Below are 57,671 nucleotides of genomic sequence, written 5' to 3' on the forward strand. Positions count from 1 at the left end.
CATCACTGGCGGCGTGGTTTCCTCATTGGGAAAAGGCCTCGCTTCCGCCGCTCTCGGCGCGCTTCTGCAAGCGCGCGGCTACAAGGTTCGCCTTCGTAAGCTCGACCCCTATCTGAACGTCGATCCGGGCACGATGAGCCCGTATCAGCACGGCGAGGTCTTCGTGACCGACGACGGCGCCGAGACCGACCTCGACCTGGGCCACTACGAGCGCTTCACCGGCGTCTCGGCCGCCAAGTCGGACAACATCACCACCGGTCGCATCTATTCGACCATCCTCGAGAAGGAGCGTCGGGGCGACTATCTGGGCGCGACGGTGCAGGTGATCCCGCACGTTACCGACCAGATCAAATCCTTCTGCCTGAGCCAGGCCCTGACCGACGACGGCGAGGACGTGGACTTCGTGCTGGTCGAAATCGGCGGCACCGTCGGCGACATCGAGGGGCTGCCGTTCTTCGAGGCCATCCGCCAGCTGGGGCAGGACCTGCCGCGCGGCCAGTCCTGCTTCGTCCACCTGACCCTGCTGCCGTTCATCAAGACGGCCGGGGAGATGAAGACCAAGCCGACCCAGCACTCGGTGAAGGAGCTGCGCTCCATCGGCATCCAGCCGGACATCCTGCTCTGCCGCTGCGAACAGCCGATCCCGGCGGACGAGAAGCGCAAGATCGGCCTGTTCTGCAACGTCCGCGAAAGCGGCGTGATCCAGGCGATGGACTCGGCGGACATCTACGCCGTGCCGCTCGACTACCACCGCGAGGGGCTGGACGGCGAAGTCCTGGCCCACTTCGGCATCGCCGATGCGCCGGAGCCGGACCTGTCGCGCTGGACCGACATCGTCGACCGCCGCCTGAACCCGGACGGCGAGGTCACCGTTGCCGTGGTCGGCAAGTACACGGTCCTGAAGGACGCCTACAAATCCCTGATCGAGGCCCTGCACCACGGCGGCGTGGCCAACCGGGTCAAGGTCAACATCGACTGGGTGGAGGCCGAGACCTTCGAGGGTGATCGCGACGCCTGCAACGCGCGCCTGCAGAACGCCCACGCCATCCTGGTGCCCGGCGGCTTCGGCGAGCGCGGCTCGGAAGGCAAGATCGAGGCGGCCCGCTTCGCCCGCGAGAACCGCATCCCGTATTTCGGCATCTGCTTCGGCATGCAGATGGCGGTGATCGAGGCGGCGCGGAACCTGGCCGGCTTCCCCAAGGCGTCCTCGACCGAGTTCGGCCCGACCAGCGAGCCGGTCGTCGGCCTGATGACCGAATGGACGCAGGGCAACCAGCGGGTCCTGCGCCAGCAGGGCGGCGATCTGGGCGGCACCATGCGTCTGGGCGCCTATGACTCGACGCTCAAGGCCGGCTCGAAGATCGCGGAGCTGTACGGCTCGACCTCGATCAGCGAGCGGCACCGCCATCGCTACGAGGTCAACATCAACTACCGCGACGCCATCGAGGAGAAGGGCGGGCTGGTCTTCGCCGGTCTGTCGCCGGACGGCGTCCTGCCCGAGACCGTCGAGCGTCCGGACCATCCGTGGTTCATCGGCGTCCAGTACCACCCCGAACTGAAGAGCCGCCCGTTCGCGCCGCACCCCCTGTTCGCCGGCTTCATCGCCGCGGCGCTGGTGCAGAGCCGACTGGTCTAGGGACGTCCTGATCGACCTCCGCGCAGAACGTCGTTCTATGCATGGTTGAAAATCAGAGTGGATACCGAGGCTTGCGCTGTCGACAGGCGGGTGTTCAATGCGCCTCCGGACGTGATCGGCCGCGGGAGACGGCCGTCGTCCGACAGGGAGGACCGCCATGCCGACCTACACGGGCTCGACCGGCGCCGAGACGATTACCGGCTCCGCGGGCGATGACGTCATCGACGGGCGCGGCGGCAATGATCAGCTGAACGGGCTGGGCGGCGCGGATCGCTTCCTGCTGGATTTCGGCGGATACGGGGGCGACCGGCCGGGCTCGCCGCTCATCGACGGGGGTGACGGGGCGGACCGCTTCGAGCTGACCGCGGGCCTGAACATCACCTACGGGCGCTATATCCAGGGGCAGGATTACTGGGAGTACCGCACCCCGGTCGGCTTCACGCTCGGCGCGGGGACCGGAGGGGATGCGGTCTTCACCTGGGGCTACGGGATCACGGACTCGCGGCTGACCCCGATCACCTATGAGCTGAACACGGCGACCCTGCGCAGCGTCGAGACCATCGTCTTCCGCTTCACCCCGACGCCCGCCTATGAACCGCGACAGTACGGGCCCGGCGGCAACTCCTACTGGGACGAGCGGGACGCCGACCGGCTGACCGTTTCAGACCTCAGCGGCACGACCCTGACCGGGCTGATCGATTTCGACGGCGGCGCCGGGAACGACGTCCTCGACACCCGGGCGACGGCCAATGCGGTGCTCGCCCACGGGGGGACTCAGAACGACTGGCTGATGACAGGGTCGGCGAACGACCAGCTGTTCGGGGATGCGGGTGACGACCGGCTGGGCGGCGGCGCGGGCTCGAACCTGCTGGACGGCGGCGCGGGGACCGACACCGCCGACTACAGCGGCGCGACCCAGACAGTGGTGGTCAACCTGAATGACGGGGTCGTGGTCAACAACGGCTACGGCGCGGTCGACACCCTGACCGGCATCGAGAACCTGACCGGCGGCATCTTCAACGACGTGCTGATCGGCGAGGCCTCTGCCAACCGGCTGGAGGGCGGGGACGGGGCCGACTATCTGATCGGGCTGGGCGGGAACGACATCCTCGACGGCGGGGCGGGCTCGAACACCCTGCAGGGCGGGCTGGGGGACGACACCTATCTGGTGCGGAGCGCGGGAGACACCCTGCTGGAGGCGGCCGGCGAGGGCGTGGACACGGTCTTCGCCCATATCGGCGCCTACCGGCTGCGGGACAATTTCGAGAACCTGACCGCGGGCGGCGACGCCGTTTTCATCGGCATCGGCAACGGCCTGGCGAACATCATCACCGGAGGCGCGGGCGCGGACACGCTCGTCGGCGAGGGCGGTGACGACAGCCTATACGGCGGCTCCGGCGCGGCGAACACCCTCGTCGGCGGCGCGGGGAACGACACCTATTATGTGACCGCGACGGGCGACACCCTGGTCGAGGCGGCGGGGCAAGGACATGACGTGGTCATGGCGAGCGTCGGCTACATCGCCCTGCACGCCAATATCGAGGACCTGATCTTCGTCGGCGGCCCCTATTCCGGGCGGACCGGGATCGGTAACGCCTCGGCCAACCTGATCCGGGCCGACAACGGGCCGCTGGCCCATTACCGGCTGTACGGGATGGGGGGAGACGACATCATCGAGGCCTTCGGGGGCGACGATGTGATCGGCGGAGGGCAGGGCAACGACACCCTGATCGGCGGAGCCGGGTTCGACACCGTCGACTACGCGTCCTCGGCGGGCGGGGTGTTCGTGCACCTGGCCGGCCAGGTCGCCGTCAACGACGGGGACGGCGGCGCCGATGTGGTTCAGGGGTTCGAGGGCGTCATCGGTTCGGCCTACAGCGATGTCCTGGTCGGCAGCGCGGTCGCCAACACCCTCGACGGCGGGGCGGGGGCCGACACCCTGCTCGGGTTCGCGGGCGACGACATCCTGATCGGCGGGACCGGGGCGGCCAATACGCTTCAGGGCGGGCTCGGCGACGACCGGTACGTCGTCCAGGCCGTCGGCGACACGGTGTATGAGGAAGCCGGGCAGGGGACCGACACGGTCGAGACCGGACTGTCCGCCTTCGCCCTCGGCGCCCATGTCGAGAACCTGATCCACACCGGCGGCGCCAACTTCACCGGCACGGGCAACGCCCTCGCCAACGCCCTGACCGGCGGGGCGGGCAATGATGTGCTGAGGGGCGCGGGCGGGGACGACGTGCTGACCGGCGGCGGGGGGACGGACATCGCCGTCCTGTCCGGCGTCGCGGCCGACTACCAGATCGCCTACGGCGCGGGCTTTGTGACCGTGACCGACACCATCGCCGGGCGGGACGGCGTCGACACCCTGTACGGGATCGAGCAACTGCGTTTCGGGGATGGATCCGTCGTGACCCTGACGCCGCCGAGCCCGGCGCCCGAGATGTTCTTCGGCGGGGACAAGACGGGCGACCTGCCGCTGGTGCTGCCGCAGGCGGGCTGGGACGAGCTGTTCTAACCGTGCAGTGAGCCGTTCAGGCCGCCGTCGGCGTTCTGCGACGAGTCCAGGCCGACGAGCGCGAGGCCTTCGAACGGTTTGCGATGACGGCAGCGGACGCAGACCTGCGTGCCGGGCGCGCTGCGGCTGTCGACAAACAGATGACCCTTACGGAAACAACGCAACGATTTTAACATTTACCGATCCCCCGCCTCGGAAAGAACAGTGTTACCTTCTTGCTGGTTGTGCAAGGAAAACAATAATTTCGAACCTATGCGTGTTTCGTTCCGTGCGATTCTCAGGTCGCAAATGCCGCCGAACCGTGCTCATTTGTTTACCTGAGGACGAGTGGCGTCCTCACTGGAGGAGAGCCGCGCTTTCAGCGCGGTCGGGGACCCCATGCCTGCGCCCACCTACGAATATTCCTGGGATTTCTCGACCGGCCCCGGCGCCTGGACGTCGTGGTTCGCGCCGTCCGTGGTGCAGGACCCCGGCGGTTCCGTCACCGCCTTCACCCGCTTCCACGCGCCGGGCAACGTCGATTCCAACCATATCGACGGGATCGGCTCGCTGTTCCTGCTGGCTCACCTCTCGATCCCGACCGTGGGCTCGGCCGGCATCCTGAACCTCGCGGACGCCGAGTTCGAGATCACCATCAAGGGCACCGACTTCGAGTCGAACGGCGGACGCCTGATGGTCTGGGTGTGCAGCTACATCCCCGAGGAAGGCATCCTGCGGAACTACTACGTCGGCCTGCAGGTCACCAACTGGGCCAATACCGCGAACGATCTGGCGGCGGGCCTGACGGACGAGTGGCAGACGCTGACCGTGCAACTGAGCGATGATCCGGCGGACTGGACCTACGCCGGAAACGCGATCTCGACGCAGGGGGACTGGGCCGACCGCTACCAGCCGCTGGACCTGGCCGAGACCCTGTCGGGCGTCGACGCGACCCTGCATCTGGTGATGGTCTCGGACGAGTCCGACGAGGGACCGACGGGCTTCCTCGACATCGCCAACATCACCGTCCGGACCCAGACGCCCGCGGTCCCGACCGGAGCCACCCATCTGGGGCAGCAGGTTTTCTACGGGCTGGAAGACCAGGACGCGACGGGGACCCTGGCCGTCGCCGCCGGCATTGATCCCGGTCTGGCGTCCTTCCAGCTGGTGTCCGGCTCGGCGCGTAACGGCACGGTGACCATCGACCCGGCGACGGGCGCCTTCACCTTCACGCCCAATGCCGACTTCTACGGTCCGACCGACTTCGTGGGCGCGGCCACCTTCCGCTACACGGTGACCGACGGGACCAACACCTCGACAGAGAAGACGGTCGTGGTCTTCGTCGGGCCGATCAACGACGCGCCGGTCGCCTCGGTCGTCGACGTCACCATGGAGATCGCCCACGATCAGCCGTTCGCCTACACCGTCTTCGGTGGAACGGACATCGACGAGGAGCATCTGACCTACCGGATCGTCGACGGCTCGGCGCAGCACGGCACGGTCACCATCGATCCCGACAGCGGCCGGTACATCTTCACGCCGGACGCGGGCTACACCGGCGCCGCCAGCTTCCAGTACATCGTCAGCGACGGCCAACTCGACAGCGCGCCGGCGACCATCACCCTGAATGTGCACGCCGATGGCGATGACCCGGTGCTGCCCACCTTCCAGCAGGTGGTGGATGACTACCTGCTGGCCGGCGATCCGCAGGGCTTCTACCGCTACACCATCCTGCTGGCCGACGCGGGCGACACCAACGCGGCCTATCACTACGGGACCTGGCTGCATTCCGGCGTGCACGTGACGCGGGACATCCAGCTGGCCGCCCAGTATCTGGGGCTGGCGGCGGCGACGGTGCCGGAGGCCGCCCTGCTGCTGGCGGACATGTATCTGGCCGGAGACGGGGTGCCGCGCGATCCCGCCATGGCCCGGCTGATGCTGGACCTGCACCCCGCCAACTCCACCGCCGTCTATCGCCTGGCCATCCTGGATGACCTCGGCTACGGCGCGCCGCAGGACCACGCCCGCGCCGTCGAGGGCTATCTCGAGGCGGCGAAGATGGGCAACGCCGACGCCATGTACACGGTCGGCCGCCGCTATCTGATGGCCGAGGGCGTCGCCTTCTCTGCGGAGGACGCCTACTTCTGGCTCGGCGTGGCGCTGAAGTACGACGGCGGCCCGGCCTTCCCGGACGGGATCAACCAGTTCGACAACCTGCTGATCTACAATCAGGCGCAGGCGGTGGATCTGGCGGGGCTGACCCCCGCGCAGATTTCCGCGCTGGACGCGATGATCGCCGCCTGGACCATCGGCCAGCCGTCGCCGGTCAACGACGCCCCGACGGCGGGGACCGAGGGCGGCGCCGGCGGGGACGCCGGGGCCCCGCTGAGCGGGACGCTGGCGACGGCGACGGACTCTGACGGCGACATGCTCAGCTATGCGCTGGTGGCCGGCTCGGCGGAGCACGGCACGGTGGTCATCGACCCGGCGACGGGCGCGTGGACCTTCACCCCGGACCCCGATTATTTCGGTCCCGCCTCGTTCCGCTATGTGGTCTCGGACGGCGAGACGACGACCGCCGAGCAGACCGTGAACATCGTCTTCGCCGCCGTCACCAACGCAATCGACGACGTCGGGGCGCTGGATGAGGAAGCGACGCTGGCGGTCGATGCGGCGCAGGGTCTGCTGGCCAACGACATCGTGTCGGCCTCGGGTGGATCGGTGGTCGTCTCGGCGGTGGCCGGACAGGGCGCGAATGTCGGCCAGCCGGTGGCCGGGACCTGGGGTTCGATCACCATCCACGCCGACGGCAGCTACACCTATGTCGCGGGCGCCGGGACGGCCGTCCTGACGCAGGGCCAGACCTACATCGAGACCTTCACCTACACGGTGACGGACGGAGAGGGGCAGTCAGACACCGCGACGCTGCATCTGACCATCAACGGTGTCGCGGGCACCGTGATCAGCGGTAGCGGCACCCTGCAGGGCACGGCCTTTGATGACGTGATCACCGGCGGCTCGGGCCACGACACCCTGCTGGGGCTGGGCGGGAACGACCGGCTGGCCGGCGGGGCGGGCACGGCGGACGAGATGTTCGGCGGGGCCGGCGACGACACCTACGTCGTCTCCAACAGCGGCGACACCATTGTCGAGAACGCGGGCGAAGGGATCGACACCGTCGAGACCGCGCTGGGCGCCTTCAACCAGCGCGCCAACGTCGAGCACCTGACCTACACCGGGACGGGCGCCTTCATCGGCAGCGGCAACGGTCTGGACAACATCATTCGCGGCGGCTCCGGCGCCGACACCCTGATCGGCAACGGGGGCAATGACACCCTGTATGGCGGCGCGGGCGCGGCCAACACCCTGATCGGCGGGACGGGCGATGACACCTATGTCGTCTCCAATGCGGGCGACAGCTATATCGAATACGCCGACGAGGGGACGGATCGGGTCCTGACCGATGTCGCCGCCCTGACCCTCAGGGCCCATGTCGAGAACCTGACCTATACGGGCGCGGCCAATTTCACCGGCACCGGAAACGCCCTGGGCAATGCCATCACCGGCGGCGAGGGGAACGACACCCTGAACGGCGCCGGCGGCGCGGACGTGCTGACCGGTGGTCTGGGCGACGACACCTATCTGGTCGATGACCTGAACGACCAGACGGTCGAACTGGACGGCGAAGGGACCGACACCGTCCGGACCTCGGTCAGCGGATGGACGCTCGGCGACCATCTGGAAAACCTGGTGTGGACCGGGACCGGCGGCGCCACGCTGACCGGCAACGGCCTGGACAACGAGATCACCGGCGGTTCGGCCGCGGACAGTCTGGACGGCGGCGCCGGCGCGGACATCCTGCGGGGCGGTCTGGGGGACGACACCTACTATCTGGATGACGCCGACGACCAGGTGATCGACACCGGCGGGACGGACACGGTCATCACCGGACTGGACTTCTCCATCTGGTCCAGCGGGGTCGAGAATGTTCGCGCGGCGGCGGGCGCGGGACCGGTGTATTTCGACGGCGACGCCAACGCCAACGAACTGGAGGGGGGCGACTCCAACGACACCCTGGACGGCCACGGCGGCGCCGACACCCTTATCGGCGGACTGGGCGACGACAGCTACTGGGTCGACAGCGCCTCCGACGTGATCGTCGAGGTGGAGGACGAGGGAACGGACCTCGTCTACGCGACCACCGCGCTCTACGTGCTCGCGGACAATGTCGACAACCTGACCTTCATGGGGACCGGGCCCTTCGCGGGCTACGGCAACGCCATCGCCAACGTCATCCGCGGGGCGGACGACGACGACACCCTGCGCGGCTACGGCGGCGCGGACACCCTGTACGGGGGGCTGGGCTCCAACGTCCTGATCGGCGGCCTGGGCGACGACATGTATGTGGTCAGCAGCGAGGACGACATCCTCTACGAAGAGGACGACGAGGGCTACGACACCGTCACCACCGCGGTGTCCTCCTTCACCCTGTTCCCAAACGTCGAGGCCCTGATCTTCGTCGGTTCCGGCGACTTCGAGGGGATCGGCAACGCCTCGGAAAACCTGATCATCGGCGGCGGCGGCAACGACACTCTGGACGGCGGTTACGGCGCGGACCTGCTGATCGGCGGGCTTGGCGATGACGTCTATGTGATCGATGACCTGCTGGACGTCATCCAGGAGCATGCCGGGGAGGGCGACGACGCGATCTGGACGACCCTGGGCGCCTACAGCCTCGCGGGGACCGACATCGAGGCGCTGGTCTTCATCGGCGCCGGCGATTTCGACGGAACGGGCAATGGCGCGGACAACACCCTGACCGGCGGTGACGGCGACGACCGGCTGGACGGCGCCGCGGGGGCCGACCAGATGGACGGCGGCTGGGGCGACGACACCTATGTGGTCGACAACGTCGGCGACGTGATCAGCGACGCCTTCGGCTGGGATACGATCGAGACGACGCTTAACACCTATGTCCTGCCCGACGACGTCGAGGTGCTGACCTTCGTCGGCACGGGGAATTTCACCGGCACGGGCAACGACGGCGACAACGACCTGAACGGCGGCGCGGGCGACGACACCCTGACGGGGCTGGAAGGCGACGACTGGCTGAACGGCGGCGCGGGCGCTGATGTGCTGGACGGCGGCCTGGGCGACGACCTGTACTTCATCGATGACGCGGACGACGAGATCATCGAGGCGGGCGGCCGCGATGCGGTGGACACCACCCTGTCGACCTACACCCTGCAGGCCGATCTGGAGGATCTCTATTTCTCGGGGACCGGGAACTTCACAGGGACCGGAAACGCCTCGGACAACGAGATCTACGCCCTCGACGGCGACGACACCCTCGAGGGGCTGGACGGCGACGACCTGCTGTCGGGCGGGGCCGGGGACGACATCCTGAACGGCGGCGCCGGACACGACCTGCTCAGCGGCGACGCCGGGGCTGACGTCATGACCGGCGGGGACGGCGACGACTTGTACATGGTCGACGACGCAAACGATCAGGTGGTCGAGCTGGTGGATGAGGGCTTCGACGGGCTGCAGACGACCCTGACCAGCTACACCCTGACGGCCCATGTCGAGGCCCTGTTCTACATGGGGACGGACGACTTCACCGGGGTCGGCAACGACGCCGACAACCTGATGTCGGGCGGCGACGGGGACGACGACCTGACCGGCGGCGCGGGTGATGATGTGCTGGCCGGCGGCTGGGGCGCCGACGTCATGCGCGGCGGAACCGGGAACGACACCTATCTGGTCGAGGACGAGACCGATCAGGTCATCGAACTGGCGGGCGAGGGTACGGACCTCGTCATCACCACCCTCCAACAATACATCCTCGGCGATACGCTGGAGGACCTGACCTACGCCGGCGACTACTCGGGCGGTCGGTTCACCGGCATCGGCAACGCGCAGGACAACGTCCTGACCGGCAGCTACGGCGCGGACCTGCTGGCGGGCGGCGACGGATCCGACACCATGATCGGGGGCGACGGGGCCGACGTCTACAGCGTCACGGACGCCGGCGACGTGGTCATCGAACTGGACGGCGAAGGGACCGACACGGTCTACCTCGAAGGCGACGTCGGCGACGTCTACACCCTGCCGGACTTCGTGGAGACCCTCTACGTCGCGACCTTCCGGGCCTTCCACCTGATCGGCAACGCCCAGAACAACCTGATCCAGGGCTTCGCGACCTTCAACGATATCCTGGACGGTGGTCTGGGGGCGGACCTTCTGCGGGGCTCGCACGGCGACGACATCTACTACGTCGACAACGCGGGGGATGTGGTCGAGGAGTCCGACGGCGAGGGCCACGACACGGTCCGATCGACCTTCGGGACCTGGACCCTGGGCGCGTGGGTCGAGGACCTGGAGTTCGTCGGCGTCGGCGCCTTCACGGGCACGGGCAATGCGTCGGACAACCGGATCACCGGCGGCGCCTCCGGCGATGTGCTGAGCGGGGCGGCCGGGTCGGACACCCTGATCGGCGGCGCCGGAGCGGACACGCTGAACGGCGACGACGGCGCCGATGTGCTGGTCGGCGGCGTCGGCCTCGACATCCTGAACGGCGGCGCGGGCGTGGACCGCGTGGACTATTCGGCCGCCGCGGCGGCGGTCACGGTGCGGCTGGACCTGAACCGGACGACCAATGACGGAGACGGCGGCAGCGACACCCTGTCCTCGATCGAGGACGTCGACGGGTCGGCCTTCAACGACACCCTGTTCGGGAGTGCGGGCGCCAACGTCCTGCGCGGCGGGCTGGGGCGCGACACCCTGCTGGGCCTCGGGGGCGATGACGTCCTGATCGGTGGCGACGGCGTCGCCAACCAGCTGCAGGGCGGGGCGGGCAATGACCGCTACATCGTCACGACCTCGGACTCGATCGTCGAACTGGCGGGCGAGGGGACGGACACGGTCGAGACGACGCTGACGACCTTCACCCTGGGCGCCAATGTCGAGAACCTGGTCTTCACCGGAACCGGCGCCTTCACCGGCGTCGGCAACGGCCTGGACAATGCGATCACCGGCGGCGCGGCCAATGACCTGCTGACCGGCGGCGCGGGGGCCGACACCCTGACGGGCGGCGACGGCGATGACGTCATCCGGGGCGGAGCGGGCGTCGATGTGCTGGCCGGCGGAAGCGGGCGCGATCTGCTGGATTACAGCCTGGCGGCCGCGGCGACGGTTATCCGCATGGACGTCAACCGCACCACCAATGACGGCGACGGCGGGACGGACACCTTCTCGGGCTTCGAGGATGCGCTGGGATCGTCGTTCAACGACGTCATCTTCGGCAACACCTCGGCCAATGTGCTGACCGGCGGCGCCGGGGCGGACACCCTTCTGGGGCTGGCCGGGGATGACACCCTGATCGGCGGCTCCGGCGCGGCCAACACCCTGCAGGGGGGGCTGGGCGACGACCGCTATATCGTCACCGCCAGCGACACCATCATCGAGGCGGCGGGCGAGGGGAACGATACCGTCGAGACCACCCTGTACAGCTATGTGCTGGCGGCCAACGTCGAGAACCTGGTCTTCACCGGAACCGGCGTCTTCTATGCGGTGGGCAACGCCACGGCGAACGTGATCCGGGGCGGGGCGTCGAACGACCAGCTGGACGGCGCGGGCGGCGACGACATCCTGTGGGGCGGCGCGGCCAACGACACCCTGATCGGGGGCGCGGGCGTCGACACCCTGAACGGCGAGGCCGGCAATGACGTCCTGAACGGCGGGGCGGGGGACGACATCCTGACCGGCGGGCTGGGCGACGACCGCTATGTGATCGACAGCCTCGGCGACCAGATCATCGAGCTGGCCGGACAGGGGACCGACACGATCGAGACGACCCTGACCAGCTGGACACTGGCCGACGGGCTGGAGAACGTCACCTACACCGGCGCGGCGGCCTTCACGGGCGTCGGCAACGCCGCCAACAACGTCATCACCGGCGGCGGCGGCAACGACACCTTCATCGCCGGACTGGGGAACGACACCTTCAACGGCGGCGCGGGCTTCGACACGGTCGACTACAGCGCCGTCGGCGGGGCCGTGACCGTCAAGCTGAACGGCAATGTCACCCAGAACGACGGCGAGGGCGGGGCCGACACCCTGACGGGGATCGAGCGGGTCATCGGCACCGGGTTCGACGACACCCTGGTGGGCGATGCGCTGGCCAACACCCTCGTCGGCGGGGCCGGGCGGGACACCCTGCTGGGCCTCAGCGGCAATGACGTCCTGATCGGCGGCGAGGGGCAAGCGAACACCCTGCAGGGCGGGGCCGGAGATGACCGGTACATCGTCTCGGTGGCCAGTGACTCGGTGGTCGAACTGGCCAACGAAGGGACCGACACCGTCGAGACGGCCCTGACGGCCTGGACGCTGGGCGCCAATCTGGAGAACCTGACCTACACCGGCGCGGCCGCCTTCTCGGGAACCGGCAACGGCGCGGCGAATGTGATTACCGGCGCCGGCGGCGATGACCTGCTGAGGGGCGCGGGCGGGAACGACACCCTGAACGGCGGGCTGGGCGACGACATCGCCCTGTTCGCGGGCCTGCGCTCGACCTACACCATCGTCGCCACCGCCGAGGGCTACCGCATCACCGACAATGACGCGGCGGCGGACGGCAATGACGGCGTCGACATCCTGATCGGGGTGGAGAAGGTCCGGTTCCGCGACGGCACGACCGTGACCCTGTCGGAGCTGGGGCTGACGCCCGCGCCGGCGCTCTCGACCAAGTCGGCTCCGGCCTTCGAGACCCAGCCGTTGGCCCTGTCCGGAGCGGCCTCCGAGGCAGATCCGCTGGTGCTGCCGCCGTCCGGGGACGACTTCGTGGCCCTGCCCAAGGGACAGGACGGTCCGCAGGTGCTGCCGGGGCTGATCGATGAGTTCGACATCGTGTCCGGCCCGGGCCCGGTCTGGGCGCGCGGGGACGGGCCGTCGGCCGCGATCGATCCGCTGGTGGTGATGGGGCCGCACGGGCTGCATCTGCTGCAGGCCGACGACCTGCACGGCCCGATGCCGCAGGACGACTGGCTCTAGTCCGCCAGCAGGGCCAGAAGGGCGAAACTGGCCAGCCAGTGCTCGCCCATATAGTCGCCGGTGACGTGGGGCAGGGCGGCGTCCAGATGGGTCGCCGCCGCCTTGCGGGCGATGGCGGCCCGGATGTCGCCCTCCGGCAGGGCCGAGGCGATCTCGCGCCAGCACCAGGCGCGGCTCAGGTTCAGCCCGTCCAGATGGGCGATCTTGCCGTCCGAGCGGTCGCTGACGCTGGCCGGCGCGAACAGGGTGGCCGGCTTCTTCGACCCGATGCGCGGCAGGAAGCCGTTGAACCAGTCCTGGAAGTCGTGCGGGTGAAGGACGCGCCGCATCAGGGCGGCTTCCATCAGGGCGGGCGACAGGAACTCGTCCTGCGACGGCTCCCACGCCTGACAGTCGCGATCCCCGGAATGCCAGGCGATGGCCTTGTCGCGACACAGGGCTGCGAGGACCGGGTCATTGGTCTCGGCCCAGTCCAGCGTCAGCCGCAGGGCGAAGGCGGTGTTGTAGTGGGTCCCGACCCGCACAGGATAGGCCGCCAGCGGCAGGAAGGCGTGGAAGCGGTCGGCGAAAGTGCGCGCCAGCGGCCGCAGGATGGCGGCGCGGCGGCGGCCGTCCTCGCTGTCGTGCCGGTCCATCTCGGCCGCCAGCATCAGCAGCCAGCCCCAGCCGTAGGGGCGTTCGAAGCCCCGGCTGGACGGCTGTTCCAGATAGGCGACCTCGGCGGCGACGTTCTCCGGGGTGAACAGCTCATTGGCCAGGGCCCAGATGCGCGGCGCCTCGGGGTTGTCCGGATACAGCCGCAGCAGGGTGAACAGTGTCCACCAGCCGTGCACGCAGGAGTGCCAGTCGAAGCTGCCGAAGAAGATCGGGTGCAGTTCGCGCGGCCCCTTCACGTCGCGCCGACCGGTCATCACGTGATCCAGCTTGTTCGGATACTCGCGCGTGACGTGGCCCAGGGCGGCGTTGGCGAAGCGCGAGGCTGTGGCGGCGTCGAGAGTCTGCGTCATCGGAGCACTCAGAAGCGGAAGGCGAGGGCGTACATCAGGCCGATATTGACCACCAGCATGATCAGGGCGGTGGGGATCTGGGCGCGGATCACGCCGTTCAGGGCCGCGTTGCGGTCGGGCAGCTCCAGCAGGTTGGCGGGCACCACGTTGAAGTTGGCCGCCATGGGGGTCATCAGCGTCCCGCAGAACCCGGCCAGCATGCCGATGGCGCAGACGATGGCCGGGTTGCCGTCGAACTGGTGCACCACGATCGGCAGGCCGATGGCGGCGGTCATGACCGGGAAGGCGGCGAAGGCGTTGCCCATGATGACGGTGAACAGGGCCATGCCCAGACAGTAGGCGATCACCGCCAGCAGGGGCGTGGTCAGGGGCACAGTCTGGCTGACCAACTGGCCGACTACCCCGCCCACGTCCGCCGCCAGGAAGACCGCGCCGAGCGAGGCCAGCATCTGGGGCAGCAGGCTGGCCCAGCCGATGGAGTCCATCAGGCGGCGACCCTCCTGCAGGGGGGCGAGGGCGGGCGGCCGGAACCAGGCCATGGCCGCGAACAGGGCGATGACGCAGCCGAGGCCGAGCGCGATCAGCGTCGTCTGCTTGTCCGAGATCAGCCAGGCCCCCGCCGCCGTATGCTTGGCCAGCAGGGTGCCGCCGACGGCGACCAGCGGGATGATCAGGGCGGGCACGAACAGGGCGTTGCCCCGGCGGGCCGCCGCCTCGCGCCGTTCGTCGACGGTGGTCGTCGCGGGCTGTCCGACGCCCATCTTCCCGACCGCGCCGATGATGACCAGCGCCACGACGAGCAGGCCGTTGCCCAGTCCGCCGAGCAGGTCGCCGAACAGCAGGGAGGTGGCGATCAGGCCCCAGAACAGGGTGCTGCGGATGCGGGTCGGATGGACGCGATCCATGGCCGTGAAGACGGCGAAGGCCAGGAACATCAGGCCGGTGACGATGTAGGCGTGCTGCAGGGTGATCATCGGGCCGCCTCCTGTCCCGACACGGGCGCGGCGAGGTCCCGCTTCAGCGTCCGGTCGAACAGCCACAGACGCACGCCGTGGACGATGAAGGCGGCGATGGCGGTCGGGATGGCCCACAGGGAGATGTGCAGGGCCTCGACCTTCAGTCCCGCCTGCTCAAGGAAGCCGACCATAAGGACGATGGAGCCGATGGCGATGAAGATGTCCTCGCCGAAGAACAGGCCGATGTTGTCGGTGGCGGCGCTCATGCCGCGAATGCGGAAGCGGACCTTGTCGGGCAGGGGGCCATGCCCGGCCTCGGCCGCGCCCTCGGCCATGGGGGCCACCAGCGGGCGCACCATCTGGGGGTGCCCGCCCAGCGAGGTCAGGCCCAGCGCCGAGGTGGCCTGCCGCACGAACAGATAGACCAGCAACAGCCGTCCGGCCGAGGCGGCGCGGACGTTGGCGATCATCTGCCGCGCCTGCTCCTGCAGGCCGGCCCGCTCCAGCACGCCGATGACCGGCAGGATCAGCCAGGTGATGTGGAAATACCGGTTGTCGTTGAAGGCGTCCCCGAACCGAGTCAGCGTCGCCACGCCCGCGTCGAACAGGCCGCGGGCGTCAATGCCCGGCCCGACCGCCGCCAGCACGCCGGTCACCACGGCGGCGACCAGTATCACCAGCAGCGGATTGATCCGGGCGACAAAGCCCGCGACCACCACCGCGATCCCCAGAAGCACCAGCATGAAGTCCTGCCCTCCGTCCCGGTGCGGACAGTTGCGCGGTTCGCGATCCCGCGAAAGCCCTAGCTCTTCCCGAACCCGCCGCCGCCCGGCGTCTCGATGACGAACACGTCGCCGACGGCCATCTGCACTTCCGCTGTGGAGCCCAGCGGCTCGATGGTCCCGTCGACCCGCTCGATCCGGTTGACGCCGACCGCGCCCGGTTCGCCGCCGGCCGCGCCGAAGGGCGGGGTGCGGCGGTGGTTGGACAGGATGGCGGCGGTCAGGGGGTCCAGGAACCGCACCCGCCGCACGGCGCCGTCGCCGCCCCGGTGCGCGCCCGCGCCGCCCGAACCCCGGCGGATCGAGAATTCCTCCAGCAGCACCGGGAAGCGGGTCTCCAGCACCTCCGGGTCGGTCAGGCGGCTGTTGGTCATGTGCGTCTGCACCGCCGCCGTGCCGTCGAAGTCCGGTCCGGCGCCCGAGCCGCCGGCGATGGTCTCGTAATACTGCCGGGTCGCGTCGCCGAAGGTGAAGTTGTTCATCGTCCCCTGGCTGGCCGCCAGCACGCCCAGGGCGCCGTACAGCGTGTCGACCACGGCCTGGCTGGTCTCGACATTCCCGGCCACCACGGCGGCGGGATAGCGGGGGTTGAGCATTGACCCCTCGGGCACGATCAGGGTCACCGGTTTCAGACAGCCCTCGTTCAGCGGGATGGCGTCGTCCACCAGCGTCCGGAAGACATAGAGGGTGGCCGCCCGGGTGATCGACAGCGGGGCGTTGAAGTTGTTGGGCCGCTGCTCGCTGGTCCCGGTGAAGTCCACGACGGCGGTGCGGGCCTCCGTGTTTACGTCAATCCGTACACGGATGATCGCGCCGTCATCCATCTCCAGTTCGAAGGACCCGGGCTTCAGGGCGGCGATGGCGCGGCGGACGGCTTCCTCGGCATTGTCCTGGATATGGCCCATGTAGGCGGCCACGACCGGGCGTCCGAACTCCCCGACCATCCGGATCAGTTCGTCGGCCCCACGGGCGCAGGAGGCGACCTGGGCCTTCAGGTCGGCCATGTTCTGATCGACGTTGCGCGACGGATGGCGGCCCGAGGCGAACAGGGCGCGGGTCTCGGCGTCCCTCAGCGTCCCGGCGTCGACCAGCAGGAAGTCGTCGATCAGCACGCCCTCGTCCTCGACCGTCCTCGAGGTCGGCGGCATGGAGCCGGGGGTGATGCCGCCCACGTCCGCATGATGCCCGCGCGCGGCGACGAAGAAGGCGGGACGGTCGTCGGCCTCCAGGAAGACCGGGGTGATGACGGTGATGTCCGGCAGGTGCGTCCCGCCGTTGTACGGCGCGTTCAGCATGTAGACGTCGCCGCGCTTCATGCCGCGCCCGTCGCGGGCGTCGCCGCGCGAGGCGATCACCGTGCGGATGCTCTCGCCCATCGAGCCCAGGTGCACCGGGATGTGCGGTGCGTTGGCGATCAGGGCGCCCCCGGCGTCGAAAACGGCGCAGGAGAAGTCGAGCCGTTCCTTGATGTTCACCGAATAGGCTGTGGCCCGCAGCGCCTCACCCATCTGTTCGGCGGCGGCCATGAAGCGGCTGTTGAACACCTCCAGCAGGATCGGATCGGCGTGGGTGCCGATGGCGGTGCGGGCGGGCAGGGGGACGACCCGTTTGAGGATCAGGTTCAGCCCCGCGTCCGCTTCCGCGCGCCAGCCCGGCTCGACCACGGTGGTGCCGGTGTCTTCCAGGATGACCGCCGGGCCGTTGACGGCCGCGCCGGGGCCGAAGGCGTCGCGGCGATAGACGGGCGTGTCGTGTCTCGCGCCGGTCATCCAGACGACGGCGCGCGTGACGATGTCCGGCGTTCGGGGCGAAAGGTCGCCGCCGACTTCGGCCGTCTGGCCGGACAGGCCGACGGCCTCGGCCTCCAGCGTCTCGACGACCAGCGCCTTGCCCTCGGCGAAGAAGCCGAAGCGGCGGCGGTGCAGGGCCTCGAAGGCGGCGGTCATCTGATCCGCCGGGCCGAAGGGCACGGTCAGGGGCGTGTCCGAGCCGGCGAACTTGATCTCGGCCCGCGCCGTCATGGCGATGCGGTCGTCCGCGAAGCCCTGAGCGGTCAGCTCGGCGTGCGCCTGTTCGCCCAGCGCCGTGACCCGGGCGGCCATGTCGGCGTCGGCTCCGGCCTCCAGCGGGATCGCCGCCGTCGCCTGCCGGATGGCCCGCACCTCCGCCAGCCCCATGCCGTAGGCGGACAGCACGCCCGCGAACGGGTGCAGCATCACCGTGGTCATGCCGAGCGCGTCCGCCACCAGACAGGCGTGCTGCCCGCCCGCGCCGCCGAAGCAGTTGAGCGCATAGCGGGTCACGTCATACCCGCGCTGGATCGAGATCGACTTGATCGCCTCGGCCATGTTCTGGACGGCGATGGTGACGAAGCCCTCGGCCAGGGCTTCCGGCGCGGTTGGGCGGCCGGTCGCGGCCTCGACCTCGGCCGCCAGTTCGGCGAAACCGGCCCGGACGGCGTCGGCGTCCAGGGATTGGTCGGCGCCCGGCCCGAAGACGGCGGGAAAGAACTCCGGCTTCAGCTTGCCCAGCAGCACGTTGCAATCCGTCACCGTCAGCGGGCCGCCACGGCGATAGGCGCGAGGGCCCGGCACGGCGCCGGCGGACTCGGGGCCGACCCGCAGCCGGGCGCCGTCGAACCGGCAGATCGAGCCGCCGCCCGCCGCCACCGTATGGATCGACAACATGGGCGCGCGCAGCCGCACGCCCGCGACCACGGCGTCCGAGGTACGCTCATACTCTCCGGCGAAATGGGACACGTCGGTGGAGGTTCCGCCCATGTCGAAGCCGATGACGCGGTCGAAGCCGGCCGCCTTCGCGGTCTCGGCCATGCCGACCACGCCGCCCGCCGGGCCGGACAGGATGGCGTCCTTGCCCCGGAAGGCGCCCGCGGCCGTCAGCCCGCCGTTCGACTGCATGAACAGAAGCGGAGTGGCCTCGCCCAGCTCGCCGCCGACCTTGTCCACATAGGCGCGCAGGATCGGCGACAGATAGGCGTCGGCCACGGTGGTGTCGCCGCGCCCGACCAGCTTGATCAGGGCCCCGACCTCATGGCTGACCGAGATCTGCTCAAAGCCCAGCTCGCGGGCGATTTCGGCCACCTGACGTTCGTGATCGGTGAAGCGCCAGCCGTGGACCAGAGCGATGGCGACGGACCGGAATCCGGCCTCGCGCGCGGCCCGTAATCCCCGCCTTGTCCCCTCGATATCCACAGGCCTGTCCACAGCCCCGTCGGCCCGGACCCGCTCGTCGATCTCGACCACCCGATCATAGAGCTGGTCGTTCAGGCGGATGTGGCGGGCGAACAACTCGGGGCGGCTCTGCCAGCCGATGCGCAGGGCGTCGCCGAAGCCGCGGGTGATGGCCAGAACTGTCGGCTCGCCCTTGCGCTCCAGCAGGGCGTTGGTGGCGACGGTGGTGCCCATGCGGACGGCGTCGACCAGGCCGGCGGGCAGGGGGCCGGGCGCGGCGTCCAGCACCCGGCGCACGCCCTCGACGGCGGCGTCGGCGTATTGCTCCGGGTTTACCGACAACAGCTTTCGGGTGGCCAGGGCGCCGTCCGGCGCGCGGGCGACCACATCGGTGAAGGTGCCGCCGCGGTCGATCCAGAACCGCCAGCCGTCCGCCTGTCCCATGGTGTCACTCCGACTCATCGGATCAGCCTAGCGCCACAGGCCCACGGGGCCGAACTGCCAGGTCATCCAGACGCCGATGGCGAGGAAGACCCCGAACGGAAGCCGATCGTCGCCGGCCAACGGCTTGCGCAGGATAGCGCGGGCGACGACCAGGCTGAGCCCGGAGGCGGCGGCCCACAGCAGGACCGACGGCAGGCCGATCCAGCCGACCCAGGCGCCGCCCGCGGCCAGCAGGAAGGGGTCGCCCCCGCCGAGGCCGTCGCGCCCGCGCAGCTTCCTGTAGGCGAAGGCGAGCAGCCACAGCCCCGCGAACCCCGCCGCCGCGCCGATGACGGCGTGCAGAAGTCCGGTCCCGCCCGGCAGGATGGCGGCGCCGAGCCCCGCGGCGGCCAGGGGCAGGGTGAGCTGGTCCGGCAGCCAGAAATGCTCGGCGTCCACCACGGCGATCAGCAGCAGCATCCAGCCCAGCACCGCCGTCAGCAAGACGGCGGACACGAGCTCCCGTGAGGCGCCCCCCCACAGACCGATGGCGATCGCCCCTAGGATGAAGCCGATGAGTCTGAGGCGCGCCCGGGTCTTCGGTTCGGGCTCCGCCTCCGGCAGGCGCGTGCTGGTCAGGGCAAGGATCGGGCCGACGAAGGCTCCGGCCAGACCGAAGGCGACTGTGACAATGACACTGCTCACGAACCGCCTCTCCTGCCGTCGCGCCCCTGCGATAGGCGTCGCGTCCAGTCGCCGCAAGGGTCCGGACGATCGGCGCTTTGTGACGATTGCGCCGTGTCGGGAGGGTGTTTCATCGACCCGAGACGACAACTTCATGGAAGCGCGCCGGAACCGTCACGTTACGGCGGCCCCGCTGTCATATCCGGCCCCTAACCACGGACAGGGCAGGGCGGGGGCGAAGCTTCGTCAGATCGGACGCATGGGCGTGCGGTCTCACCTGCCGTGAGTTCCTACGGACCAGACACGGTGAAAACGATGAACGGCTTCAAACTGACCACGCTGCTGGCCCTGTCGGCCAGCGCCCTGACCCTGGCGGCCTGCGGGTCCGCTGAAGTCGCTTCGCCGGGCGAGGGTGATTTCGGCGGCGGCACCGGCGGCGGCACGGGTCCGACGACCCCGCCCGTCACCCCCGGCACCCCGGCCACCGACTGCCCGACCGGTTTCGCCAACGTCGGCCTCGTCGCCGGCGGCACCCTGCGCGCCTGCCAGCTGCCGACCACCATCACCGGCAACCTGACCGTTCCGCTGCGCGCCGGCACCGTCTACGCCATCTCGGGCCGCACCGAAGTCGGCACCGACCGCGGCGCTGATCCGGCCGCTCCGGTCGCCGGTTCGCAGCAGGGCATCCTGACCATCGAGCCGGGCGTCCGCATCTACGGTTCGGGCGGCTCGGACTACCTGCTGGTCAACCGCGGCTCGCAGATCTTCGCCGAAGGCACCGCGACCAACCCGATCGTCTTCACCAGCCGCGCCAACATCGACGGCACCACCACCGAGAACTCGCAGGGCCAGTGGGGCGGCGTCGTGATCGCCGGCCGCGCGCCGACGGCGGTCTGCCCGGTCGGCGTGACCGCGCCGAACATCGCCTGCGTCGGTCAGATCGAAGGCACCAGCGCCAACTACGGCGGCAACAACACCTCGGATAACTCGGGCCGTCTGCGCTATGTGCAGATCAAGTACTCGGGCTTCGAAATCTCGCCGAACAACGAGCTCCAGGCCCTGACCCTGGCCGGCGTCGGCTCGGGCACCACCGTCGAGTACGTCCAGGCCTACAACAGCTCGGACGACGGCATCGAAATCTTCGGCGGCACCGTCAACCTGCGCTACATCGTCATCAACGGCGCCGACGACGACGGTCTGGACACCGACACCGGCTGGCGCGGCGGCGCCCAGTTCGGCATCGTGACCCAGCGCGCGACCGCCGTGACCAACGGCAGCCGCGGCTTCGAATGGTCGGCCGCCCCGTCGGGCACCGCCTTCTACGCCCAGCCGAAGGTGTCGAACTTCACCATCGTCGGCCGTAACGCCGCCGTGGCCGCCGACGCCCTGCTGACGCTGAACACCGGCACCCAGCCGACCGTGATCAACTCGGTCGTCACCAACCCGTCGACCTCGGCCGCGGCCTGCCTCGACATCGATGACGCCCAGACGGTCGCCAACAACCCGGTGTTCCGCTCGGTCTACTTCGCCTGCTCGCGTCCGTACGAGAACGACTCGAACGTCAACGCCGCGGCGACCGAGGCTGTGTTCATCAGCGCCACCAACGTCGGCAACACCGCCGCCGGCACCTCGACCATGACGGCTCCGGCCGGCGCCACCCTGACGGCCCAGAGCCTGGCCTTCATCAACGGCGCCAACGAAACCGGCGTGACCCCGGCCAACGCCCCGGCGATCTACAGCTGGTTCCAGGCCGTGACCTACATCGGCGCCGTCCGCAACGCCGCCGACACCTGGTACCAGGGTTGGACCTGCGGCCTGCAGTCCGGCTCGACCTGCTGACGACGGAGGATCGGGCGGCGGCTTTCCAGCCGCCGCCCGCATCGCCGATCCCTTCCGTTGACTCCTTCGAGGCGCAGACCATGAAGACCGTGAAATTCACCCTCGGCGGCTTGCTGCTCGCCACCACCGCCCTGGTCGCGCCGGGCGCCGCCCTGGCGCAGACCGCCCCCACCACCCAGACGCCGGCCCAGCAGGCCGAGCCGCAGGTGGACAGCGAGACCGACCTCGGCGAGGTCGTCGTTCTCGGCCGCTACATTCCCCAGCCCAACCGCGAGAGCCCGGAAGTCGCCGCCTTCCTGACCGCCGAAGACCTGCAGCGCACCGGCGACGCCGACGCCGCCGGCGCCCTGGCCCGCGTGACGGGCCTGTCGGTCGTTGAAGGCCGCTTCATCTATGTGCGGGGTCTGGGCGAGCGTTACTCGTCGGCCCTGCTGAACGGTTCCCCGCTGCCGAGCCCCGAGCCGCTGCAACGCGTCGTTCCGCTCGACCTGTTCCCGGCCGAAATCCTCGCCGGCATGACCGTCCAGAAGACCTATTCGGTGTCCTACCCCGGCGAGTTCGGCGGCGGCGTGGTCGACCTGCAGACCATCGACACCCCGGTCGACCCCTTCTTCAGCATGCAGGCTTCGGTCAGCGGCAACACCGAGACCTCGGGCAAGGAGTCGCTGATCTACTACGGCTCGCGCACCGACTTCACGAGCTTCGACGACGGCACCCGCGACGTGCCGGGCCTGCTGCAGCTCGGCTTCAACAGCGGCGAGCGCGTGTCCGCCGCCAACTTCACGGCCACGGAACTGCGCCTGATGGGTCAGTCGCTGGTCAACGCCCCGCTGCGTCTGCTGCAGAGTGAGACGACCCCGGCGAACTTCGGCCTGCGCTTCACCGGCGGGACCAGCGCCGAGACCGGATTCGGCACCGTCGGCGGCGTCTTCGTCGCCTCGTACGACAACAAATGGACCGGCCGTCGCGGCGTCCGCCAGTCGGGCCGCATCGACAGCGGCGCCCTGGTGACCGCCAACGACTTCGGCTTCGAGTCGAACCAGAACGACCTGACGCTGAACCTGCTGGGCGCGCTCAGCCTGACGACCGAGCACAGCACCCTGAAGTGGACGAACCTCTACGTCCGCAACGTCACCAAGGAGGCCCGTTCGGAGGCCGGCTTCGATGACGCCTCGGGCGGCCAGCGCCGCACGGACAACACCGAATGGTTCGTCCGTCAGCTCTTCTCGACCCAACTGACCGGCGAACACACCTTCGGGTCCGCCGGGGAATGGGAGTTCGACTGGCGCGCGGCCTACGCCCTGACCTCGCGCGATGCGCCGTACGAAAGCCGCTTCGGCTACGGCCAGAACGTCGCCGGCGACTGGATCCACGACATCGAGACCAACGCCATCTCGTTCAGCGAGTTGGAAGACGATGTCGTCTCGGCCGGCGCTGATGTCCACTATACCCTGCCGCTGTCGGACGCCCGCGAGGCCGTCTTCTCGTTCGGCGTCGCCTATTCGGACAACAACCGTGAATCCGAACAGCGCACCCTGCGCTTCATCGCGCCCAACGGCCTGACGCAGGACCAGCTGGAATCGCGCGTCGATTACCTGTTCTCGGACGCCAACATCGGGCCGTACCTGCAGATCGAGGAAATCACCGGCGCCAACGGCGCGGCCGCCTTCAACGGCCAGCTGGAAGTCCTGGCCGCCTACGCCCAGGTGGCGGCGGAAGTGATCCCGCTGGTCAACCTGAACTTCGGCGTCCGCTTCGAGCAGGGCGAACAGACGGTCACCCCGCGTGACCTGTTCGGCGGCTCGACCGGCTTCCTGCCGACCGAGATCGAGGAGGAGTACATCCTTCCGGCCGGCACCATCACCTGGAACTTCGCCGAGGACATGCAGCTCCGCCTCGGCGCCTCGAAGACCATCGGTCGTCCGCAGTTCCGCGAACTGGCGCCGCAACAGTACACGGACGTCGAAAGCGACCGGACCTTCATCGGCAACCCGTACCTGGTCGACACCGAGATCCTGAACGTCGATGCGCGCTGGGAATGGTACTTCGCCCGCGAGCAGTATGTGACCGCCGGCCTGTTCTACAAGGACCTCGACAAGCCCATCGAGTCGAGCGTCGTGGACCAGGGCTCGTCGATCTCGCAGACCTTCCTGAACGCCCCGAACGCCACGATCATGGGCGCCGAGGTCGAGGTGAAGAAGTATTTCGAGTTCGGTTCGGACATGGACTTCATCGCCAACAAGCGCTGGCTGGTGCAGGCCAACTACACCTGGTCGGACTCGCAGGTGAACGTCGACGCCGGTGACACCGTCATCACCCAGAACAGCCTGGGCGTCGCCCAGCCGGCCTCGTTCTATGTGGTCGACGGCAGCCGCCTGCAGGGCCAGTCGGAGCACGTCGCCAACCTGCAACTGGGTTGGGAAGACGACACCGCCCGCTCGCAGGCGACCCTGATCGCCAACTATGTGTCGGAACGCACCTCGGCGCGCGGCCGTCCGGGCGAGCCCGACCTGATCCAGGAGCCGGGCGTCTCGCTCGACTTCGTCTACCGCCGCGACTTCGACTACGCGGGCCGTGAGTACGGCGTCGCCGTCGAACTGCGGAACCTGCTGGGTGAAGAATTCCTGGAGTACCAGGAGCTCGGAAACCGGGTGATCATCAACGGCTATGAACTGGGCACGAGCGGCTCGGTCAGCCTGACCGCCCGCTTCTGATCCAGTCACAGAGGGCCGACTCCATCCGGAGTCGGCCCTTTTTTCATGTGCCGTTTCCGTGACGGTCACTCCGTCCCCGGTGCAACTGTCACGGCAAGTTCGCCGCGCCGTCATTTGGCCGTGAAGCCCGAACCCGGACGATTGGTCTAAGGACGCTTCGGGCCGTCGGGGCCCGTGTCGGGCGTCCCTCTCGTGATCGCTGGTCTTCACAACTGGAGCTCCTCCGCCCGCGCGTTCGCGCAGGATGTGGCGGCGCGTCCGGTCCGTCTTCGCCCCTTCGTCGAAGGGCTTCTGGTCGCCGTGCTGCTGGTGCAGGGCGGGCGTCTGGTCTGGCTCTTCGTGGAGCCTGCGCCTGCCGCGTCGGTCGACGCGCCCGCGGCGGTCCGTCCGGCGGACACCTCCATCTTCCAGCGCTTCGACGCCTTCTTCCGCACCGGCGGCCAGTCGAGCATGGCCGAGGACACCGCGACCGGCAGCAGCCAGATGCGCCTGTTCGGCGTACGGGCCGACGGCGTCGGCGGTGGTTCAGCCATCATCGGCCTGGCCGACGGACGGCAGATTTCCGTCGGCGTCGGCGAGGAGGTCGAGCCGGGCCTGAAGCTGCAGGCGGTCGGGCCCGACCATGTCGTCCTGTCGCGCAACGGCGCGCTGAGCCGCCTGATCTTCGCCGAGACTCCGGTCGGCGCCGCGGCTCCGCCGCCGCCGCCGTCCGGGGACCAGGTGGTCGCCCCGCCGGCGCTGGCGCCCGCCGCCGCTCCGGCCGCCGCGACCGTCGATCCGGCGCAACTGATGTCGCAGGCGTCGCTGCGCCCGCGCATGCGCGGGCTGGCGGTCAACGGCTTCACCGTCAACGCCGCCGGGGACAGCCCGGCCCTGCGCGCCGCGGGCCTTCAGGGCGGGGATGTGATCCTCGCCGTAAACGGCATCGAACTGAACAGCGCCGGGCGGATCGCCGACCTGCGCCGCAATCTCGCCGAGAGCGCCTCGGCCGAAATCCGCTTCGAGCGGGGCGGTCAGGAGCGCACCACCACCATAAGGACCGCCCGGTGAATCGCATGAGCCGCAATGCCGTCTGCGCCGTTCTGGCCGGACTAATGATCGCCCAGGGCCCGCTGGCCGCCGCCCCGGCCATGGCGCAGGCGAACCAGCGCCAGACCCTGAACGTGCAGGGCGCCGACATTCGCGCCTTCATCCAGGACGTGGCCCGCATGACCGGCCGCACCTTCATCGTCGACCCGGCGGTGACGGGGACGGTGACGGTGACCAGCGACCGGCCGCTGTCGCGCTCCGAGCTGTTCGAGGTCTTCCTGTCGACCCTGCGCGCCAACGGTCTGGTCGTTACCCAGACCGGTTCGGGCGCCTATCGGATCAGCCCGGCCCAGGGTGCGGCCCAGGGCCCGACCACGGTCGGCGGCGAGCGCTTCACCACCGAGGTCTTCCAGCTTCGCAACATCGACGCCGCCTCGGCCGCCGAGACCATCCGGCCGCTGGTCGGGGCGCAGGGGCAGGTGCTGGCCAACCCCGGCGGCAACAGCGTCGTCGTTGCCGACTTCGCCGACAACCTGGCCCGTATCCGGGCGCTGGTGGCGCGGATCGACGTGGATCGCTCCAGCTTCGAGGTGGTGACGCTGGAAAACTCCTCGGCGCGTGAGATCGCGGCCGTCCTCCAGTCGGTGCTGGCGCCTCCGGGCGGTCAGCCGGGACAGGGAATGGTGTCGGTGACCCCGGTCGACAGTTCCAACTCCATCGTCCTGCGCGGTGATCCCGCCGCCGTGGCGCGGGTCCGGCCGCTGGTCGAGGACCTCGATCGCCGCGCCCGCTCTGCGGATGACGTGCAGGTCGTCTTCCTGCAGCACGCCAACGCCGAGCAACTGCTGCCGGTGCTGCAGCAGATCGTCGGCCAGCCGATCACTCCGGCCCAGGCCAATGCGACCCCGGCGGCGGGCGCTGACGGCGCCGCGGCTCCGGCCGCGACCACCACGGTTGCCCCGGCCGCGCCCGGCCAGCGCGCCACCATCGCCCGCTTCCCCGGCGCCAACGCCCTGGTGATCTCGGCTCCGGCCGACACGCAGCGGCAGCTGGCCGAGGTCATCCGTCAGCTGGACCAGCGCCGTCAGCAGGTCCTGATCGAGGCCATCGTGGTCGAGCTCAGCGACACCGCCGTGCGTGAGCTGGGCGTCCAGTGGCTGCTGGCCGGGGAGGACGGCGCGCCGGTCGGCCTGACCAACTACAGCGACAGCGCGACTCCGCTGCTGCCGATCGCGGGCGGCGCGGCGGCGACGCAACTGGATCAGGACGATCCGCTGCGGGAGCAACTGCAGAACCTCGCCCTCAACTCCCTGCTGGGCGCCAACGGCTTTGTCGGCGGGGCGGGCGGCACGATCGGCGACGGCCTTTTCGGCTTCATCATCAATGCGGCCAAGTCGGACGACGGGTCCAACCTGCTGCAGACCCCCTCGCTGATGACCCTCGACAACGAGGAAGCGACCATTCTGGTCGGTCAGGAAGTGCCGATCACCACGGGCGAGGCCCTGCTGGACGGCAACTCCAATCCGTTCCGCACGACCCAGCGTCAGGACATCGGCGTCAAGCTGGTGGTCCGGCCCCAGATCAACGCGGGCGGCTCCATCACCTTGCACCTGCGGCAGGAGGTGTCGAGCATCAACGGCCTGCTGACGACCTCCGCCAGCGATCTGGTGCTGAACAAGCGCGAGCTGGAGACGACGCTGGTCGTGGATGACGGCGACATCGCCGTCGCCGGCGGCCTGCTGGACCAGAACGACCGTCTGGCGGTGGACAAGATTCCGGGGCTGGGAGACCTGCCGGGCATCGGCGCCCTGTTCCGTTCGACCAGCCGCCAGCGCGGCCGCACCAATCTGATGGTCTTCCTGCGCCCGACGATCGTCCGGTCCAGCGCCGACGCCCAGCAACTGGCGGCGGACCGCTGGGGCTATATGCGCGACCAGCAGATCGCCAACGATCCGACGCGCGAACCCAGCCTGGACGAGATGCTGCGCGACTACATGCGGACCCAGGCTCCGGTGGCTCCGGCCCCGTCGCTGGTCCCGGGCGAGGTGGTGATCTCGCCGCTGCCGCCCGCCGCGCCCGCGCCGCAGGAGTGATCCGGTGATCACCCTCGTCAATCCGACGCTGCCCTACGGCTTCGCCAAGCGGCACGGCGTGATCCTGCTCGACGCGGGCGAGATCGCGGTCGTCGGCCTGCGCGAGGGCGCGGACCCGTCGGCCCTGATCGAGACCCGGCGGGCGCTGGGGCGTCCGCTGCGGATCGAATCCCTGCCGCAGGCCGCCTTCGACCGGCAGTTGTCGGAAGTCTATGCGGGGGATCATCTGAACGCGGCCGACGGCGACGACCTGGCCATGCCGGGTGGTCTGGACGGGCTGATCGACGACATTCCCGCCGCCGCCGACCTGCTGGACACCGCTGACGACGCCCCGGTCATCCGCCTGATCAACGGCGTGATCGCCGAGGCGGTGCGGACGGGCGCCTCGGACATCCATCTCGAGCCCTTCGAGAGCGCCCTGATCGTGCGCATGCGCGTGGACGGCGTCCTGCGCGAGGCGCTGACGCTGAGCCCACGCATCACCCCGCTGCTGGTGTCGCGCATCAAGGTCATGGCGCGGCTGGATATCGCCGAGAAGCGGGTCCCGCAGGACGGCCGCATCCCGCTGGCGCTGGGCGGCAAGACGCTGGACGTGCGGGTCTCGACCCTGCCGTCACGCGCGGGCGAGCGGGTCGTGCTGCGGATCCTCGACAAGGACCAGGCGGGGCTGTCGCTGGAGCAACTGGGCATGGCGCCGGACGCGCTGGAGGCCTTCCGCGCCGCGCTGAAGGAGCCGAACGGGATCATCCTGGTCACCGGGCCGACCGGTTCGGGCAAGACCACCTCGCTCTATGCCGGACTCAGCCTGCTGAACGACGCCACCCGAAACATCCTGACCGTCGAGGACCCGGTCGAATACGCCATCGACGGCATCGGCCAGACCCAAGTGAACACCAAGGTCGGCATGACCTTCGCCGCCGGCCTGCGCGCCATCCTGCGTCAGGACCCGGACGTGGTCATGGTCGGGGAAATCCGTGACGTTGAGACAGCGGGCATCGCCGTTCAGGCCTCGCTGACCGGCCATCTGGTGCTGTCGACGGTGCACACCAATGACGCCGTCGGGGCGATCACCCGCCTGCGCGACATGGGTATCGAGCCCTTCCTGCTGGCCTCGACCCTGCGGCTCATCGTGGCCCAGCGTCTGGTGCGCCGCCTGTGCGGCGAGTGCCGTACGGCCGAGCCCGCCGACAAGGCGACGGCCAGGCTGGCGGGGGTGAAGAAGGGCGACACCGTCTGGCGTCCCCACGGCTGCCCGCACTGTCAGAACACCGGCTATGTCGGTCGTGTCGGCCTGTACGAGACCATTCGCGTTGATGACCGCGTGCGCCGCCTGATCGCCTCGGAAGCCGGGGAAGAGGCGATCGCCGCTGCCGCCTTCGACACGTCGGGCACGCTCAGCCAGCGGGCGCGCGATCTGGTCCTGAGCGGCGTCACCTCGGTCGAGGAGGCGGTCCGCGTCACCCGTCAGGAGACGAGCGAGGCGCATGAGCCCGCCGGGGCCGAGGTCGCCGCCTGATGGCGAGCTTCGACTATGTGGCGGTGGACGCCGGCGGCCGGACGGTGTCCGGCGCGGTGACGGCCGCGGACGAGGTCGCCGCCCGGGCCCTGCTGGGCAAGCGCCGCCTGATTCCGCTGGAGATCCTGCCCGCGCGCACCGGAGCCGCCCGCGCAGCCTCGCCCTCGGCAAAGGGGGCGAAGCTGGACGCCCGCACCCTGGCGCTGACCACCCGCCAACTGGCGACCCTGGTCTCGGTCAGTCCGCTTGAGGAGGCCCTGCGCACCATCGCCCTTCAGGCCGACCGGCCGGCCGTGCGCCGGGTGCTGGAAGGCGTGCACGCGGGCGTGCTGGAAGGGCGGCGCCTGTCGGACGCCATGGGACTGCAGGGACAGGCCTTCCCGCCACTGTACCGCGCCATGGTGTCGGCGGGCGAGGCCTCGGGCGCCCTGCAGCCGATCCTCGAGCGTCTCGCCGACGGGCTGGAGCGGGACCAGCAGGTGCGGGGCAAGGTGATCACGGCCCTGGTCTATCCGGCCGTTCTGGCCGTGGTGGCGCTGGGCGTCATCGTCGCCCTGATGGCCTTCGTCGTGCCCAAGGTGGTCGACCAGTTCGAGAGCATGAACCAGACCCTTCCGCTGCTGACGCGGGTGGTGATCGGCGTGTCGAACGGCATGCGGGACTGGGGCTGGCTGATGATCCTGTTGCTGGTGCTGGTGGGGCTTCTGGGCGCCGTCGCCCTGCGCAATCCGGCGATCCGGCTGCGGGCCGACACCCTTCTGTTGAAACTGCCGCTGGTGGGGCGGCTGGCGCGCGACCTGCACGGGGCGAAGATGGCGCGGACGCTGGCGACCATGCTCACCTCGGGCCTGCCGGTGCTGGAGGGGCTGACCATCACCGCCCGCACCGTGTCCAACCGCCGCCTGCGCCAGGCGACCGAGACCATGGCCGAGGCGGTGAGGGAAGGGGGCGGCCTGTCCGCCGCCATGCGTCGCGCCGACGTCTTCCCGCCGATCCTCGTCTACATGACCGCCTCGGGCGAAAGCAGCGGGCGGCTGGAATCGATGATGGAGCGCGCCGCCGACTATCTGGAGCGCGAATTCTCGACCTTCACCGCGGTGATGCTGAGCCTGCTGGAGCCGGCGATCATCGTGGTCATGGGCGGCGTCGTGGCGGTGATCGTGCTGTCGATCCTGCTGCCCATCCTGCAGATCAACACCTTGGCCATGGGCTGAAGAGACCTACCGTGATGATTGAATCCGAGAAGAAAACTGCTCAACGCCGCAAGCGTTCGGGCTTCACGCTCGTCGAGCTGATGGTGGTCATCGTGATCATCGGCCTGCTGGCCACCGTGGTGGTGATCAACGTCCTGCCGAGCCAGGACAAGGCCATGGTCGGCAAGGCGCGGGCGGACATCGCGACGCTGGAACAGGCCATCGAGACCTACCGTCTCGACAACCTGGCCTTCCCGGACAGCCTTGAGGCGCTGGTGACGGCGCCGGCCGGTCTGGCCAATCCGGAACGCTATCGTCAGGGCGGCTACATCCGGCGCCTGCCCAAGGACCCGTGGGGCGCGGACTATCAGTTCAGCCGCCAGAGCCGGCACGGCGGCGCGTTCGACGTCTGGTCGTTCGGCGCCGACGGTCGTGAAGGGGGTGAGGGCAATGACGCGGACATCGGCAACTGGCGATAAGGCCCGTCAGGGCTTCACCCTGGTCGAGCTGCTGATGGTCGTGGCCATCATCGGGCTGGCGGCGGGCGCCGTCGTGCTGACCCTGCCCGATCCGAAACCGGCGGTGGCGACCGAGGCCGAGACCTTTGCGGCGCGGCTGGTGCGGGCGCGTGAGGAAGCCATCCTGACCAACCGGTCGGTCGCCGTTGAGGCGACGACGCAGGGCTATGCCTTCTCGACTTTTGACGGCCTGCAATGGACGCCTCTGGCCGACGGCCCGTTTCGCGCCGAGGCGTGGAGCGAGGGCGCGACCGTGTCTCCTGTCGAGTCCGCCGTTCGCGTGGTGTTCGATCCGTCCGGCGTCGCCGACCCGGCCCGCCTGACCCTGGCCCGGGAGGGGCGCAGCCGGACCGTGTCGGTCGACGGCGCCGGAGAGGTGCGCGTCGATGGCTGAGCGCGGCGGCTTCACCCTGGTCGAGATGCTGGTGGCGCTGGCGGTCTTCAGCCTGGCCGCCATGGCCCTGCTGAACCTGTCCGGCGAAAGCACCCGCTCGGCGCAGCGCGTGGAGACCCGCACGCTGGGCGGCATGGTCGCCGAAAACGTCGCCATTGAAGCGGCGGTCGCGCCGTCGCTGGGCGAGGGCGAAACGTCTGGCCAGTCCGATCTGGGCGGGCGTCGCTGGGGCTGGACCCGCGCGGTCAGCGCCACCGCAGACCCTGACCTGCTGCGCATCGACGTGCGTGTGCGGGACGAGGAAGGGCAGGCGGCCGATCGCACCCTGTTCCGGAGGCGCAATCCGTGAACCGGGCCGGCTTCACCCTTGTGGAGGTGCTGATCTCCCTGCTGATCTTCGCCCTGCTGGCGGCGGCGGGGGCGGCGGTGCTGGCCGTCACCGTGGACAACCGTTTTGCGGTCAAGGCGCAGAGCGACCGGGTCGGCGACCTGCAGCGGATGCGGGCCCTGCTGCGCGCGGACATCGGCCAGGCGGCCGGACGGCGGGCGCGAGGCGTGACCGGCCGTCCCGCCCCGCAGGCGATGTTCGGGGCGATGACGCCGGTCGACCCGATCCTCACGCTGACCCGCGCGGGCTGGAGCAATCCGGGCGAGCGCGCCCGGCCTTCGCTGCAACGGGTCGAGTACCGGCTGGTCGGGGATCGGCTGGAGCGGCGCGTCGCCGATCAACTGGACGGGGCGCGGCCGGGACCGCCGCAGGTGCTGTATCGCGGCGTCCGGGACGTGACGGTCGCCTTCATCCGGGACGGAGAGGCGGCGCCCGCCTTCACCTCGACCCTCGACCGCCCGCTGCCGGACGCCGTGCGCCTGACCCTGACGCTGGACGGCTATGGCCCGGTCGAGCAGCTGTTCCTTGTCGGAGGCGGGCGATGAGCCGCCGCAAGGATCGCGAGGGCATGGCCCTGCTGACCGTCCTTCTGCTGGTGGCGGTGATGTCGGTCGTCGCCGTGGCCCTGCTGGACGACGTCCGCTTCTCGGTGCGGCGCGCCACCAATGCCGAGACCGGGGGGCAGGCCCAGTGGCTGGCCTCCGGCGCGGAGCTGATGGCGCGGGCGCGCATCGGGCGACTGATGCAGATGGACCCGCTGCGGACGCCGCTGCAGCCGGAGTGGAACGGCCGTCGTCTGGACTTCCCGATCGAGAACGGCGCGATCAGCGCCACGGTGTGGGACGGGCAGGCCTGTTTCAACCTGAACAGCGTCGTGCTGGGCGTGGGCGAGGATCTGGTCGCCCGGCCGGAGGGGGCGGCTCAGTTCCGCGCACTGGGCCGGGCGGTCGGCGTGCCGGACAGCCGCATGCGCGCCATCGCCGACGCCCTGACCGACTGGCTGGACGCCGACAACACCGCCCTGCCGCTGGGCGCCGAGGACGGCGCCTATGCGGGCCTGTCCACGCCCTATCGCACCGCCGGGGTGATGATGGCCGAGGCCAGCGAGTTGCGCGCGGTCAAGGGCGTCGACGCCGACACCTACCGCCGTCTTCGCCCGTGGGTCTGCGCCCTGCCGACCAGCCAGCTGTCGCCACTCAATGTGAACACCCTGACGCCGGAGCAGGCGCCGCTGCTGTCCATGCTGACCCTCGGCGCGTTGACGCCTGAACAGGCGCGCGCCGTCGTCGCCCGCCGCCCCCGGGGAGGTTGGGCGAATGGGGAAGCCTTTTGGAGGCAATCGTCTCTTTCCGGCTTCACGCCCGACGATGAAACCCGCGCGCAGGCCGTTGTCCTGACCCGCTTTTTCCGCCTTCGGGTGAATGTTGATTACGGCGGCGCGCGCGCCGTCCGCACCGCCCTGCTGGAGGCCCGTCCCGACGGCGCCGTCCGCACCGTCATCCAGCGCTGGACTCCGGAAGAATGAAGCCGACCCGTCTGATCCTGATCCCCGCCCTCGCGGGCGAACCCGCGCCCTATCTCGTGATCGGGGCCGGAGGCTATGTGCTGGAGCGCGGCGTGCTGGCGCTGGACGCTGTGGAGCGCCCGGAGCTCATGCGCACGGTCGCCGTGGCGCCTGGCGCGGATGTCCTGATCCGCTGGCTCGACCTGCCGCCGGGCAGCGCAGCGCAGCAGCGGGCCGCCGCGCTTTGGGGCCTGAAGGATGATCTGGCCGCGCCGGCCGACCGCCTGTCGGTCGCGCTGGGGCCGGTCCCCGTCGCGGGCGAGCCGAGGCTGGTCGCCGTGGTCAGCCAGTCCTTGCTGGACGCATGGAGTGATTATCTGGCCGCGCTCGGGGTGCGGGCGGACGCGTTGGTTCCCGATGTGCTGACGCTGGACGAACCGTTCGAGGATACGCTGACCGCCGTCGCCTTCGGCGGCTCGATCGCCCTTCGTGGTCGACGGTTCGCGGCCTCGGTGCAGCCGGATCTGGTGGATATCGTCGCTGCCGGGCGAAGCATCGAGCCGATCGATGACGCCGCGGCTGTGGAGCGGACACTGGTGCAGGCCGCGCTTGCGCCTGCCGTCGATCTGACGCCGGCCCGGGCCCGCGAGAAGGCCGAAGGCCGCCGGGGCTGGGGGCGGGCGGCCGCGCTGGCCGGCGCCGTTCTGGTCTCGCCGCTGGTTCTGATGATCGCCGGCGCCGCGCGGGACGAGATGACCGCCGCCCGCGCACAGGATCAGGCCCTTGCCGAAATCGCCCGGGTCGATCCGGAGCTGGCCCGCACCCCTGACCCGGTCGCCGCCCTGCGGGGGCGGGTGCGCGCCGCGCCGCCGCCGGGTGGCGTGATGGCTGCGACCGCCGCCCTGTTCACCGCCGTGGAAGGTGTGCCGGACGCCGAACTGGACATGCTGGTGGTCGACCCGGAAGACGGGATGAAGGCCAGCGTCACCCACCCGGACTACAGCGACGTCAGGACCATCGACAGCGCCATGCGCGGCGCGGGCCTGACCGTCACCGAGACCGGAACCGAGGACAACGCCGGACGCGTGGTCAGCGACATCACGATCGGAGCCGCCCGATGAACACCCTTCTTGCCCGCGCCCACGGCTGGTGGGACGGCCGCACCGTTCGCGAGCGGCGCCTGCTCATGGTTATGGGCGTTCTGGCCCTGGCGGTTCTGGTCTGGCTGGTCGTCGTGCGGCCGGTCCAGGCTTGGCAGGTCGGGGCGGCGGATCGTCGTGTCCAGGCCGAGACCACGCTGGCCGAGGTGCGATCCGGCCTGCGCATCGTCGCGCCGGCTTCGACGCCGGCCTCGAGCGGTGGCGAAGGGCTGGAGCCGTTGGTGCGCCGTACGGCGGAGACGGCGGGGCTGACGGTCGTAACCACCATGGCGCCGGGCGGCGGCCTGGGCATCCAGATGTCCCAGGCGCCCGGCCGCGAGACCTTCGCCTGGCTGGCGTCGCTGGAGGCGGATCACGGGGTGAAGGTGTGCAGCCTCGGCGTCATGGAAAATGCGGACGCGACGCTGAACATCGACGGATCACTCGGCCGGAACGGTTGTTCCGCGATCGGCTGAGGCCTTCTTGGGGTCCGGCGCGAGCGGGACCCCCTTGAACCACAGCCGCAGGGCCTCCCAGTGGATGGCGGCCACCACCTTCAGGGTCTCGAACGGCAGGGCGAGTGCGGCCCTGAGGATTTCCCGGTCATCCAGCGCGCGCCGCCGGCCCTGCATGGCCGTGGCGATCAGCAGGCCGTCCGGGTCATGGCCGTCGATGGTCAGATGCATGAACTCGTCCGGCGCCCGCCCCTTGAAGGCGTAGGTCATGTCCATCTTCATGAAGGGCGAGACGTGCAGAGTCTTCTCGCACCCCTGTCGGAACAGTTCACCGTCGGCGGGAAGGACATAGGAACGCCGCTCGCCGAAGGTGCTGGTGACCTCATAGATCACGCCCGCCAGCCGGCCGTCCGACCGGTGCGCGTACCAGACGCTGATCGGATTGAAGACGAAGCCCAGCATACGGGGAAGGGTCAGCAGGCGGATCGGTCCGTCCGCATCGGTGATTCCGGCCGCGCGCAGCCGGGCCTGCGCCTGTGCGCGTAGTGGCGTCTCCGTCCCGTCGCCGTGGTCGCGGGGCCGGAAGGACAGCAGGTTGAAGCGGCCGATCGAGAACAGGCGCGTCGATCGCGCCGCCTCGTCAAGGCGGTCGATATCCAGCAGGACCCAGAACAGCCGGTAGCGGAAGCTGTGCACGCGCGGACGCACGCGGCGGTGCGTGACCTCACCCCGATACAGGCTTCCGGCCGGTTTCATGCGCTCAGGCGCTCTGGCTGGCGGGCGGGGGTCAGATGGATGCGCCCGCTTTCGTCGGCGACCTCCCACGGCCGGCGCACGCCGCCCAGTTGCTCGGCGACGGCGAGCCCGGACTGCAGGCCGTCCTCATGGAAGCCGGCGCCGAAGTGGGCGCCGCAGTACCAGACGCCGCCGTGGCCCTGCAGGCTCCAGAGCTCCCTCTGGGCCGCGACGGCGGCGTTGTCGAAGATGGGGTGCTCATACACCTCGGTGCGCAGCAGGGCCTCGGGCCGCGGCGGGCGCGGCGGGTTCAGGGTCACGAACAGGTCGGTTCCCGGCAGCCCCTGCAGCTTGTTCATCCAGTAGCTGACGCACAGGCCCGTCTCCGCGCCCATGTAGTTCCAGCTGGCCCAGGCGCGGCGGCGCTTAGGCATCAGGCCGGGGTCCGAGTGCAGGATGGTCAGGTTGCGGCTGTAGCGGAAGGCTCCCAGCAGGCGGCGCTCCTCGGCGGTCGGTTCGGCCAGCATCGCCAGGGCCTGATCGGCATGGGCGCCGATGACGACATGATCGAACCGCTGTTCCTCGCCGCGGGCGTCGCGCACCATGACCCCGTCCGGGACGCGGCGGATGGCGGTGACCTCGCGGCTGAGCCGGACCGCACCCCCCAGGGCCTGCGCCAGCTTCTCGACATAGACCCGGCTGCCGCCGACGATGGTCCGCCACATCGGCCGGTTCATGAATTGCAGCAGGCCGTGGTTGCTACAGAAGCGGACGAAGGCCTGGGCCGGGTAGTCGTTGATGGTCTGGGCGGGGGACGACCAGATCGCGGCGGCCATGGGTAGCAGGTGGTCGTCCCGGAAGGCCGCGCCGAACTTCTGGGATTTCAGGTAGTCGCCCAGGCTGATGTTCGGGTCTTCCAGTGCGGCGATGTCGCCCGGGGCGCGGCGGTAGAAGCGCACGAGTTCGGACAGCATCTTCCAGAACCGCGGGCGGAAGATGTTGCGGCGCTGGGCGAAGAGGGCCGGGGCCGCGTATTCGAACTGGCCCTCGTCCAGCGACACGGCGAACGACATGTCGGTCTCGCGGGTCGGGACCTGCAGATGGTCCAGCAGGGCGCACAGATTGGGGTAGGTGGCGCCGTTGAACACGATGAAGCCGGTGTCGACCGCGACATTGCCGTCCGGCATGCGGGCCGTCACCGTGTTCGAGTGTCCGCCCAGACGGCCCTCGCGTTCGTAGAGCACCACCTCGTGGCGGCTGTTCAGCAGCCAGGCGCAGGACAGGGCCGAGATCCCGGAGCCGACGACAGCGATGCGCAGGGGGCGGGCGGGGGCGGCGGAGCTCTGGGCGGTCAAGGGGATGTCTCGGGCAGGACGGCCGACGGGCCTGATGTCCCTGTTACGTGTCGGAACGCATTCCGGATGACGGGTGATCCATCAGGAGGCACAAGACGTATGAGGAGAGATGCATGGCCCGGTCTCCATTTCAGGCCCCCGTCCCGCCCGCACGGCGCGCGTGACGGAGGGGGCGGAGGACTACGATCAACTGATCGTGGCGGTGGCGCAGACGCGCGACCGCGACGCCTTCGCGCGCCTGTTCCTGCATTTCGCGCCGCGGCTGAAGGCCTGGCTGATCAGGGGCGGCGCCGCCGATGCGGCGGCCGAGGAGTTCGCCCAGGACGCGCTGCTGACGGTCTGGCGCAAGGCGGACCTGTTCGATGCGCGGGTGGCCCGCGCCTCGACCTGGATCTTCACCATCGCCCGGAACCGCCGACTGGACGCCCTGCGCCGGGACGCCCGGGTTCCGCCGATCGACCTTGTTCCTACGCCGCTCGACCCGGAGCGCCCGGACGCCCTGCTCGAGGAGCGGCAGGACGCCAACCGGATTCGCGAGGCGATGGCGACCCTGACGCCGGAACAGGCGCAGGTGCTGCATCTCTCCTTCTTCCTCGATCAACCTCACTCCGCCATCGCGGAGCGGCTCTGCCTGCCGCTCGGCACGGTGAAATCGCGCATTCGAAAGGCCATGCTGAAGTTACGCGTCACTCTTGAACAGGACGGCGGCCGATGAGCGCGCGTCCCTCACCCTCGGAAGAACGGCTGCTGGCCTATGCGGCCGGCACCCTGAGCCCGCCGGAGGCGGTGGTCGTGTCGGCCTGTCTGGCCATGCGCCCGGAGATCGACGGCTGGGTGCGCCGGCTCCAGGGCGTGGGCGGGGCGCTGCTGGAAGACATCGCGCCGACCCTGCTGCAGCCCGAGGCTCTTGCGCGCGCGCTGGCGCGGGTGGACGCCGACACCGGCGAGGTGGTCGCCGCGCCGCCCCTGAACGACATGCCCGAGTTGCCGGACCCCCTGCGCCGATACCCGCTGGGCCCTTGGCGGAATCTGGGCGGCGGGGTGGAGGTGCGCGACGTGCACGCTCCGCGCGACGGCGCGACCCGGGTGATTCTCCTGCGGATCGCCCCCGGCCGCGCCACGCCGAAGCACACGCACGGCGGGGTTGAACTGACCTGCGTTATTTCAGGCGCGTACGCGACCGAGAATCAGGCTTATGTCGCCGGCGATTTCGAGGAGGCGGATCAGGAGACCCTGCATCAGCCGCGTGTGATCTCGGACGAACCCTGTCTCTGTGTAGCGGCCCTCGACGGCCAGATCATTCTCGACGGCTGGTTCGGTCGTCTCATCCAGCCCTTCGTACGATTGTAGATGCCTGAACTCATTCTCTGGGGCGCGTCGGCGCTCCTGCTGGTCGGTGTGATGTCGTTGGCGTGGGTCATCCAGCGCGCAACCGGGCAGGGCGCGTGGGTCGACGCCCTGTGGACCTTCGGGGTCGGGGCCGCGGGACTGCTGGTCGCGCTCTGGCCCTTGTCGGCCGGTGAGATCCAGTTCCGGCAGGGTGCGGTCGCCGGCCTGATCGCCCTGTGGAGCCTTCGATTGGGCGGGCATCTGGTCGAACGCGCGCTGAAGGGCGCGGCGGACGAGCGCTACGAGGCGTTGAAGCGCCAGTGGGGCGACAAGGCGCAGGGACGGCTGTTCGTCTTCCTGATGCTCCAGGCGGCCGCCGGGGCCTTGCTGGTCGTCAGCCTGCTGGTCGCCGCCAGGAATCCCGCGCCCGGACCGTCGCCGATGGACCTGCTGGGCGTGCTGGTCATGCTGGTGGCCCTGGGTGGGGAAGCGACGGCCGACCGGCAACTCGCCAGCTTCAAGGCCAACCCCGCCAACCGGGGACGGATTTGCGACACTGGGCTCTGGGCCTGGTCGCGGCACCCGAACTATTTCTTCGAGTGGCTGGGCTGGTGCGCCTGGCCGCTGCTGGCCATCGACCTGACCGGCCAGTGGCCGTGGGGTTGGCTGGCGCTGACCGCTCCCGTCTACATTTACTGGCTGCTGACCCGGGTCTCGGGCGTGCCGCCGCTGGAAGCGCACATGCGGCGGACGCGTCCGGAGGCCTTCGCGGACTATGCCTCGCGCACCAGCCGGTTCTTCCCGCGTCCGCCGAAGTCGCCGAACTAGCGGCGGCCGTTCAGCCGGTCGGCTTGCGCCTGCAGTCGCCTGGCGATCCGCAGGGCGGCGCTGCGTTCCGCCATCGGCAGGGTGCAGGCGTCGCCCAGCGCCACGCTCCAGCCCGCCGCCTTGCGCACAACCCGATAGCGGCGCGGGGCCCGGGCGGGGACGAAGGGGTGCTCCACATAGCCGGACATCATTGCCCGGGGCCTTTCGGGGTCGGCCGGACGCCCGCGAACATCATGCCCAGAAGGTCCGCGGTCATGCGCCAGACTGAGGGCTGGGCGGGGCGCCGGTCGTGACGGATCGAGGCGGCCAGAAGGTGGGGTCGGTGCATCGGAAACTCCTTTCGAGCGCCCGACAGAGACACCCGATGCGCCTAACCGGGCCATGCGAAAGCCCGCGCCCGGCATAAGCCCGCCGTAAGCCGGTTCCTTATGCTCCGCTTATGCGCCGCCGCCCGACTCGTATCGCGCGCTTACGGCCATGCCTGCTTCCCTCCGGGCCTCATCGAGCTGGAGGCATCGGCAATGACCGATCTGATCTTTCTGGCGTTGGGCGGCGGGGCGTTCGTGCTCTTCGCCGCTCTCGCTGCTGCATTGAAGAGGATGTGACGATGATCGTTTCCATCCTCTGGGGCGTCGGCGCTGTCGTCGTCGCCGGATACATGGTCGCGGCGCTGGTGCGCCCCGAGCGGTTCTGAGGGAGCCGCTGCGATGACCATTCAAGGCTGGGCGGAAATCGCCCTTACCCTCGGTCTGGCCTGCCTGCTCGGCTGGCCGATCGGCATCTACATGTCGCGCGTCTGGAACGGCGAGCGGACCTGGCTCGACCCGGTGCTGAAGCCGGTCGAGGCCGTTTTCTACAAGGCGGCGGGCGTCGACCCGAGCCGCAGCCAGGGCTGGCTCGGCTACGCCGGGGCTTTGCTCGCGTTCAACCTCGCGGGCTTCCTGCTGCTGTTCGCCATCCTGCGCCTGCAGGGCGTCCTGCCGATGAACCCGCAAGGGTTCGACGGCCTGTCGCCGCATCTGGCGTTCAACACCGCCGTCAGCTTCGTGACCAACACCAACTGGCAGTCCTACGGCGGCGAAACGACCATGTCGGCCTTCAGCCAGATGGTCGGCCTGACCACCCAGAATTTCGTCTCCGCCGCCACCGGCGCGACCATCGCCGCGGCTCTGGCCCGGGCGTTCGTCGCGGATCGGGGCGAGGGCGTCGGCAATTTCTGGGCCGATCTGACCCGCACGACGCTCTATGTGCTGCTGCCCCTGTCGTTCGTGCTGGCCATCGTGCTGGTCGCGCTGGGCATGCCGCAGACCCTGTCGGCCAATGCGACCGCCACGACGATGGAAGGCGGCCAGCAGACCATCAGCCTGTTCCAGACCGCCAGCCAGGTCGCCATCAAGCAACTGGGGATCAACGGCGGCGGCGTGTTCAACGTCAACGCCGCCCATCCGTTCGAGAACCCGTCGGCCCTGACCAACCTGATCACCGCCGTGGCCATCAACGTCACCGGTTGGGCGGCCTTCTTCGCCTTCGGCCGCAGCGTTCTGGCCCGGCGTGAGGTGAAGGCCCTGGCGGTCGCCGCCCTGATCATTCTGGGCGTGTGCACCTCGGGCATCTACATCGCCGAAAGCCAGCCGGCGCCCGCGCTCGTCGCGGCGGGCATCGAGCAGCCGGTGAACATGGAAGGCAAGGAGACCCGTTTCGGCGTCCCCGCGTCCTCCGCCTGGGCCGGTCAGACGACCGGCGCCTCGAACGGCTCGGTCAACTCGATGCACGGCAGCTACATGCCGCTGTCGGGCGGCATCGCGATGTTCCTGATGCAGCTGGGTGAAATCCTGCCGGGCGGCATCGGCTCCGGGATCGCGATCATGGTCGTCATGGCCATGCTGGCGGTGTTCGTGGCCGGGCTGATGGTCGGGCGCACGCCGGAGTATCTCGGCAAGAAGGTCGAGGCGCGCGAGATCCAGTACGCGATGATCGCCGTCCTGGTCCTGCCGCTGGCCATCCTCGGCTTCACCGCCGTGGCGGCGGTTTTCCCGACCGCGCTGGAAGGGCTTCTGAACAGCGGGCCGCACGGCCTGTCCGAGATGCTCTACGCCTACACCTCGGGCGCGGCGAACAACGGCTCGGCCTTCGCGGGCCTTACGGCCAACGCGCCGTGGTGGAACACGACCCTGGGCATTGCGATGCTCGCGGGCCGCTTCGTTCCCGCCGTCGCGGTGCTGGCCATCGCCGGCGCGCTCGTGGTCAAGCCCCGGCTGGCCGCCAGCGCCGGAACCCTGCCGACCCACGGCGGCCTGTTCATCGGCCTGCTGATCGGTGTGATCCTCATCCTCGGCGGGCTGCAGTTCTTCCCCGCTCTCGCTCTCGGACCCATCGTCGAGCATTTCCAGATGCTCGGCGGGGCGTTCTGACGGACATCCCCAATGACCTTCGCAAATCCTGAACTGCCGGGTGGCAAGACCCGCCCGGCGCCCCTCGCGGGGGGACTCAACGGCGCCATGCTGGGCCGCGCGCTCGGCGACGCCTTCATCAAGCTGGATCCGCGCAAACTGCTGCGCAATCCGGTGATCTTCGCCACCTGGATCGTGGCCCTGCTGGCGACCGTTTCCGCGGTCGCGGCGGTGGTCGCGGGCCAGTCCGCGAGCTTCGCGGTGCAACTGGCGCTGTGGCTCTGGGCCACCGTCCTGTTCGCCAACATGGCCGAAAGCGTCGCCGAGGGGCGGGGCAAGGCCGCCGCGGACAGCCTGCGCGCCACCCGGGTGACGACCAAGGCCAAGCTGATCGTCGATCCGAAGACCGGAACCGTCGTCCCGACCCCGGCCCATGAGCTGGTCGTCGGTTCGGTGATCCTGGTCGAGGCGGGCGATGTCATCGCCTCGGACGGCGAGATCATCGAGGGCGTCGCCTCGGTCAACGAGGCCGCCATCACCGGGGAAAGCGCCCCCGTGATCCGTGAAAGCGGCGGCGACCGTTCGGCCGTCACCGGCGGCACCACGGTGGTCTCCGACTGGATCAAGGTGCGGATCACCTCGGCGCCCGGCGCGACCTTCCTCGATCGCATGATCGCCATGGTCGAGGGCGCGAACCGCCGCAAGACGCCGAACGAACTGGCCCTGTCGGTTCTGCTGGCCGGTCTGACCCTGGTCTTCCTGATCGCGGTCGTGACCCTGCTGGGTCTGGGCGCCTATTCGGGTGTGAAGCTGGACCCCATCGTTCTGGGCGCCCTGTTCATCACCCTGATTCCGACGACCATCGGCGGCCTGCTGTCGGCTGTCGGCATCGCGGGTATGGACCGTCTGCTGAAGGTCAACGTCCTGGCCACCTCCGGCCGCGCGGTCGAGGCCGCCGGCGACGTCGACACCCTACTGCTCGACAAGACCGGCACCATCACCTTCGGCAACCGCATGGCCACCGAAGTGATCCCGGTCCCGGGCATCCGTCCGGAAGCCGCCCTGCGCGCCGCCGTCACCGCTTCCCTGGCCGATGAGACGCCGGAAGGCCGCTCCATCATCGAACTGGGCCGTAACGCCGGGATCGTGGTCGAGCAGCCCGCGGGTTCGAAGGCCATTCCGTTCACCGCCACCACCCGCCAGTCGGGTCTGGATGTCGGCAAGGACAGCTGGCGCAAGGGGGCGGTCGACGCCGTCCTGCGGTCGCTCGACCTCGACGAGAGCACGGTCCCGGCCGAGTTCCGATCCGCGGTCGATCGCATCGCCCGCTCGGGCGGCACGCCGCTGGCGGTGACCGAGAACAGCCGCCTGGTCGGCGTCATCCACCTGAAGGACGTGGTCAAGCCGGGTGTGAAGGCGCGCTTCGCCGAACTGCGCGCCATGGGCCTGCGCACCGTCATGATCACCGGGGACAACCCGGTCACGGCGGCGGCCATCGCTTCGGAAGCCGGGGTCGACGACTACCTCGCCGAGGCCACGCCCGAGGACAAGATGCGCCTGATCAAGGCGGAGCAGGCCAAGGGGCGTCTGGTCGCCATGTGCGGCGACGGCGCCAACGACGCCCCGGCCCTGGCCCAGGCCGATGTCGGCGTCGCCATGCAGACCGGCGCCCAGGCCGCGCGCGAGGCCGGCAACATGGTCGATCTCGACAGCGACCCGACCAAGGTCATCGAGATCGTCGAGGTGGGCAAGCAACTGCTGATCACCCGCGGCGCCCTGACGACCTTCTCGATCGCCAACGACGTGGCCAAGTATTTCGCCATCATCCCGGCGATGTTCGTGGTCGCCCTGCCGTCGCTCGGCGCGCTGAACATCATGCAGCTGGGGTCGCCCGAAAGCGCGATCCTGTCGGCGGTGATCTTCAACGCCCTCGTCATCGTGGCCCTGATCCCGCTGGCCCTGCGCGGCGTGAAGTACCGGGCCGTCGGCGCCGGGAAGCTGCTGGGCCGCAACCTGCTGATCTACGGCCTCGGCGGTCTCGTCGCGCCCTTCGTCGGCATCAAACTCATCGACATCGTGATCACCGGTCTCGGCCTGGCCTGATCTTTCAAGGACTTATCAAATGAACCGCAAACGCATCTTCAAGGCCTCGGGCCGCAACGATCTCTGGTTCTCGGGCGCCTGCATCGCCGCCCTGGTCGTGATCGGCGCGGCGGGCGCCGCCCGCTCGCAGGAGGTTACCGGCAACGTGGCCCTGACCTCGGACTACGTCTTCCGGGGCGTCAGCCAGACACAGGAGAACCCGGCGATCTCGGCCGGCGTCGACGCGACCTTCGGCAGCTTCTACGCCGGGGGCTGGGCCTCGAACGTCGATTTCGGCGACGACACCGACGCCGAGGTCGACCTCTACGGCGGCTGGCGCTCGGAGCTGTCGGGCTGGGCCGTGGACCTGGGTGGCGTGGCCTACCTCTACGCCGGTCAGCCGGACGGGGCGGACTACGACTACGTCGAGCTCAAGGCCGCGGCCTCCCGCGCCGTCGGCCCGGCCACCCTCGGCGTCGCGGCGTACTGGTCGCCGGACTTCTTCGGCGCGTCCGAGGATGAGGCGACCTATCTGGAGGCCAATGCGGCTTTCAGCCCAGCCGAGCGCTGGACCCTGTCGGGCGCGGTCGGGCGGCAGTGGGTGTCGTCCGATCTGGACTACACCACCTGGAACGCCGGCGCGGCCTTCGCCCTGACCGACAACCTGTCGCTGGACGTGCGCTACCACGACACCGACCAGCACGACTTCGGTGATGCCTACGGCGCCCGCGCTGTGGCCTCGCTGAAGGCGACCTTCTGAGGAGCGGAGCCATGATCTCCCACCTTCGCCCGGCCCTGGTCATGACCGGGCTGTTCACCCTCGTGCTGGGGGGCGCCTATCCGCTGGCGGTCACCGGCGTGGCCCAGGCGGCCTTTCCGGATCAGGCGAACGGCAGCCTGATCCGGGATCGGGACGGCACGGTGCGCGGCTCGGCCCTGATCGGCCAGCCGTTCGCCGGGGCCCGGTACCTGCACCCGCGTCCGTCGGCGGCCGGAGACGGCTATGACGCCTCCGCCTCCTCGGGCTCCAACCTCGGGCCGCTGAACCCCGACCTGAAGACCGCGGTCGCCGAACGGGCCGCCGCGATCCGGGCCGAGGACGGCGCCGGCGTTATCCCGGCGGATGCCGTGACGGCGTCCGGTTCGGGCCTCGACCCGGACATTTCTCCGGCCTACGCTCGTCTTCAGGCCCAGCGCATCGCGACGGCCCGGGGCGTCTCCGTGGATCAGGTCCAGCGCATCATCGACAGGCAGGTCGAACAGCCGGTCTTCGGCTTCATCGGCCAGCCGCACGTGAACGTGCTTCTCACCAACCGCGCGCTCGACGCGGAACTGCCCGCGCCTTGACCGGCCCCGGACAGCCATCGTCCGCATCGTCAGCCGCCCGGCGCAAGCGTGGGCGGCTGAAGGTGTTTCTGGGCATGTCGCCCGGCGTGGGGAAGACCTACGAGATGCTGCGGGCGGCCCGCCGCCGGAAGGCCGAAGGCGGCGATGTCGTCGTCGGTGTGGTGGAGACCCACGGCCGCAGGGAGACCGAAAGCCTGCTGCGGGGGCTGGAGGTCATGGCGCGCGCCCCGCTGGAGCATCGCGGGCGGACCCTTCTGGAGTTCGACATCGACGGCGCCATCGCCCGCCGTCCCGATCTGTTGCTGGTCGACGAGTACGCACATTCCAATGCGCCGGGCTCGCGCCATCCCAAGCGCTGGCAGGACGTGGAGGAAATCCTCGACGCCGGGATCGACGTCTGGACGACGCTGAACGTCCAGCATCTGGAGAGCCTGTCGGACGTCGTCCTGCGCATCACAGGGGTGCGTCAGCGCGAGGCGGTGCCGGACAGCGCCCTGAGCCGCGCCGACGACATCGAGGTCATCGACATCACGCCTGACGAACTGCGCAAGCGGTTGGGGGAGGGCAAGGTCTACGTCCCCGAGACCGCCCGGCTGGCGTCGGAGAATTTCTTCAAGGTCGAGAACCTGACGGCCCTGCGCGAACTGGCCTTGCGGCGGGCCGCGCAGACGGTTGACGATCAACTGGTCGCCACCCTGCGCGAGAAGGGGGTGGAGGGGCCCTGGGCGGCGGGCGAGCGCATCCTGGTGCTGGTCGGCGGTGACGCCATGGCGGCAACGCTGGTACGCACCGGGCGGCGCATGTCCGACATGATGATGGATGCGCCCTGGACCGTCGCGCACGTTGATCGACCCAGCGCCGGCGCCTCCGACCCGGTCGGTTTGGCGCGCCTCAGCGAGGCCGCGAAACTCGCCGAACAGCTCGGCGGGCGCAGCCTGCGGCTGAGCGGCGACGACGTCGTCCGCACGGTGATGGACCATGTCCGCCGCAACAACATCACCCAGATCGTTCTGGCCCGGGGGCGTGAGAACCGCTTCAGCGCCTTCCTCGGCCGCTCGCTGGCGGCGGAGCTGCTGCGCGCCTCCGAAGGGGCGGCGGTGCATATCATCACCGACACCGCGACGCCGGAGGCCGCGGATCGACCCGCGCGTCGCTGGTTCTCCGCCGACAGCCGGAGCTGGGCCCGCTACGGCGTCGGCATCGCCTTCGTCCTGGCGGCGACGGCCCTGGCCCTTTTGCTGGACCGCAGCTTCGAGCGGGTGGATCTCGGGGTCATCTATCTGGCGGCGGTGGTCGCGGCGGGCGTCCTGCATGGCCTCAGGCCCGCGCTGGCGGCGGCGACCGCAGCCTTCCTGATCTACAACTTCCTGTTCCTGCAGCCGCTGTACAGCTTCGCCATCGGCTCGCCGACCGACGTGCTGACCCTGATCCTGTTCTGGGCGGTGGCGATGACGACCGGCGCCCTGGCCGGGCGGGTTCGAGAACAGGTGCGCAGGACGGGGCGCCGGGCGTCCGCGGTGTCGGCCCTGCTGGCCGCCAGCCAGACCCTGACCGCGGCCGAGGATGCGCCGACGACAGCGCGCGTGCTGGCCGAACAGGCCGCGGCGGCCGCCGGCGCGCGGGCGGTGGTGCTGCTGCCCGAGGGCGACGACCTGGTCGTGATCGCGTCCGCGCCGGAAGGCGAGGGGCCGCCGCGTCTGGGCGCCTCCGCCATGGCCGCCGCGCGCTGGGCCTGGGAGAAGGGGGAGCCCGCCGGACACGGCACCGGCACCCTGCCTCAGAGCAGCTGGACCTTCCGGCCCCTGCAGGGCGTCCGGGGACGCTCCGGCGTGGCCGGGATCGAGGCGGAGGCGCTGGCCGCGGGCTCGGATGAGGAACGGCTGGCGCTGGCCATTCTCGATCAGGGCGCCGTCGCCATTGAACGGGCCGAGCTGGCCGGGCAGGCGCTGGAGACCGAGACCCTTCGGCGGACCGACCGGTTCCGCGGCGCGCTGATGAACTCCGTCAGCCACGATCTGCGCACCCCGCTGTCGACGGTCCTCGGTTCCGCGACGACCTTGATCGACTACGGCGACAGCCTGAAGCCGGCCGTCCGCGCCGACCTGCTGCAAAGCATCCGCGAGGAGGCCGAGCGGCTGAACCGCTATGTCGGCGACCTGCTGGACATGACGCGACTGGAGGGCGGCGGGCTGAATATCCGCGCCGACTGGACCGACGTCCGGGACGTGCTGAACGCCGCCGCGGAGAGGGTCGGTCGCCGTCTCGGGGGGCGGGCGCTGACCCGCGACTTCCCGGCGGATCTCAGCATGGTGATGGTCGACGAGGGGCTGCTGGAACAGGCCGTGGTCAATATCCTCGAGAATGCGATCGCCTACAGTCCCGACGGTTCGCGTGTCGAACTGGCCGCCTATGAGGACCGGGGGTCGGTCGTCATCTCCATCGAGGACGAGGGCAAGGGCATTCCGACGGCCGAGCTGGAGCGGGTGTTCGACAAGTTCCGCCGGATGGAGGAGCCGTCGGATCGCTCGCAGGGCGCCGGGCTGGGTCTGGCCATTGCCAAGGGCTTCGTGGAGGCGATGAACGGGCGTATCGCGGCCGCCAGTCCGATCGTCGACGATCACGGCACGCGGGTGCTGATCAGCCTGCCCAAGGCCATCGCCACCCATCGCGACCTGCTATGAGGGCCCATGTCCGCCTCTAGAACCACCATTCTGGTCATCGACGACGAGGCCCAGATCCATCGCTTCCTGTCCCCGGCGCTGGACGCTGCGGGCTTCGATCCGAAGCGCGCGGACAGCGGGCAGGAAGGCCTGCGCGCCATCGCGCTGTGGAACCCGGACGCCGTGGTGCTGGACCTCGGCCTGCCGGACATGGACGGGAAGGACGTCCTGGCCCGGGCGCGGGAATTCTATCCGGGACCGATCATCATCCTTTCGGCCCGGGATCGCGAGGCCGAGAAGATCGAGGCGCTGGATCTCGGCGCCAATGACTATGTCGAAAAGCCGTTCGGCGTCGGCGAGCTGCTCGCGCGGGTCCGGGCGGCCTTGCGCCAGTCCGCGACCCGTCCTGTCCAGCACGGGCCGGTCGTGGCCGGGGATCTGGTCATCGATCTGGACCGGCGTCTGGTCTCGCGGGCGGGGGAGGCGGTCAGGCTGACCCCCAAGGAATACGACGTGCTGGCCCAACTGGCCCGGGCCGCGGGCAAGGTCCTGACCCATCGCGAGCTGCTGACCTCGGTCTGGGGCGCGGCGCATGCCTCGGACACTCAGTACCTGCGCGTCGTCGTCGGCCAGTTGCGCCAGAAGCTGGAGCCCGAGCCCGCCCAGCCGGTCCGCCTCCTGACCGAGCCGGGCGTCGGCTACCGGCTGCAGGCCTGACCCGCCCCTAACGGACGATCCGCACCACGGCGCCCTCGGCCGGATCGGAGACGCCGTCGGCCAGCGCCCGAACCACGTCGGCGGCGGCGTCCAGGCCCGGATGTTCGACGATCCGGATCCATGGAGAGGTCGGATCGACCACCCGCTGGAAGAAGGTCTTCTGGTCGGTCAGGAAGCGTTCGTAGAAGGCATGCAGCGTGCCGCGCTCGCGGTGCTGGTCCAGGCAGGTCGCGGCGAAGAAGAACACCGGCTTCGGCCCTGTCAGCGCCGGGTCGTGGGTGGTGAAGCCGTCGCTTTGCGTCGAGCCGACGAGGCAGTCGTAGGTCAGCCGTTCACCGAAACGGGCGTGCACCCGGCGCCGAAGCGCCGCGTCGCCGGCAAGGTCCAGATAGAGGGTGGGCACGTCGACAGGCAGGGCCTCGACCGCGTCATAGCCGTGGACGGCGTCATAACAGCCCAGTCCCTCGACGAAGGCCCGGTTGCGGGCGCCGGTCAGGGCGATGACCTCGACGTCGTCCTGCTTGAGGCACCAGGCCGCGCCGTAGGCGGTTTTCGACGAGGCGCTGGACACGATGACCCGCTTGGCGCCGAAGAAGCCCGCGTCCCGCAGGAAGTCGACCGCGGTGTAGGAGGTCACGAACAGCGGGCGGAAGATCGCCTCGCTGTTCTCCAGCGCCGGATCGTAGTGCCGGTCGGCCGCGCACAGGACATAGCGGTTGTAGATGTCGGGAACGGCCTTTCGCCAGGGAGAGGCGTCGGCGAAGCCGCCGCGCGAGACCTTCTCCGCCTGCACCAGCAGCGTATCGGCCATCGGGAAGTAGCCGAATACCCGGGCCCCGACCTCGATCCCTTCGGCGCGCGAGGCCGCCACGTCGGCGAAGCCCCAGACGGGCATCAGGCCGTAGTCGTCCCGTCCGGTCGGAAAGACCTTCCAATAGCCGATAGCGTCGCCGTAGGCCGCATAGGTGATGTTGTTGGTGGTCAGCGAGAAGCGGTCCAGGGCCATCAGCACCTCGCCCTCGGCCAGATCGCCATGCGGCGGAAACCGCTCCTTCAGGGTGTCGCCCAGGTCCGCCTTGCGGGTCATCAGGCGATAGTCGGCGTCGGTCATGGCGTCTGCTCCCGTATCGTTTCGGGGGAGCCTAGCAGGAACGCCGGTTGACGCAGGAGAAGGATCGGGGCGGCCGTGTCAGCCGCCCCGTCCGTCATCGTCAGGCCGAGATGCGGCCAAACAGGTCGGCCAGCGCCGTCAGGCGTGCCTTGGCCGGGCCGGTGGCCTTCTCGGCGGCGGCGCGCAGGGGCGAGACCAGACCGCCGGCCGCCGACTTGTCGACGGCGCCGGAACGCCAGCCGGTCACGACGGCGCCGGCGCGGGCGCCGAGGTCCGTCTCGATGCCGTTCGAACGGCCCAGCTGGTCCAGATAGGACTGGGCCACGTCAGGCGTGTCCGAGAAGCGGATCTGCTGCTGGGTCTGCGGGTTGATCTCCGCCACCTGGATGGCTTCGGCCGCGGCGATCTCGGCCGCCGACAGCTGATCGCCGGGGATCAGCTTCAGCACGTCCAGACCGCGCACGATCTCGCTCGAATAGATGCGGCCGTTGAACCAGTAGGCCGACCACGAACCGCCCACCTGCACGCGCTCGCCGTTCAGCGGGCCGCGGTCGAAATAGGCGATCTCGGTCGGGTGGGCCGGATCGGTGAAGTCCATGATCGAGATACCGCCCTGGTACCAGGCCTGGACCATCAGGTCACGACCCGGGACGGGGATGATGTTGCCGTTGTGGGCCACGCAGTTCTGGTTGTCGCCCTGGACCGACGGCAGCTTGAAGAAGCGCTGGGCCTTCAGCTCACGATCCTCGATCGTGGCGATCAGGTTGGCGCCCCAGGTGTAGGGATCGGTCGCCCGGCAGCGGGCGCTGGTGCCGCCGCCCCACTCGTCGGTGAAGACCACGTGCTCGCCGGTGTTGTTGAACGTCGCCGAGTGCCAGTAGGCCATGTCCGGGTCGAACAGCTCGGAGATGCGCGCCGGGTTCTGCGGATCGGAGATGTCCAGCAGGATGCCGTTGCCGCTGCACGCGCCGCCGGCGATGCCCCGTTCGGGGAAGACGGTGATGTCGTGGCAGTGGTTGGTGACCGACGTGTTCTGGCTGGCGGCGCCGGCGCGCCCGCCGCGCCACAGGCCGTTCACCCGGCCGGTTTCACGGTCTGCGAAGATGCGCGGACGGTTGACGATGGCGGCGTCCTGCGGACGGTCGAGCGGCACCTTGATCACGTCGATCGAGAACAGGGCCGTTTCCGGGTTCTGGTCCGGCTGGCCGTCCGAGCAGATGCCCAGTTCGCCGGTCTTGCGCACGCCGGAGGTGGCCGAGTTGTAGATGTACAGGACGTTCGGATCGTTCGGATCCGGCACCTGGGTGTGGGTGTGCGAACCGCGGCAGGTCTGGATCGCCGCGATCTGGCGCGGGGCGTTCAGGTCGGTGATGTCGAAGATGCGGATGCCGCGGAAGCGGTCGGCGCTGACGTCGCCGCGGTTGCCGCTGGTGCCGCAGTCGAGACGACCACGGCCTTCCTCGACCGACATGAACAGCAGGTTGCCGTGCACCGACACGTCGCCCTGACCGCCCGGGCAGACGATGGACATGGCCAGTTGCGGCGCGCCGTCCGACAGATTGTAGACGTTGATGCCGTTGAAGTTGCCGACGAACAGGCGGCCGTTCGAGACCGCCATGTCGCTGTTGGCCAGACCCAGGGGGCTGAAGCTCGGGTTGCCGCGCGCGCGCTGCATCATGGCCTGGCCCTCGGCCTCATTGCGCGGCGGGGCAAAGCCGTGGTCGGGGTCGCTGAACCCCGGCGCGGGCGGAAGCGCGTGCAGCAGTTCGAGGCCGCGGATCGCCTGGCCGGCGTCCTGCACGCCCGCCGACAGGGCGCTGCGCTCGTCGACCGGCGCGGTCATGGGCATGTCGCTGGACTGGGCCGCGGCATGGGTGGCCGCCGTCAGGACGCCGAGGGCGGCGACGGAGGAGAGCAGGAGACGACGCATGTTCATTGGCCGGTCTTTCGCTGTCAGAGTTCGGAGAGAAGGGACTGCATACGCAGGATTTCGGCGGACTGGTCCGCCACGACGGAGTTGGTGAAGTCGGAAAGCAGGGTGTCCTGGGCGGCGTCCGGCAGGGCCAGAAGCTCGGCCACCATGTCGAGCGCGCCCTGGTGGTGCTGGACCATGCCCTGCAGGAACAGGCGGTCGAAGTCCCCGCCGCGCGACGCCGCGAGCCGGGCCATCTGGGCGGGGGACAGCATGCCCGGCATGAGCGGGGTTTCCGACGGCGCCGCCGCGTGTCCGGCGTGGGCCGAATGGTCCATGCCTGCGTGGCCGGAATGATCCATGCCGCCGTGTCCGGCGTGACCACCCTGCATCTCGGTCGATTGTCCGCGCGAGGTCAGCCAGTCGCGCATCAGCACGATCTCGGCGTCCTGCGACAGGGCGATCCGGCGGCCCAGCAGCTTCACGCGGGGATCGGCGCCATGCGCCTCCAGCAGGGCCACCATCTCCACGGCCTGGGCGTGGTGGGCGATCATGTGCTGCATGAAGCGGACGTCGTCCGCGGTGTAGGTGGTGCGGGCGAGCTCCAGCGCTTCTCCGGCGGAGATGACGCGGGACGGCGCGCCCGGCGCGCCCGGCTGGAAGATCGGAGGCGTGCTCTGCGGCGCGATCAGCGCCAGCGCGAACAACCCGGCCAGGTACGACAAACGCTACTCCCCCGAACGCGAAATCGACGGCGCGCAGACTAGGGGGCGTTGTTCCGTCGGGGCAAGGCCGCAAGGATTAAAAGCAGGACAGGGTTCGCCGGGCGGCTTTCATCCGGACGCGTCTGTGGTGCTAGGGTCGGCTCAGTTGAATCGGCGCCTGTTGTGCGCGGCATCCGGAAGGCCAGACGTGACCAGGGATACGACCAAGCGGCGCGCGGGGATCCAGTCGGTCGGCATCGGGCTGCGGGTGCTCGACGCCCTGGCCTCCTATGAGGAGCCGCAGGCGCTGGGCGCCATCGCGGCGGCCTCGGGTCTGTCGGCGTCGCAGGCGCACCGCTATCTGGCCAGTCTGGTCGCGGCGGGCATGGCCCGTCAGGACGCGGGCAGCGGACGGTACGATCTCGGTCCGGCGGCCCTGCGTCTGGGACTGGGCGCGCTCAGCCGCATCGACGCCTTCCAGGAAGCCAACCAGCGCATCACCGACTTCGTCCACGAGACGGGCCGGACGGTGCAGATGGCGTCGCTGGGGCCCAGCGGGCCGATCGTGGTGCGCTGGGTGATGGGGTCGCCGCCGATCTCGACCTCCCTGATGGTCGGGTCGCCCCTGCCGTTGCTGCGCTCGGCGACCGGCCACGTCTTCCTCGCCTTCCGGCCCGACACCCATACCCGCCACATGGTGGAGCGCGAGACGGCCGAGGCGCGGGGCCTGACGCCGGTGGACGTCGAGGGACTGCGCAAGCGCGTGCGGGCCGACGGGTACTCGGGCATCAGCGGCACCCTGATCCCCGGGCTGCGGGCGACCGCCGTGCCCATCTTTGACCTTCAGGAGGAGGCGACGCTGACCGCCACGGTGCTGGCCACCGACGCCTTCCGACCGGAACGCGACGATGAGGTGCGCGAACGACTGATCGCCGTCTGCGACGAGATCACGGCCGCCATCGGCGGCCGCCGTCCCAAGCCCTAGGCCGCGGCCTTCCGCAGATCCGTCGATGGGTCGCCCGCGCGGTCCGGGGCGAGCGGCTTGCCGATCAGCCGCTTCGCCGTGCCGAAGTCGCGCGGCTGATCCAGACAGACCGCGCCGACCAGCACGCCCTCGCGCACATAAAGCCGCACGCCGTCGCCGCGCGTGATGACGGTGTCGCCGGCGTCCGGATCGCCGACGATCTGCAGCATGTGACCGCACTGGGCGGTCCAGAACCACGGCGCGGGCTCGGGCTCGGCAGGCAGGCCGAGGATGGCGAGGGCGGCGGCGCGGGCCGAGGTTCCGGCATGGGCCCAGGTCTCCATCCGCCTCGGCGCCGGCTCATCGCCCCAGGAGCGGACAGCCAGGTCGCCGATCGCGAAGACCCGATCGTCGCCGAGCGAACGATAGCGGGCGTCGACCAGCACCCCGCCGCCCGTCGGCAGGCCGGCGGACTCGGCCATCTCGGCGCAGGGGACGATGCCGATGCCGACCACCATCAGTTCGGCCTCCAGCGTTTCTCCGGAGGCGAGGGTCAGGGTCAACCCGTCCGACCGCTCGCTGACCGAGGCGACCGACTGGCCCAGTCGGATGTCCACGCCGATCCGGGCATGGGCGGCGGCCAGCCATCCCGCCGCCTCCGCCGGGATATTGCGCCCGAGCAGGCGCTCGCCGGCTTCCAGAACGGTCACGGACAGGCCGAGCTCGACGAGGGTGGAGGCCGCTTCCAGTCCGATCACGCCGCCGCCCACGATGACGGCGCGCGCCCCTGCCGTCGCCGCGGCGGCCAGCGTCCTCGCGTCCTGCACGGTGCGCAGGTGGTGAATGCGCGGATGGTCGGCGACGTCCAGACGACGGACCCGGCCCCCGGTCGCCAGAATCAGGTGGTCGTACGGCTCCGCGCAGCCGTCCGCGAAGGTGACGACGCGGTTCTTGCGATCAATCGCCGTCGCCGCGTTCCCCAATGTCAAACGCACATCCAGTTCGCGCCAACGCGCGTCGTCGGCCAGCCGGACCGGCTCTGCGTCCACGCCGGAAAGCAGTTCCTTGGACAGGGTAGGGCGCTCGTACGGGGACTCCGCTTCATCGCCGATCAGATTGATTTTTCCGGTGAAACCCAGCTCGCGCAAGGCGATGGCCGCCGCCCCGCCGGCATGTCCGGCGCCCAGGATGACGATGCGTTCGTCCATGTCGTTTCACTCCCTGTGTGCAATGCACAATATGCAACGCGTTTGACATAGATCAAAAACCACGACATCAGTGCGGTCAACGACGACCTCAGATCGTCGGTGGAATTGCAGTGCCGGGAGACGTGAGTTGAACATTTCCGTGCGACCACCCGAGGGGCGGCTCTGGCCCGCCGACGCGGATGCGGCTGTGCCCTACTGGGTCTATACGGACCCCGAGACCTACGCCGAGGAGCTCCAGAAGATCTGGTACGGGCCGCACTGGCTCTACGTGGGTCTGGAGTGCGAACTGCCGAACGTCGGCGACTGGAAGACGACCACCCTAGGCGAAAAGCCGGTGGTCATGGTCCGTTCGGCCGAGAACGAGATTTCGGTCGTCGAGAACCGCTGCGCCCACAAGGGGGTGAAGTTCTGCCAGGCCCGGTTCGGCCACTCGCAGGAACTGATCTGCCCGTATCATCAGTGGTCCTACGCCCTGAACGGCGACCTGCAGGGCGTGCCCTTCCGTCGTGGCGTGAAGCGTCAGGGCGGCATGCCGGCCGACTTCGACCTGTCGCAGAACGGGCTGACCAAGCTGCGCGTCGAGGAAGTGAACGGCGTGGTCTGGGCGACCTTCTCGGACGAGACCCCGCCCTTCCGCGAGTACCTCGGCGAGAAGTTCTGGAAGCACTACACCCGCGTCTACGACGGCCGGAAGCTGGAGGTGCTGGGCTACAACCGTCAGCACATTCCGGCCAACTGGAAGCAGATGCAGGAGAACATCAAGGACCCGTACCACGCGGGCCTGCTGCACGTGTTCTTCGCCACCTTCGGCCTGTTCCGCGCCGACCAGAAGTCCGCCGTCGATATCGATGACGAGGGCCGTCACGGCATCCTGATCTCGCGCAAGGGCGAGCAGGAAAAGACCGAGGCCATGGCCGACATCCGCAACTTCCAGGGCGATCTGGTGCTTGAGGACCCCCGCGTCATGGACGTGGTGCAGGAGTTCCCCGGCGAGGAGACCGTCGGGATGATCACCATCTTCCCCAGCGTGATCCTGCAGCAGCAGGTGAACAGCCTCACCACCCGTCAGATCGTGCCCAAGGGCGTCGGCGGCTTCGACTTCCACTGGACCCACTGGTGCTATGCCGACGACACGCCGGAGATGCGCCTGCGCCGGACGCGTCAGGCCAATCTGTTCGGTCCCGCAGGCTTCGTCTCGGCTGACGACGGCGAGGTGCTGGAGATGACCCAGCAAGGCGCTTACGGCTCCCCGGACGAGCATTTCATCCTGCAGATGGGCGGGCGCGAGATCGCGCCGACCGATCATCAGGTCACCGAAACGGCCGTGCGCGGCATGTATCGCTACTGGCGCAAGGTGATGGGCCTGTGAGCGACACCATGACCCGTCCCGCCGCCATCACCCGCGATGCGATCCGCGACCTGTACGACGACTACTACGGAACGCTGGACGACGTGCGGCTGCACGACTGGCCGGACTTCTTCGCCGAGGACTGCCTTTATCGCGTGATCCCGCGCGAGAACTACGAGGCGGGCTACACCCTGTGCACCATGCAGGCGGAAAGCCGCGGCATGCTGAAGGACCGGGTGACCGGCCTGACGCGGACCCAGATGTATGCGCCGCGCTACTACCGCCGCTTCCCGACCGCGCCGCGCATCGTCGGCGAGGGGGAGGGCGGGGTTCAGGTCCGTCACAACCTGCTGGTCGTCCAGACCCTGATCGACAAGACCTCCGACATCGTCCTGTCGGCCGTTTGCCACGACCGGGTGGTCGAGGACGGCGGACGCCTCCGGTTCGCCGAACGGATCGTGGTCTTCGATTCCGAAATGATCCCCAACAGTCTCGTGTACCCCGCATGACCGCCACCCTGACCTGGCAGCCGACGCTGCCCCCTTCGGATCTCGAGCAGTACGGCGTGGCCCAGGCCATCGTCGGCGGCGTGAAGGTCGCCCTGTACGCCGTCGACGGCGAGTATTTCGCCACCGCCGACCTGTGCACCCACGGCGCCGCCAGTCTGGCTGAAGGCTATCTGGACGGCGAGCTGATCGAGTGCCCGCTGCACCAGGGCACCTTCAATGTGAAGACCGGCGCCGCCGTCGGCGCCCCCTGTTCGGTCGCGGTGAAGACCTTCGCGGTCAAGCTGGAGAACGGGCTTCTCCATATCGGTGTGGAGGGCTGATCATGCACGCCGCCGAACCGCTGAAGAACGACCAGCAGGCCCAGCTGAACGCGCTCTACGAGCAGATGGAGCCGGAAGGCCTCTATCCGCTGTGGGAGAAGCTCGCTGCGCTCGTGCTGCCCAAACCGGACAGCCCGGCCAGGGTGCACAAATGGTCGTATGACAACGCCCGCGAATACCTGATGCGCGCCGGTGACCTGATCAGCGCCAAACAGGCCGAGCGCCGGGTGCTGATCCTCGAGAACCCCGGCCTGCCGGGCCATTCGGGCATCACCCCCAGCCTGTACGCGGGCCTGCAGCTCATCCTGCCCGGCGAGGTCGCGCCCGCGCACAAGCACACCCAGTGCGCCCTGCGCTTCGTCATCGAGGGTGAGAACGCCTACACCTCGGTGGACGGCGAGAAGGCCGTGATGCGGCCCTTCGATCTGGTGCTGACCCCGGGCGGCCAGTGGCACGATCACGGCAATCCGACCGACACGCCGATGATCTGGCTGGACGGCCTGGACATCCCCACCGTCCGCCACTTCGACGCCAGCTTCGCCGAGGGCTACCCCGAAGACCAGTTCCCGGAGCAGGTCCCGCCCGGCGACAGCATCAATCGCTACGGCCGCAACATGCGTCCGCTGAAGGGGCACACGGCGGATCGCCGCCCGGCGCACCAGCCGCTGTTCCACTACCCCTATTCCGACTGGCGTCCGGCGCTGGATGGTCTGGCCGACAGCGGCGCGGAGATCGATCCGCACCTCGGCCACGCGCTGGAGTTCCTGAACCCGGTCAACGGCGGCTCGATCATGGCCACCATCTCGGCCCACGTCCGGCTGATGCCGGCGGGCTTCGAGACGAAGCCGCGCCGCTCGACCGACGGCACCATCTTCGTCGTCGTCGAAGGCTCCGGCGAAGCCCTGATCGAGGGCGAGACCATCGCCCTGAACCCCCGTGAAATCCTGGTCGTCCCGTCGTGGAAGCAGGTCGTCTTCAAGGCGACCGAGCAGCTGGTCCTGTTCGGCTACTCGGACAAGGCCTGTCAGGAAAAGCTGAACCTCTACAGAGAAGAAAACGCATGAGCCTGCTGTTCGAGACCCCGGCCCCGGTGTTGGCCGCGACGACGACCGGAGACGACTTCCCGGTCCGGCGGGTGATCTG

46 protein-coding genes (1 of these 46 running past the window's edge) are annotated in these 57,671 nt (G+C 69.6%); 32 read left to right on the forward strand and 14 right to left on the reverse strand.

Annotated features, from left to right (window positions below):
* The first annotated feature begins 1 nt into the window (after position 1).
* Both VGE03_RS05315 and VGE03_RS05320 read left to right on the forward strand, forming a co-directional pair.
* Positions 2–1,636: a CTP synthase gene (locus VGE03_RS05315; RefSeq protein ID WP_331045432.1), complete on the forward strand. Its 1,635-nt coding sequence runs from the start codon at positions 2–4 to the stop codon at positions 1,634–1,636.
* A gap of 157 nt (positions 1,637–1,793) precedes the next feature.
* Positions 1,794–4,154: a calcium-binding protein gene (locus VGE03_RS05320; protein ID WP_331045433.1), complete on the forward strand. Its 2,361-nt coding sequence runs from the start codon at positions 1,794–1,796 to the stop codon at positions 4,152–4,154.
* On the opposite strand, the gene VGE03_RS05325 is transcribed toward VGE03_RS05320, so the two are convergent.
* Entirely contained in the window at positions 4,151–4,330 is a 180-nt protein-coding gene (locus VGE03_RS05325; RefSeq protein WP_331045434.1) for a hypothetical protein, read from the reverse strand. The genes VGE03_RS05320 and VGE03_RS05325 overlap by 4 nt on opposite strands.
* 202 nt (positions 4,331–4,532) lie before the next feature.
* Between VGE03_RS05325 and VGE03_RS05330 the strand changes: the two genes are divergently transcribed.
* A complete protein-coding gene (locus tag VGE03_RS05330; protein ID WP_331045435.1) occupies positions 4,533–13,184 on the forward strand; it encodes a tandem-95 repeat protein in 8,652 nt (2,883 codons plus the stop codon).
* Here VGE03_RS05330 and VGE03_RS05335 read toward each other — a convergent pair.
* From VGE03_RS05335 to VGE03_RS05355, 5 genes are read right to left on the reverse strand one after another with little or no spacing between them, the layout of a single operon-like run.
* Positions 13,181–14,191 carry a DUF2891 domain-containing protein gene (locus VGE03_RS05335; protein WP_331045436.1) on the reverse strand — a complete coding sequence of 337 codons (1,011 nt, stop codon included), beginning with the start codon at positions 14,189–14,191 and terminating at the stop codon, positions 13,181–13,183. The genes VGE03_RS05330 and VGE03_RS05335 overlap by 4 nt on opposite strands.
* An 8-nt stretch (positions 14,192–14,199) precedes the next feature.
* Positions 14,200–15,165: a DUF979 domain-containing protein gene (locus VGE03_RS05340; RefSeq protein WP_331045437.1), complete on the reverse strand. Its 966-nt coding sequence runs from the start codon at positions 15,163–15,165 to the stop codon at positions 14,200–14,202.
* Positions 15,162–15,890, reverse strand: a complete 729-nt coding sequence (locus VGE03_RS05345; RefSeq protein ID WP_331045438.1) for a DUF969 domain-containing protein — start codon at positions 15,888–15,890, stop codon at positions 15,162–15,164. The genes VGE03_RS05340 and VGE03_RS05345 overlap by 4 nt, the downstream gene beginning before the upstream one ends.
* Before the next feature lie 59 nt (positions 15,891–15,949).
* Entirely contained in the window at positions 15,950–19,564 is a 3,615-nt protein-coding gene (locus tag VGE03_RS05350) for a hydantoinase B/oxoprolinase family protein (RefSeq protein WP_331045439.1), read from the reverse strand.
* Between the two features lie 27 nt (positions 19,565–19,591).
* Positions 19,592–20,248 carry an A24 family peptidase gene (locus VGE03_RS05355; RefSeq protein WP_331045440.1) on the reverse strand — a complete coding sequence of 219 codons (657 nt, stop codon included), beginning with the start codon at positions 20,246–20,248 and terminating at the stop codon, positions 19,592–19,594.
* Positions 20,249–20,542: 294 nt separating this feature from the next.
* On the opposite strand from VGE03_RS05355, the gene VGE03_RS05360 reads away from it, so the two are divergent.
* From VGE03_RS05360 to gspM, 13 genes are all read left to right on the forward strand, one after another.
* The gene (locus tag VGE03_RS05360; protein WP_331045441.1) at positions 20,543–22,066 is read left to right on the forward strand and encodes a hypothetical protein; all 1,524 of its coding nucleotides are present in this window, start codon (positions 20,543–20,545) and stop codon (positions 22,064–22,066) included.
* Between the two features lie 80 nt (positions 22,067–22,146).
* The gene (locus VGE03_RS05365; RefSeq protein WP_331045442.1) at positions 22,147–24,780 is read left to right on the forward strand and encodes a TonB-dependent receptor domain-containing protein; all 2,634 of its coding nucleotides are present in this window, start codon (positions 22,147–22,149) and stop codon (positions 24,778–24,780) included.
* Between the two features lie 192 nt (positions 24,781–24,972).
* Positions 24,973–25,830, forward strand: coding sequence for a type II secretion system protein N (locus VGE03_RS05370; protein WP_331045443.1), 858 nt, complete (start codon positions 24,973–24,975; stop codon positions 25,828–25,830).
* 5 nt (positions 25,831–25,835) lie between these two features.
* On the forward strand, positions 25,836–27,902 hold the full coding sequence (gspD, locus tag VGE03_RS05375; RefSeq protein WP_331045444.1) for a type II secretion system secretin GspD: 2,067 nt from the start codon (positions 25,836–25,838) through the stop codon (positions 27,900–27,902).
* Positions 27,903–27,906: 4 nt separating this feature from the next.
* The gene (gspE, locus tag VGE03_RS05380; RefSeq protein WP_331045445.1) at positions 27,907–29,418 is read left to right on the forward strand and encodes a type II secretion system ATPase GspE; all 1,512 of its coding nucleotides are present in this window, start codon (positions 27,907–27,909) and stop codon (positions 29,416–29,418) included.
* A complete protein-coding gene (gene gspF / locus VGE03_RS05385) occupies positions 29,418–30,632 on the forward strand; it encodes a type II secretion system inner membrane protein GspF (RefSeq protein ID WP_331045446.1) in 1,215 nt (404 codons plus the stop codon). The genes gspE and gspF overlap by 1 nt, the downstream gene beginning before the upstream one ends.
* A 14-nt stretch (positions 30,633–30,646) precedes the next feature.
* Positions 30,647–31,090, forward strand: a complete 444-nt coding sequence (gspG, locus tag VGE03_RS05390; protein ID WP_331045481.1) for a type II secretion system major pseudopilin GspG — start codon at positions 30,647–30,649, stop codon at positions 31,088–31,090.
* The gene (locus VGE03_RS05395) at positions 31,062–31,523 is read left to right on the forward strand and encodes a GspH/FimT family pseudopilin (RefSeq protein ID WP_331045447.1); all 462 of its coding nucleotides are present in this window, start codon (positions 31,062–31,064) and stop codon (positions 31,521–31,523) included. The genes gspG and VGE03_RS05395 overlap by 29 nt, the downstream gene beginning before the upstream one ends.
* A complete protein-coding gene (gene gspI, locus VGE03_RS05400; protein ID WP_331045448.1) occupies positions 31,516–31,872 on the forward strand; it encodes a type II secretion system minor pseudopilin GspI in 357 nt (118 codons plus the stop codon). Before VGE03_RS05395 ends, gspI begins: the two co-directional genes overlap by 8 nt.
* Positions 31,869–32,456 carry a type II secretion system minor pseudopilin GspJ gene (gene gspJ / locus VGE03_RS05405; RefSeq protein WP_331045449.1) on the forward strand — a complete coding sequence of 196 codons (588 nt, stop codon included), beginning with the start codon at positions 31,869–31,871 and terminating at the stop codon, positions 32,454–32,456. The genes gspI and gspJ overlap by 4 nt, the downstream gene beginning before the upstream one ends.
* Positions 32,453–33,436, forward strand: coding sequence for a type II secretion system minor pseudopilin GspK (gene gspK, locus VGE03_RS05410; RefSeq protein WP_331045450.1), 984 nt, complete (start codon positions 32,453–32,455; stop codon positions 33,434–33,436). The genes gspJ and gspK overlap by 4 nt, the downstream gene beginning before the upstream one ends.
* Positions 33,433–34,536 carry a type II secretion system protein GspL gene (gene gspL, locus VGE03_RS05415; protein ID WP_331045451.1) on the forward strand — a complete coding sequence of 368 codons (1,104 nt, stop codon included), beginning with the start codon at positions 33,433–33,435 and terminating at the stop codon, positions 34,534–34,536. The genes gspK and gspL overlap by 4 nt, the downstream gene beginning before the upstream one ends.
* On the forward strand, positions 34,533–35,030 hold the full coding sequence (gene gspM, locus VGE03_RS05420) for a type II secretion system protein GspM (protein ID WP_331045452.1): 498 nt from the start codon (positions 34,533–34,535) through the stop codon (positions 35,028–35,030). The genes gspL and gspM overlap by 4 nt, the downstream gene beginning before the upstream one ends.
* Here the strand turns inward: gspM and VGE03_RS05425 are convergent.
* On the reverse strand, positions 34,995–35,765 hold the full coding sequence (locus tag VGE03_RS05425) for a DUF1365 domain-containing protein (protein WP_331045453.1): 771 nt from the start codon (positions 35,763–35,765) through the stop codon (positions 34,995–34,997). The two genes, gspM and VGE03_RS05425, sit on opposite strands and share 36 nt — an antisense overlap.
* The gene (locus VGE03_RS05430) at positions 35,762–37,099 is read right to left on the reverse strand and encodes an NAD(P)/FAD-dependent oxidoreductase (protein WP_414644894.1); all 1,338 of its coding nucleotides are present in this window, start codon (positions 37,097–37,099) and stop codon (positions 35,762–35,764) included. The genes VGE03_RS05425 and VGE03_RS05430 overlap by 4 nt, the downstream gene beginning before the upstream one ends.
* 109 nt (positions 37,100–37,208) lie before the next feature.
* Here VGE03_RS05430 and VGE03_RS05435 point away from each other — a divergent pair, with 109 nt between their 5' ends.
* Genes VGE03_RS05435 through VGE03_RS05445 form a run of 3 tightly spaced genes read left to right on the forward strand, consistent with a single transcriptional unit; the run spans position 37,209 to position 39,256 of the window.
* Positions 37,209–37,814 carry a sigma-70 family RNA polymerase sigma factor gene (locus VGE03_RS05435; RefSeq protein ID WP_331045454.1) on the forward strand — a complete coding sequence of 202 codons (606 nt, stop codon included), beginning with the start codon at positions 37,209–37,211 and terminating at the stop codon, positions 37,812–37,814.
* Entirely contained in the window at positions 37,811–38,449 is a 639-nt protein-coding gene (locus tag VGE03_RS05440; protein ID WP_331045455.1) for a ChrR family anti-sigma-E factor, read from the forward strand. Before VGE03_RS05435 ends, VGE03_RS05440 begins: the two co-directional genes overlap by 4 nt.
* Entirely contained in the window at positions 38,450–39,256 is an 807-nt protein-coding gene (locus VGE03_RS05445) for a DUF1295 domain-containing protein (RefSeq protein ID WP_331045456.1), read from the forward strand.
* Here VGE03_RS05445 and VGE03_RS05450 read toward each other — a convergent pair.
* Entirely contained in the window at positions 39,253–39,447 is a 195-nt protein-coding gene (locus VGE03_RS05450; protein WP_331045457.1) for a hypothetical protein, read from the reverse strand. The genes VGE03_RS05445 and VGE03_RS05450 overlap by 4 nt on opposite strands.
* Positions 39,444–39,584, reverse strand: coding sequence for a hypothetical protein (locus VGE03_RS05455; RefSeq protein WP_331045458.1), 141 nt, complete (start codon positions 39,582–39,584; stop codon positions 39,444–39,446). The genes VGE03_RS05450 and VGE03_RS05455 overlap by 4 nt, the downstream gene beginning before the upstream one ends.
* 279 nt (positions 39,585–39,863) lie before the next feature.
* Between VGE03_RS05455 and VGE03_RS05460 the strand changes: the two genes are divergently transcribed.
* The 7 genes from VGE03_RS05460 to VGE03_RS05490 all read left to right on the forward strand — a co-directional run bounded on the left by VGE03_RS05460 (position 39,864) and on the right by VGE03_RS05490 (position 48,452).
* Positions 39,864–39,950, forward strand: a complete 87-nt coding sequence (locus VGE03_RS05460) for a potassium-transporting ATPase subunit F (protein ID WP_240811816.1) — start codon at positions 39,864–39,866, stop codon at positions 39,948–39,950.
* A gap of 13 nt (positions 39,951–39,963) precedes the next feature.
* The gene (kdpA, locus tag VGE03_RS05465; RefSeq protein ID WP_331045459.1) at positions 39,964–41,667 is read left to right on the forward strand and encodes a potassium-transporting ATPase subunit KdpA; all 1,704 of its coding nucleotides are present in this window, start codon (positions 39,964–39,966) and stop codon (positions 41,665–41,667) included.
* Positions 41,668–41,679: 12 nt separating this feature from the next.
* Positions 41,680–43,749: a potassium-transporting ATPase subunit KdpB gene (kdpB, locus tag VGE03_RS05470; protein ID WP_331045460.1), complete on the forward strand. Its 2,070-nt coding sequence runs from the start codon at positions 41,680–41,682 to the stop codon at positions 43,747–43,749.
* 19 nt (positions 43,750–43,768) lie between these two features.
* Positions 43,769–44,488 (forward strand): TorF family putative porin, encoded by a 720-nt coding sequence (locus tag VGE03_RS05475; protein WP_331045461.1) that lies wholly within the window; start codon positions 43,769–43,771, stop codon positions 44,486–44,488.
* Positions 44,489–44,499: 11 nt separating this feature from the next.
* Positions 44,500–45,075, forward strand: a complete 576-nt coding sequence (gene kdpC / locus VGE03_RS05480; RefSeq protein ID WP_331045462.1) for a K(+)-transporting ATPase subunit C — start codon at positions 44,500–44,502, stop codon at positions 45,073–45,075.
* A gap of 74 nt (positions 45,076–45,149) precedes the next feature.
* Entirely contained in the window at positions 45,150–47,756 is a 2,607-nt protein-coding gene (locus VGE03_RS05485; RefSeq protein ID WP_414644895.1) for a DUF4118 domain-containing protein, read from the forward strand.
* Between the two features lie 6 nt (positions 47,757–47,762).
* Positions 47,763–48,452, forward strand: coding sequence for a response regulator (locus VGE03_RS05490; RefSeq protein WP_331045464.1), 690 nt, complete (start codon positions 47,763–47,765; stop codon positions 48,450–48,452).
* Positions 48,453–48,459: 7 nt separating this feature from the next.
* Here VGE03_RS05490 and VGE03_RS05495 read toward each other — a convergent pair whose 3' ends face one another.
* The 3 genes from VGE03_RS05495 to VGE03_RS05505 form a co-directional block, all read right to left on the reverse strand.
* Entirely contained in the window at positions 48,460–49,563 is a 1,104-nt protein-coding gene (locus VGE03_RS05495) for a DUF2855 family protein (protein WP_331045465.1), read from the reverse strand.
* A gap of 100 nt (positions 49,564–49,663) precedes the next feature.
* Positions 49,664–51,493 (reverse strand): hypothetical protein, encoded by a 1,830-nt coding sequence (locus tag VGE03_RS05500; protein ID WP_331045466.1) that lies wholly within the window; start codon positions 51,491–51,493, stop codon positions 49,664–49,666.
* A 23-nt stretch (positions 51,494–51,516) separates the two neighbouring features.
* Complete coding sequence (locus tag VGE03_RS05505) at positions 51,517–52,200, reverse strand: DUF305 domain-containing protein (protein WP_331045467.1); 684 nt, start codon at positions 52,198–52,200, stop codon at positions 51,517–51,519.
* Positions 52,201–52,387: 187 nt separating this feature from the next.
* Here VGE03_RS05505 and VGE03_RS05510 point away from each other — a divergent pair, with 187 nt between their 5' ends.
* Complete coding sequence (locus VGE03_RS05510; protein WP_331045468.1) at positions 52,388–53,164, forward strand: IclR family transcriptional regulator; 777 nt, start codon at positions 52,388–52,390, stop codon at positions 53,162–53,164.
* Here VGE03_RS05510 and VGE03_RS05515 read toward each other — a convergent pair.
* Complete coding sequence (locus tag VGE03_RS05515; protein ID WP_331045469.1) at positions 53,161–54,351, reverse strand: NAD(P)/FAD-dependent oxidoreductase; 1,191 nt, start codon at positions 54,349–54,351, stop codon at positions 53,161–53,163. The genes VGE03_RS05510 and VGE03_RS05515 overlap by 4 nt on opposite strands.
* A 127-nt stretch (positions 54,352–54,478) precedes the next feature.
* Here VGE03_RS05515 and VGE03_RS05520 point away from each other — a divergent pair, with 127 nt between their 5' ends.
* The 5 genes in view from VGE03_RS05520 to VGE03_RS05540 are tightly spaced (at most 8 nt apart) and all read left to right on the forward strand, a layout consistent with a single transcriptional unit that may run on beyond the window.
* Positions 54,479–55,720, forward strand: a complete 1,242-nt coding sequence (locus VGE03_RS05520; RefSeq protein WP_331045470.1) for an aromatic ring-hydroxylating dioxygenase subunit alpha — start codon at positions 54,479–54,481, stop codon at positions 55,718–55,720.
* 8 nt (positions 55,721–55,728) lie between these two features.
* Positions 55,729–56,208: an aromatic-ring-hydroxylating dioxygenase subunit beta gene (locus VGE03_RS05525; RefSeq protein WP_331045471.1), complete on the forward strand. Its 480-nt coding sequence runs from the start codon at positions 55,729–55,731 to the stop codon at positions 56,206–56,208.
* Positions 56,205–56,528 carry a non-heme iron oxygenase ferredoxin subunit gene (locus VGE03_RS05530; protein WP_331045472.1) on the forward strand — a complete coding sequence of 108 codons (324 nt, stop codon included), beginning with the start codon at positions 56,205–56,207 and terminating at the stop codon, positions 56,526–56,528. The genes VGE03_RS05525 and VGE03_RS05530 overlap by 4 nt, the downstream gene beginning before the upstream one ends.
* 2 nt (positions 56,529–56,530) lie before the next feature.
* On the forward strand, positions 56,531–57,592 hold the full coding sequence (gene gtdA / locus VGE03_RS05535; protein ID WP_331045473.1) for a gentisate 1,2-dioxygenase: 1,062 nt from the start codon (positions 56,531–56,533) through the stop codon (positions 57,590–57,592).
* Positions 57,589–57,671, forward strand: the beginning of a protein-coding gene (locus VGE03_RS05540; RefSeq protein WP_331045474.1) for a fumarylacetoacetate hydrolase family protein. The gene runs 616 nt beyond the window's last position; 83 of the gene's 699 nt are visible here — the first part of the coding sequence; its start codon is at positions 57,589–57,591; its stop codon lies off the right edge, out of view. The genes gtdA and VGE03_RS05540 overlap by 4 nt, the downstream gene beginning before the upstream one ends.

Origin of the sequence: Brevundimonas sp., from assembly GCF_036400995.1 — a bacterium.
GTDB lineage: Bacteria > Pseudomonadota > Alphaproteobacteria > Caulobacterales > Caulobacteraceae > Brevundimonas.

Coding starts and splice junctions, on each gene's coding strand:
- VGE03_RS05435 (WP_331045454.1), top strand. CDS start 37,209: ATGCATGGCCCGGTCTCCATTTCAGGCCCCCGTCCCGCCCGCACGGCG.
- gspF (WP_331045446.1), top strand. CDS start 29,418: ATGGCGAGCTTCGACTATGTGGCGGTGGACGCCGGCGGCCGGACGGTG.
- VGE03_RS05485 (WP_414644895.1), top strand. CDS start 45,150: ATGTCGCCCGGCGTGGGGAAGACCTACGAGATGCTGCGGGCGGCCCGC.
- kdpB (WP_331045460.1), top strand. CDS start 41,680: ATGACCTTCGCAAATCCTGAACTGCCGGGTGGCAAGACCCGCCCGGCG.
- gspI (WP_331045448.1), top strand. CDS start 31,516: ATGGCTGAGCGCGGCGGCTTCACCCTGGTCGAGATGCTGGTGGCGCTG.
- VGE03_RS05500 (WP_331045466.1), bottom strand. CDS start 51,493: ATGCGTCGTCTCCTGCTCTCCTCCGTCGCCGCCCTCGGCGTCCTGACG.
- VGE03_RS05455 (WP_331045458.1), bottom strand. CDS start 39,584: ATGCACCGACCCCACCTTCTGGCCGCCTCGATCCGTCACGACCGGCGC.
- kdpC (WP_331045462.1), top strand. CDS start 44,500: ATGATCTCCCACCTTCGCCCGGCCCTGGTCATGACCGGGCTGTTCACC.
- VGE03_RS05460 (WP_240811816.1), top strand. CDS start 39,864: ATGATCGTTTCCATCCTCTGGGGCGTCGGCGCTGTCGTCGTCGCCGGA.
- VGE03_RS05515 (WP_331045469.1), bottom strand. CDS start 54,351: ATGGACGAACGCATCGTCATCCTGGGCGCCGGACATGCCGGCGGGGCG.
- VGE03_RS05530 (WP_331045472.1), top strand. CDS start 56,205: ATGACCGCCACCCTGACCTGGCAGCCGACGCTGCCCCCTTCGGATCTC.
- VGE03_RS05425 (WP_331045453.1), bottom strand. CDS start 35,765: ATGAAACCGGCCGGAAGCCTGTATCGGGGTGAGGTCACGCACCGCCGC.
- gspM (WP_331045452.1), top strand. CDS start 34,533: ATGAACACCCTTCTTGCCCGCGCCCACGGCTGGTGGGACGGCCGCACC.
- VGE03_RS05365 (WP_331045442.1), top strand. CDS start 22,147: ATGAAGACCGTGAAATTCACCCTCGGCGGCTTGCTGCTCGCCACCACC.
- VGE03_RS05345 (WP_331045438.1), bottom strand. CDS start 15,890: ATGCTGGTGCTTCTGGGGATCGCGGTGGTGGTCGCGGGCTTTGTCGCC.
- VGE03_RS05320 (WP_331045433.1), top strand. CDS start 1,794: ATGCCGACCTACACGGGCTCGACCGGCGCCGAGACGATTACCGGCTCC.
- kdpA (WP_331045459.1), top strand. CDS start 39,964: ATGACCATTCAAGGCTGGGCGGAAATCGCCCTTACCCTCGGTCTGGCC.
- VGE03_RS05340 (WP_331045437.1), bottom strand. CDS start 15,165: ATGATCACCCTGCAGCACGCCTACATCGTCACCGGCCTGATGTTCCTG.
- VGE03_RS05335 (WP_331045436.1), bottom strand. CDS start 14,191: ATGACGCAGACTCTCGACGCCGCCACAGCCTCGCGCTTCGCCAACGCC.
- VGE03_RS05440 (WP_331045455.1), top strand. CDS start 37,811: ATGAGCGCGCGTCCCTCACCCTCGGAAGAACGGCTGCTGGCCTATGCG.
- gspK (WP_331045450.1), top strand. CDS start 32,453: ATGAGCCGCCGCAAGGATCGCGAGGGCATGGCCCTGCTGACCGTCCTT.
- VGE03_RS05490 (WP_331045464.1), top strand. CDS start 47,763: ATGTCCGCCTCTAGAACCACCATTCTGGTCATCGACGACGAGGCCCAG.
- VGE03_RS05495 (WP_331045465.1), bottom strand. CDS start 49,563: ATGACCGACGCCGACTATCGCCTGATGACCCGCAAGGCGGACCTGGGC.
- gspD (WP_331045444.1), top strand. CDS start 25,836: ATGAGCCGCAATGCCGTCTGCGCCGTTCTGGCCGGACTAATGATCGCC.
- gspG (WP_331045481.1), top strand. CDS start 30,647: ATGATTGAATCCGAGAAGAAAACTGCTCAACGCCGCAAGCGTTCGGGC.
- VGE03_RS05360 (WP_331045441.1), top strand. CDS start 20,543: ATGAACGGCTTCAAACTGACCACGCTGCTGGCCCTGTCGGCCAGCGCC.
- VGE03_RS05350 (WP_331045439.1), bottom strand. CDS start 19,564: ATGGGACAGGCGGACGGCTGGCGGTTCTGGATCGACCGCGGCGGCACC.
- gtdA (WP_331045473.1), top strand. CDS start 56,531: ATGCACGCCGCCGAACCGCTGAAGAACGACCAGCAGGCCCAGCTGAAC.
- VGE03_RS05395 (WP_331045447.1), top strand. CDS start 31,062: ATGACGCGGACATCGGCAACTGGCGATAAGGCCCGTCAGGGCTTCACC.
- VGE03_RS05525 (WP_331045471.1), top strand. CDS start 55,729: ATGACCCGTCCCGCCGCCATCACCCGCGATGCGATCCGCGACCTGTAC.
- VGE03_RS05330 (WP_331045435.1), top strand. CDS start 4,533: ATGCCTGCGCCCACCTACGAATATTCCTGGGATTTCTCGACCGGCCCC.
- VGE03_RS05325 (WP_331045434.1), bottom strand. CDS start 4,330: ATGTTAAAATCGTTGCGTTGTTTCCGTAAGGGTCATCTGTTTGTCGAC.
- VGE03_RS05450 (WP_331045457.1), bottom strand. CDS start 39,447: ATGATGTCCGGCTATGTGGAGCACCCCTTCGTCCCCGCCCGGGCCCCG.
- VGE03_RS05475 (WP_331045461.1), top strand. CDS start 43,769: ATGAACCGCAAACGCATCTTCAAGGCCTCGGGCCGCAACGATCTCTGG.
- gspL (WP_331045451.1), top strand. CDS start 33,433: ATGAAGCCGACCCGTCTGATCCTGATCCCCGCCCTCGCGGGCGAACCC.
- VGE03_RS05445 (WP_331045456.1), top strand. CDS start 38,450: ATGCCTGAACTCATTCTCTGGGGCGCGTCGGCGCTCCTGCTGGTCGGT.